Raw genomic sequence first — 54,672 nt, 5'->3', positions numbered from 1 at the left:
GGCTATGAGGCCTGCGTCAAACTGGTGGATTCGCTGGAGATTTTCAGCCACGTCGCCAACCTGGGCGACACCCGCTCGCTGATCATCCACTCCGCCTCCACCACCCACCGGCAGCTGACGCCGGAGCAGCAGGAAGCGGCAGGCGCGGGCCCGAATGTGGTGCGCGTGTCCATCGGCATCGAGGATGCGGACGACCTGATCCGCGACCTGGACCAGGCGCTGGCCAAGGCCTGCGGCTGAGACACGGTTTACCTGAAAGAGAAAGGCCGGGCGCCCTGCCCGGCCTTTTTAGTTATTCGCTTGCCGCGCTACCCGGCTCGGCCATGTCGAACACCACCGAGACATTATGGGTGAAGGTCAGCTCGCCCGCTTCGACCGGCATCGCCTCGCTGCGGGCCATGTCCATGGCCATCATCGGACGCGGCCCGCCACCGCCGCCGTTCTCGGTGATTGTGCGCACCGGGCCCAGATCCATGCCGGCGGCTTCGGCCAGCTGCTGCGCCTTGCGCATCGCATCCTTGACCGCCTCGCCGCGGATCCTGTCGGTGACCGCGGCGGGATCCTCAACGCCAAAGCTCAACCCCTGGAACTGGTTGGCGCCCGCGGTCAGCACTGTATCCAGCACCATCCCCAGACGGTCCAGATCGCGCACCCGCACCATCAGCGTGTTCGACGCCTGAAAACCAGTGATCTCGCGCCGGCCGCCGTTGTCGTAGGAGCGGTCCTGCGACCAGACCGGATGCATCGCGATCTGCTGGGTCTGCATGTCGGCACCGGCGATGCCGCCGTCTTTCAGCTGCGCAATCACCGCCCCCATCGCCTCGGACACAGCCGCCATGGCAGCCGCGGCTTCCTCTGCCTCCTCGGTCACGCCCAGGGTGATGGTTGCCAGTTCCGGCGCCATCTGCAGGGTGCTTTCGCCATTGACCGTGATCTGCCGCTGCGCGGCGGCTTCGCTTGCGGCTGCAGCGCCTGCCCCCATCGACAGCATCAGTGCGGCGGCCAGAAGTTTCCTTGCTTTCATCTTCAAAAGCTCCTTTTTCGAATGCCCCTTAGATGGGGACGGCAAACTGCCGCCCGCAAGCCCCGCCGGAAGTCTTTTCCTTTAACTCGGCAATCTCCTGCTTTAAGGTCCGCGGCAAAACACCGGGCGCGTCGGGCGGCCCCGGGCAGTATGGATTTGGATGGTTTGACCCACGGCATGAAACCGGCTTTTGCTCTTTCGCTTTCCGCTGATGGTATTGCGCTTCTCTATCGCGCCGAAGACGGCTGGCGGCACGTGGGCAGCACCCCGTTTGACGCCGGGGATCTGCCTGCTGCGCTGGCGGACATACGCGCCGATGCGCTGCGGCTGGCGCCGGACGGCGTGTTCAGCAAGCTGATCCTGCCAGAGGACCAGATCCGCTATCTGACATTGGAAACCGGTGAGCTGCCGGCAGAGGCGCGGATTGCCGCCGCCAGGGCTGCGCTGGAAGGGGCGACGCCTTATCCGGTGGACGAGCTGGCCTTTGACATCAGCGCCGACGGCAGCCTGACCCATGTTGCCGCCGTGGCGCTGGAAACGCTGGACGAGGCGGAAACCTTTGCGGTGGAGCATGGCTTTGGCCCGGTGAGCTTTGTCGCGGCACCCGAAGACAGCGGATTTCAGGGCGAGCCGTTCTTTGGCACCACCCGTGCGATCCGCGGCACCGAGGTAGAGCCCGACAGCGAAGCGGTAGAGGTTGCCGGCCCGGCCAAGCTGCCGGCGCCAGTGGCAGAGGACGCGGCAGAAGACAGCCCGCCCGCCCCGGCAGAGGACACACCGGAGCCGTCCGCGGACACTGCCGCCGAACAGCCGGCGGAGCAGCAGCCGCCCGCTCCGGCCGCCAGCCTGGACCCGCCGCAGCCGCCCCAGGCGCCCGCGCAGAAACCGGACGCGGAAGCAGCAAAAGAAGACGCGCCTGTGGATGCCCCGGCGCTGCCCGCCGATGCGAAGGCGCCGGTCAGCCTTCCGCCTGCGCCGCCGGCACCGGCAGCCGGCGGCTCCGCGCAGGAGGGCAACGGGTTCTCCAGCATCCGCAGCAAAGCTGCGGCCGCAAACTCCTCAGCTCCGCCTGTTCAGGGTCCGGCGCCAGCGCCTGACCGGGTTCCCCCGCCTCTTGCGGCGAAACCGCTGGGGGCCACCGTTGCGGCCAAGCCCGCGGATCAGGCCGGCGCCGCCGCGCCGCAGCCAAAGATCCCGCCCGCCCCCGCAGCGCTGCGTGAAGCTGCCGCAGCTCCGGCCCCGCTGCCCAAGGAGGATGCCGGCAAACCGGCAGCCAAAGGCAAGCCGCGCTACCTTGGGGTGATCCTGACGGCCCTGCTGCTGCTGTTCATGGCCACTGTCGCAGTTTGGGCGGTATTCGGTGAAAGCGGCTTCTTCTCGGACACGCCTGCCGAGAACAGCGGCCTTGCACCCGAAGGCGCACCCGGCAGCCCCCCGCCGGACGGGGCAGACAGCCCGGCCGCCGTGGTGCCGCAGCCCGGCACGGATGCGGATGATGCCGCCATCGCGCCGCAGGTCAGCGTGCTGGCGGATCAGCCCGACCCCGGCGTGCAGGTCCTTGGCGCTGCCGCGGATGCCCCCACTGGCGAAGCGGCCCTGGCGGACGTGCTTGACAGCGGGCAGGAGCCCTCTGCCGAAGACGAAGCTGCCGCGGATGGCGCGGAGCTGCCTGACGAGACCGCTGAGGCTGACGCGGCAATTCCGGACGCGCTGGAGGACTTCGAAACGGAGGAAGGCTTGCCGGCGCCTGCCGCCCCGGCGCAGGCACCGCAGCAAGAGCCGCTGGACGAACTGGCCTTGGCTGCGCGCTATGCCGCGACCGGGGTATGGCCGGTTGCGCCGGATCTTGGAACCAGCCCCGCTGCGCCTGGCCTTGATGAGCTTTATACCGCCTCCATTGACCAGCCGGACATCGCCGCCGATGCGGTGGCGCTGCCGCAGCCGGAGTCCTTTGCCGAGGATGACAGGCTGGCGGCGATTGCCTCCCCCGCCGTGGCGGGTGCGGACTTTGACCTGGACGCCCGCGGACTGGTCAAGGCCAGCCCCAAAGGCACACTCAACCCCGACGGCATCACGGTCTACCTGGGCCGCCCGAAGAAGGTGCCGCCGCGCGCACCGGAGCGCAGCGACCCGGCCGCCGAAGCCCTGGCCGAAGAGGTGGCCCGCAATCAGGTGCTGTCGCGCAAGCGCCCCAAAGCCCGGCCCGCGGATCTGGAGGAACAGACCGAGCGCGCCCGGCTGGGCGGCCTCAGCCGGGCCGAACTCGCCTCGCTGCGCCCGCGCCAGCGCCCGGCCAGCGTGAAACCGGCCGGGGAAGAGCAGATGGCGGCCACCGCCCTGGCCATTGCCGCCTCGGCGGTGCCGCGCGAGCGGCCTGCGAATTTCGCCAATCTGGTGGACCGCGCCCGCCGCAATGCCCAGAACCAGGTGCAGACCGCCGCGGCCGTGCCCGCCGCTGCCGCTGCTGCCGCGCCGCGCATCCCGACCGAAGCGTCGGTCGCCCGCCGCGCCACGGTCAACAACGCCCTCAATCTGCGCAAGCTGAACCTGATCGGGGTTTACGGCACCGCCTCTGACCGCCGCGCGCTGGTCCGGCTGCCGTCGGGCCGCTACATGAAGGTGCGGGTCGGCGACCGCATGGACGGCGGCCGGGTGATTGCCATCGGCGAAAGCCAGCTGCAGTACCAGAAGGGCGGCCGCAACCGCACTCTGAAGATGCCCAACAGCTAAGCATCCGGGCGGGACGGCATTTTGCCCCTGCCCCCTACCCCCTGCCCCCGGTCTGCAGGCAGCCGGGCCCCGAACACGCAGACGAACACGAAAAAGCCGGGCCCGCAGTGCGGACCCGGCCCTGTCACTCAAGCGCCAGCGGTTACTCGGCGGCCTGGATCTCGCCGTTTTCGATCTGCTCCCGCTCGATCGATTCAAACAGCGCCTTGAAGTTGCCCTCGCCGAAGCCGTCGTCGCCCTTGCGCTGGATGAACTCAAAGAAGATCGGCCCGATCACGGTCTTGGAGAAGATCTGCAGCAGGATCTTGGTCTCGCCGCCGTCAACCACGCCTTCGCCGTCGATCAGGATGCCGTGTTTCTTCATCCGGTCCAGCGGCTCTTCATGGCCCTGCACGCGCTCGTGGCTCAGGTCGTAATAGCTCTCCGGCGGGGCAGGCATGAACTTGATGCCGCGCTCCGAAATCTCATCGGTGGAGTCATAGATGTTCTCGGTGCCGACGGCGATGTGCTGGATGCCCTCGCCCTTGTACTTCTTCAGGTAGGAGACGATCTGCCCGGTTTCGCCGCGGTCCTCGTTGATCGGGATCCGGATACGGCCGCAGGGCGAGGTCAGTGCGCGGCTCAGGAGGCCGGTGTATTTCCCTTCGATGTCGAAGAAGCGGATCTCCTTGAAGTTGAACAGCTCGCCGTAGAACTTGAACCACTTGTCCATGTTGCCCTTGTAGACGTTGTGGGTCAGGTGATCGAGGTAGTAGAAGCCGACGCCGCGCGGCTTGGACTGCTTCAGCCACTCGAATTCCTCATTGTAGGGCGAGGTTTCATAGTACTGGTCGATGAAGTAGATCAGCGAGCCGCCGATGCCCTTGATCGCGGGCACGTCCATGGTCTTGTCATCGCCGTCATAGGCTTCGGCGCCCATGGCGACGGCATGTTCGAACGCCTTCTGCGCATCGGCCACGCGCCAGCCCATCGACGGGGCACAGGGGCCATGCTCTGCGACGAATTTTTCGGCAAAGCTGCCGGCCTCGGCATTCAGGATATAGGTGATGTCGCCCTGCTGCCACAGCTCAACGCCGGGCTTTTGCTTGTGGCGGCCGACCAACTCATAGCCCATCCGGGTGAACAGGTCCCGCAGTTCCTGCGGCTCCGGGCTGGCAAATTCAACAAATTCAAAGCCATCGGTGCCAGCGGGGTTTTCCGGGGTGATCTCGGATTTCGGGGCATTGTGGGGGAACGGACCCATTGCGCGTCTCCTTCATCTGATGTGGGGACAGGATTAAATCTTGCGCCAAGAATACCGCATTTCCGATACAGGTTTTCCGCGTAGTTTAGCGCGCGCCGCTTGCTTTATGCGCAGGTTTTTCACATTCTTCCTGAAAAACGGAGAAATCCCGCATGCTGGATCCGACAGACACGAAACTTCTCGCGGCGCTGCAAAAAGACGCGCATCTGACCGCGCAGCAGCTTGGCGAGCTGCTCAACCTGTCGCCCAGCCAGGCCGGGCGGCGGCGCCAGCGGCTGGAGACGGAAGGCTATATCGAGGGCTATGCGGCGCGGCTGAACCCGGCCAAACTGGGGCTTGCGGTGCAGGGATTTGTGCAGGTGCATCTGGGCAGCCACGGCCCCGAGCAGTCCAAGGGGTTCGCCCGGCTGGTGGCCAGCCAGCCGCAGATCACCTCCGCCTGGACGATGACCGGCGAGGCCGATTACCTGCTGCGCGTCTACTGCGCCGACCTGCAGGCGCTGAACACGCTGATTCACGAAATTCTGCTGCCCCACCCGGGCGTTTCACGCGTCCAGAGCCAGATCGTAATGGCACAATTAAAACGAGATGCGCCGCTGCCGACTTAACTACTCGGGAAGGGTTTGGGCGTAAGACGAACGCAACGACTACTCAAACAGAAGTGGAATTTGCCGTGTCTTTTGTTGACCGCCGTGTTGAAACGCGCCCAAGCAGCGGCGAGGCTCCCTTTGGCCTCCATGAAGTGTTCTTCTCCAGGACTGACGGCCGCGGCGTGATCCAGGCCGGGAACTATGTGTTCCGGCGGGTGGGCGCCTACCCCTGGGAGGAGCTGATCGGCGCGCCGCACAAGCTGATCCGCCACCCGGACATGCCCAAGGGCGTGTTTTCTTTGTTCTGGGACACGATCCAGCGCGGCGACCCCATGGGCGCCTATGTCAAGAACAAGTCCAAGGACGGGCTGTACTACTGGGTGTTTGCCGTGGTTGTCCCCTGCCAGGACGGCTACCTCTCTGCCCGGATCAAGCCCAGCAGCAAACTGTTCGGCGAGGTGCGCGCCTTTTACGCCCAGATGCTCAAGCGCGAGAAAGACCAGGGGGTCAAACCTGAGGACAGCGCCCAGTACCTGCTCGACTGGCTGGGCAGTCACGGCTACGAGAATTACCACCAGTTCGCCGCCCACGCGCTGAGCCAGGAGCTGATCGCCCGCGATACCGGCCTCAGCAACCAGCCGCACGCCCGCATCCGGGAGCTGACCGGCATGCTGCGCAATGCCGAAACCCTGGTCGAGGAAACCGAAGGTCTGATCGCCGATTTCGACGCCATGCACACGATCCCGCACAACCTGCGGGTGCTGGCCTCGCGGATTGAGCCGTCGGGCGGCCCGGTCACCGTGCTGTCGCAGAACTATGGCTCCATGTCGCGCGAGATGTCGGACTGGTTCGCGGCGCATGTGATGGGCAAGAACAGCAACTTCGCCAAGATCAAATCCTCCGTCAACAACAGCCTGTTTGTCGAAGGCATGGCGCGGATCCTGATCGAATGCGACAACCAGCTGCAAAAAGAACGCCGCGAACTGGGGAATGTCGACATGGAGGCCGAGCGCAAGATCCTCGGCGATTTGGTGAAGGACCAGGTCAAGCGCTCGCAGGACGGCATGAAGGAAGTCGATCAGGAAGCCGAGCGCATCACCAGCGCCTGCCAGGTCATGCACCGGCATTTCCTCGGCCTCAGCTCGACCCGGGTGCTGCTGAAGATCGAAAGCGCCAGGCTGACCGATTCTGGCGAAACCCTGGCCGATATCATCGACCAGCTCGGCGGTTTCCAGGAGCGGATTTCGCGGCGGCTGGACCGGATCGGCAAGCTCAGCGAAGAAATCCGCCTGCTGGAGCAATAATTCCGCGGCGCCGGCCCCCGGGCAGGCGCCGAATTGCCTTATCAGCGTGCCGCAGCTGCCAAAGCCATTGCCAAGGTACCGGCGCGCTTGCGATACCTTCTGTATGGAAGAGTTTTTTTACCAGGCAACCGTTTATCTGGCAGCCGCCGTCATCGCGGTGCCGCTGGCCGCACGTCTCGGCCTTGGCTCGGTGCTGGGCTACCTGGCGGCGGGCATTGCCATCGGCCCGGTGCTTGGCCTGACCGGCACCGAAACCGAGGATCTGCGCCATTTCGCGGAGTTCGGCGTGGTCATGATGCTGTTCCTGATCGGGCTGGAGCTGGAGCCGCGCGCGCTGTGGGCGATGCGGCACAAGCTGCTGGGACTGGGCGGCATGCAGATTTCGCTGTCCACCCTTGCCCTGATGGGGGCAGCCATGGCGATGGGCCAGCCCTGGCACGTCAGCCTGGCCATCGGCCTGGCGCTGTCGCTCTCTTCCACCGCGATCGTGCTGCAGACGCTGTCCGAAAAGGGGCTGATGCGCACCGGCGGCGGCCGCTCGGCCTTTTCGGTGCTGCTGACCCAGGACATTGCGGTGATTCCGATACTGGCCTTCCTGCCGCTGCTTGGCTCTTATGCAATCCCGCAGTTCTCCAGCGATGGCTCCATCATTCTGGAAAGCGACAGCCACGGCGCGGGCCACGGGTCCCTGTCGCTGGTGGACGGGCTGCCCGGCTGGGCGGTGACGCTGGTCACCCTCGCCGCCATTGCCTTTATCATCCTCGCGGGCATCTACCTCACCCGGCCGCTGTTCCGCTTCATCCACGCCTCCAACCTGCGCGAGATGTACACCGCGCTGGCGCTGATGATCGTGGTCGGCATCTCCTTCCTGATGACGCTGGTCGGCCTGTCGCCGGCGCTCGGCGCCTTTCTGGCGGGCGTGGTGCTAGCCAACTCGGAATTCCGGCATGAACTGGAAAGCGACCTCAACCCCTTCAAGGGGCTTCTGCTGGGGCTGTTCTTCATCACCGTCGGCGCAGGCATCGACTACCGCCAGCTCCTGGCGGATCCCGCCGACCTGATCGGACTGGCCGCGCTGGTGATCTTTGCCAAGGGCGCAGTGCTGTTTGCGGTTGGCCGCGCCTTTGGCCTGCGCCGCCGCGGGCTGTGGCTGTTCACCCTCAGCCTGGCCCAGGCCGGGGAGTTCGGCTTTGTGCTGCTCACCTTCTCGCGCCAGCTGAATGTGATCCCGGCGGCCCTGTCGGAAAAGCTGCTGCTGGTGATTGCCCTGTCGATGCTGATCACGCCGCTGCTGTTCATCCTCTATGACTTCCTGTCCAAACGCATGGCCGACGCCCGCCAGGAGCACGAGCCGGACGAGATCGACGAGGAAGGCCCGGTCATCATCGCGGGCATCGGCCGCTTCGGGCAGATCGTCAACCGGCTGGTTCAGGCCAGCGGTTTCAAGACCGTGGTGCTGGACCACGACATGGAGGCGGTGCAGCTGATGCGCCGCTTCGGGGTCAAGAGCTTTCTGGGCGACCCCACCCGCCCGGAGCTTCTGAAAGCGGCCGGCATTGCCAAGGCCAAGGTGTTTGTCGTGGCGCTGGATGATCCCGAAGGGGTGGTCAAGATGGTGTCCCATGTGCGCCGCGCCTACCCGGACCTGCACATCATCGCCCGCGCCAAGGACCGCAACCACGTCTACGAGCTCTATCAGGCCGGCGCCGACGACATCGTGCGCGAGCTATTCGACAGCTCGGTCCGGGCGGGCCGCTACGTGCTGGAGAACGTGGGCCTCACCGAATACGAGGCGGCGCAGGCGGCGCAGACTTTCTACAATCACGACCGCCAGAACCTGCGCGATCTGGCCGAGCACTGGGTCCCCGGCACCCCGGCCAGCCAGAACCCCGCCTATATCGAACGGGCGCGGGAACTGGAAAAGGCCCTCGAAAGCGCGATTTTCGAAATGGCAGAGCGCAAGCGGAAGAAATCCTCCGAGGCCGCCGAATAAAAAAGCCCCGGCGCAGGCCGGGGCTTCGTTTTAGCAACTGAGACAGACGCTCAGCCGTCCGAGACCCCCGCCTCGGCAAAGGTTGCCATACCGCTGTGACAGGCAATCGCGCCTTTCAGCACCTGGATCGCCAGCGCCGCGCCGGAGGCCTCGCCCAGCCGCAGACCCAGCGACAAGAGCGGCTGCTTGCCCAGTTTGCCGAGCAGCACCGGATGGGCGCCCTCGGCGCTTTGGTGGCCCGCCAAGGCGTGGTCCAGCGCCCCGTCTGCGGTTTGCAGCAGGCAGGCGGCGGCGGCGCAGCAGATGAAGCCGTCCAGGATCACCGGGATGCGCAGCACCCGGGCCGCGGCAATGGCGCCGGCCATGGCGGCAATCTCGCGCCCGCCGAGGCAGGCCAGCGCATCCAGCCCATCCCGGATGGCGTCTTTGTGCAGCGCCACGCCTTCGGCCACCACCCGGGTCTTGTTGGCAAGACCGGCATCATCCACGCCGGTGCCGCGGCCGGTCCAGTCAGCCGCGTCTCCGCCGAACAGGGCACAGGCCAGCGCCGCCGCCGGGGTGGTGTTGCCGATGCCCATCTCGCCAACCACCAGCAGGTCGGCGATGGGGTCCACTGCGGTCCAGCCCGTCCGCAGGGCGGCCAGCAGCTCATCCTGGGTCATGGCCGGGCCTTGGGTGAAATCGCCGGCCGGGCGGTCCAGCTCCAGCGCATGCACATCCATGCGGGCGCCTGCCAGCTTGGCCAGCTGGTTGATCGCGGCGCCGCCGTGCTGGAAGTTGATAACCATCTGCGCGGTAACCTCCGGCGGAAAGGCCGAAACGCCTTGCGCTGTCACGCCGTGATTGCCGGCAAAGACGATCACCTGCGGCGCGGCGATTTCGGGCCGGTCGCTGCCGCGCCAGCCGCCGTACCAGATCGCCAGGTCTTCCAGCCGCCCCAGCGCGCCCGGCGGTTTGGTCAGCTGGCTGTTGCGGGCGGCAGCGCCCTGCAGCGCGGCCTGGTCCTGGGCCGGCGCTGCAGCCAGTGCGGCGCGGAAATCATCAAGGGAGGAAAGCTGTGGCAGCATGTGAAAGCCTCGTTGCATCTGAGCGGGTGACGCGGATAAAGCGGTTGGCAATCTGTTTAACCGCTGGCGGCAGTGCCGCAAGCCCCGCAATAGGCCCGTAAATGCGAAAAAACGACATCCAGGCAAATGACGTGCTTCTGGCGCTGGTGCTGCTGACCCGGCTGCCGCTGCCGCATCTGCCGCCGCAAGCGTTTGAGCGTCAGGCCAAGGCGGTCTGGGCATTTCCGCTGGCCGGGCTGGCGGTGGCCCTGCCCGCAGCACTGCTGGCCGCGCTGGCGCTGGCGGCGGGCCTGCCGCCCGCGGTGGCCGCCGGGCTGGCGCTGGCGGTTCAGGTGCTGCTGACCGGTGCCATGCATGAGGACGGGCTGGCCGATACCGCCGACGGGCTGTGGGGCGGCTTCAACCGCGAGCGGCGGCTGGAGATCATGAAGGACAGCCGCACCGGGGCCTACGGGGTGATCGCGCTGATCCTGGGGTTCGGCCTGCGCTGGACCGCGCTGGCCGCCTTGCTGCAGGTTGCAGGACCCTGGCCGCTGCTGGCGCTGGCGATGATGAGCCGGGCGGTGATGCCCGCGCTGATGGCGGCGCTGCCCAATGCGCGCTCGGCGGGGCTGTCGCAAACCGTGGGACGCCCCCGCGCTCTGCCCTGCCTTCTGGCCGCAGGGCTTGCAGTATTCCTGTCATTGCCGCTGATTGGCGCGGCGGCCTTTGGCACCGCCCTGGCAATGGGTGCAGCCGCTATGGGGCTGGGCGCGCTGGCCAGGGCCAAGATCGGCGGCCAGACCGGCGACATTCTGGGCGCGGCGCAGCAGGTGGCGGAAATTGCGGGGCTGCTCGCGTTGCTCGTCATCTGCAGCTGAGCCGGACGGGTAAAAAAAAGGGCCGCGCCCTCGCAGGCACGGCCCTTTTGTCTTGGGATCGGGCTGATCAGGCAGCACGGGAGGTCAGAACCTCATCCACCTGCTTGGCGGCGGCGATCTCATCATTGCCGGAGACGGCGGCCACTTCGCGGGTCAGGCGCTCCAGCGCGGCCTCATACAGCTGGCGCTCGGAGTAGCTCTGCTCGCGCTGATCGTCCGTGCGATGCAGGTCGCGGACCACTTCGGCGATCGAGATCAGGTCGCCGGAGTTGATCTTCTGCTCATACTCCTGGGCGCGGCGCGACCACATCGCGCGCTTCACCTTGGCCTTGCCCTTGAGCGTCTTCATCGCCTGCTCGATCACATCGGGCGAGCTCAGCGAACGCATCCCCACTTCGGTCGCCTTGTTGGTCGGCACCCGCAGGGTCATCTTGTCCTTCTCAAAAGTGATCACGAAAAGCTCCAGCGCAAAGCCGGCCACTTCCTGCTCCTCGATCGAGATGATCTGGCCAACGCCATGCGCCGGGTAAACCACGTAATCATCGGGGCGGAATTCGAGCTTCTTCGACTTGGTCATACAGGTTTTTCCTCACTCACAGCCGGGCGGCACCGGCATTAACGCGAAAAAGCACCGGACTCCGGCCAGTTCGTCTGGACCAGTCCCCGGGACATTTTCTTCGCAGAAATACCGCCCAAAGTACGCACCGCTTAAGGCGTGCGCCCGGGGCGGACTCCGATTTCTTTTGCCTATTGTGGCCTGAGTATATCATAAAAATGGGCCGCCTGAAAGACAGCCCGCTGGTCAGGGACCGCAAAATCCCTATGCAATGCGGCGGTTTTTTGCACAATTGCGCCATCGCTGCGCAGGAGGGAGAATCAGCCGCCTTCGCCGGGTGCCTCGGAGAAATACTTCTCCATCTTGCCCTCTTCGCCGTCGCGTTCTTCGGCGTCGGGCAGCGGGTCCTTCTTGGACACGATCACCGGCCACATTTCAGAGTATTTGCGGTTGAATTCAACCCACTTGTCCATGTCCGGCTCGGTGTCCGGACGGATCGCGTCCGCCGGGCATTCCGGCTCGCAGACGCCGCAGTCGATGCATTCGTCGGGGTGGATCACCAGGGTGTTCTCGCCCTCATAGAAGCAGTCCACCGGGCACACCTCGACACAATCGGTGTATTTGCAGGCGATGCAGTTTTCCGTCACGACATAGGTCATAGTACCGAGTCCCGTTATCCGTTTGCGCCTAGCTAATCCAGACCGGCCAAGGCTTCAAGCCGTCAAAGGGTATCCTGCTTGCGAGTAAGATCAAGCGCCCTGCGGGCTTTTTTGTCCGGGCGGCCTTTTCCTTCGAACCTGGGATTGGCCGGAATTTTTTCCTGCTTTTCCGTCATGTCGGAATAAAGGGCCTGCGCTTCCGGCGCCGGGCCGCGGCGTTCGCCGGTGGCCTCGATGCGGACCACGCGGATCACCTTGCCCTGGGCGAAGGTCAGAACGTCCCCGGGGGAGACGTTCTGAGCCGGTTTCGATGCCTTGGTGCCGTTGACGCGCACATGGCCCGCGCCGACCTGTTTGGCGGCCAGGCTGCGGGTCTTGAAAAACCGCGCATACCACAGCCATTTGTCGATGCGGATCCGGGGCGCGCCGTCGGCCATGGCCGGATCAGTCGCCCTGTTTCAGCCCCATCAGCGCAGCGGCAAAGGGGTTGTCCGGGTCGATCTGCTTTTCCTTCTTGGCGGGACGCGAGGAATAGGTCTTGGCGCCCTTGTCCTGGCGCGGACCGCCCTTGCGGCCCGGTTTGCCGTGGCCGCCTTCGCCGCCGCCTTTGCCGCCGCGCGGCTTGCCCTTGCCGCCCGGTTTGCCGTCGCCCTGCGGACGGCGGTTCTGCTGGCGCTGGCCGCCCTGGCGGCCGCCCCGGGTGCCGCCCCAGGTGAAGGTGTAAAAGACTTCCGTCTCCGCTGCGTCGAGCGCGGCGTCGGCCGCTTCGCCCACCGGGGTTTCAGCCGCAGCAGTCTCTGCAACCGGCGTCTCAGCCACCGGCTCGGCCGGTTCCTCGGCCACCGGGGCAACGCCTGCATCTTCGATCGCTTCGGTGCCTGCGGGCACGTCCGCGGGTGCGGCTTCACCTTCTTCTGCCGGTGCGGCAGCAGGCGTGTTCTCGACCTCTGCGGCGGCGTCCATCACCGGCTTGTCTTCGGACGGGGTGCCGGTTTCGGTCACGACGGCATCCACCGGCTTGACCTTCTGGCGCTCGCCCTTCTCGGCGCTGTAGCCCAGGCCCTGCATCAGGTCGGCGAACTGCTCCAGCGTCATGCCGGTGATCGACAGCATGTCGGCCTTGGCTTCAAAACCGCCGCGGCTGTCTTCGGCGCGCAGCATGTCGGCCAGGCGCTCCAGCATGTCGATGCGGATCATCCGCTCGCCTGCGGCACGGTAGCCGCACATGGTGTCATAGCCCTCGGGCGCGTCCTTGATCGACGGCACGGTGACCAGGCCCGGCGGCGGCGCCTCGGGGAAGTCCTGCAGACCGTTGGCCAGCGACCACAGCACCAGGCGCAGACGCGTCGGCGCAGGCTTCAGCAGAAGCGGCATGAAGATGGTGAACTGGCCGAAGCGGATGCCGTGCTTGCGCAGCGCGCCGCGGGCGTCCTGATCCAGATCCTTCACCTCCTGCGCAACGCCTGCACGCGGCAGCACGCCGAGGTTTTCGACCATCCGGAAGGCAAAACCGCGCGCCAGGCCGGTCAGCTCTTCGTCCTTTTGCAGGTTCAGCAGCGGCTCGAACAGCGCGTTGATCTTGCGGGTGATGAAATGCAGCAGGCGGCGCTCAACCTTCTGGGCGACATCCGGCCCGGCGGCGTCGTCGACGAACACCTCGATCTGCGGGCTCAGCGCGTCCGCGCCGGCCACCAGCTTGCCCACCGCATCGCCGCCCCACATCAGGCCGCCCTGCTCGGTATAATCGATCTCGGTATCGGGTGCGTTATAGAACCGGTCCGCACGCAGATGGAATTGCGGCGCCAAAGCCTGCAGCGAGGCCGCTTTCAAGGCTTTTGCCTCAGCACCCTGCGCGCCTTTGTCCGGGCTGAACCGGAACCCTTCCAGACGGCCGACGAATTCGCCTTCGACCGTCACTTCACCCTTGTCATTCACTTCGGCCAAAAGGGCCTCCTTCTGTTTGAGCCGGCGCAGAAGCACGGATGTGCGCCGGTCCACAAATCGCTGAGTCAAGCGCTCGTGCAGCGCGTCTGACAGTCTGTCTTCTACAGCGCGCGTCTCCCCGCGCCAATGGCTTTCGTCACGCAGCCAGCCATTCCGCTGCGCGACATATGTCCACGTCCGGATAAAGGCCAGACGCTTGGACAGGGTATCTATGTTGCCGTCGGTCCGGTCAATCCGCTTGATCTGGCGGGCCAACCAGTCGTCCGGCACCACACCGCCGCCGTGCAGATGCTCAAAAATAACGCCCAGAAGCGAGGTATGTTCCGCATGGCTGATGCCGCGGAAGTCGGGAATCCGGCAGACATCCCACAGCAGTTTCACCGATTGCGCATTGGTGGTGCGGGCGATGATGGCGGATTCGCGCGACAGCATCTTCAGCGCGCCCAGGTCGTCGGCCTCGCGCGCCTTGGTCAGATGCTCGTTCGAGGGGCTTGATTCGAGCGAGTTGATCAGCGCCTCGACGGTGCCGAACTGCAGATCGGCAGAGCGCCAGTTCAGTTTTTTCAGCGGCGTGAACTGGTGGTTCATGACCGCCGAGGCGGTGCCTTCATCCAGCGGCCGGGCATCGCCGGTAACACCAAAGGTGCCGTGGCTCATGCCGCGGCCGGCGCGGCCTGCGATCTGCGCCAGTTCATTGGGCGCCAAGGGGCGCATCCGGCGGCCGTCAAATTTGGTGGTGGAGGAAAACGCCACATGGTCGATATCGAGGTTGAGCCCCATGCCGATGGCGTCGGTGGCGACCAGGTAATCGACCTCGCCATTCTGGTAGAGCGCCACCTGGGCGTTGCGGGTGCGCGGGGAAAGCGCCCCCATAACCACCGCCGCGCCGCCCTTCTGGCGGCGGATCAGCTCGGCAATGGCATAGACATTATCAACCGAGAACCCGACGATGGCGGTGCGCGGCGGCATCCGGCTTATCTTTTTCGAACCCGTGTAGACCAGATCGGACATCCGCTCGCGGCGGTGGAACTCGACGCCCGGCACCAGTGCCGAAATCGGGCCGCGCATGGTGTCGGCGCCCAGGAACAGAGTTTCCAACGTGCCGCGGGCGCGCAGCAGCCGGTCGGTGAAGACATGGCCGCGCTCCGGGTCGGCGCAGAGCTGGATCTCGTCGATGGCGAGGAAGTCGCAGCCCATGCCCTCGGGCATCGCCTCCACCGTGCAGATCCAGTACTGCGCCCGCGGCGGCACGATGCGCTCCTCGCCGGTGACCAGCGCCACCACCGAGGGCCCGCGGGCCGCAACCACCTTGTCGTAGACCTCGCGCGCAAGCAGGCGCAGCGGGAATCCCATCACCCCGGTGCGGTAGCCCAGCATGCGTTCGATGGCGTAATGGGTTTTGCCGGTGTTGGTCGGGCCCAGGACGGCCACGATCCGCGATGCGCTTGCCATTGCTTCAGCCCCCGCCCCCGAGAGGGCTTAGAGTTCCCTGCCCTCGACAGAGAGCTTCAGACGTTCGAGGGCGCTGCTTACTTCCTCGTGGTGCGGATGTATAGCCTTGGCGCGCTGGTAGGCCTGATAGGCGCGCGCAGGCTCACGGAACTGTTCGAACAGCGCGCCCAGCGCGTAGATGGCGTTGTAATCCTTGGGATTCAAGGCCAGCGCGCGCTCCAGGTCGGCAACTGACGGGCCGTAAAGCCCCATCGCGAAATAGACCCGCGCGCGCTCATACCAGCCGCGGGCGAACTCCGGCGCATGGTCTGTCAGCGCCGTCAGATGCTCTGCCGCCTGCTGCAGATCGCCGCGTTCAATCGCGTCGGTGCCGCGCCGCAGCAGCAGGTCCATGGAGGGCGAGCCGCTTTTGGCCCACAGCGCCTGCAGCTCGCGGTCAATCGCCGCAGCCTCCGTTGCGCCGGCAGAGGCCAGATCCTGCAGCAGCACATCGGCCGGCACGGCCTGCGCCAGCGCCTGCCCGGAGAGGGAAAACGCGGCAGCGGACGCTGTTGCCGCCACGATAGCTTTGAGCTTTGGAAAATTTGCCAGCATGATGCCCCCAGTGTAATCCCGCGCGCTGTATTTTCCAGTATTGGATGCACATGCTTCACAGGTTTGTGCTATAAGCGCGCAAAATAGATTGAGGACCGATATGAGCGTTACCCTTGAACAGGCGGCAGAAGCCCTGAACGGCAAACTGGATGCGGGCGAATTCGATTCCACCGCCAAGTTCCAGATCGAAGGCCTGGGCGCCATCATGCTGGACGGCGCCGGCGCCCGTGCCGGCGATGAAGAAGCGGACGTGACGATGACCGCAGATGCCGACACGTTCCAGGCGATCCTGGACGGTGAGCTGAACCCGACCGCCGCCTTCATGTCCGGCAAGCTAACCATCGACGGCGACATGGGCGCCGCGATGAAGCTGGCGGCGGCGCTGGCCTGATGGACGGCGCCCCGGTGGAGCTGCAGCCCGCCCCCCTGTTCGCGGAGATCGCGCAGGGGCCGGAGAAAGGCGCAGCCCATTGGGTCCAGACCGCTGACGGCCTGCGCATCCGTGCGGGCCATTGGCACCCCGGGGGGACGGCCAAGGGCACGGTCCTGCTGTTCCCCGGGCGCACTGAGTATATCGAGAAATACGGCCTTGCCGCGGCGGAGTTTGCCGCCTGCGGCTATGCCACCCTCACCGCGGACTGGCGCGGCCAGGGGCTGGCCGGGCGGATGCTGGCCGAACGCCGCCTGGGCCACGTGGGCCATTTCACCGATTTCCAGAAAGACGTGCAGGCACTCACGGCGCTGGCGGACCAGCTGGAGCTGCCCCGGCCCTGGTTCCTGGTGGGCCATTCCATGGGCGGCGCCATCGGCTTGCGGGCGCTGATCGAAGGGCTGGACGTCAATGCCTGCTGTTTCACCGGCCCGATGTGGGGCATCCAGATCCCGCCGATGATGCGCCCGCTGGTGCGCGTCCTCAGCGGGATCGCGCCGTATCTGCGCCTGCACGAGCGGCTGCTGCCGACCACTGCGCTGGAGCAATATGTCCAGGTCACCCCGTTTGAAGGCAACACCCTGACCACCGATCCGGAGATGTACCGGATGATGCACGCCCAGCTGGAGGCGCAGCCGGACCTGGCGCTTGGCGGCCCCACCATCCAATGGCTGCGCGTCAGCCTGGAGGAATGCGCCTGGCTGGCGCAGCAGCCCTCCCCCGCGCTGCCCTGCATCACCTTCCTGGGCACCGACGAGCAGATCGTCAACTGCGAGGCCATTCACGCCCGCATGGACCGCTGGCCCGGCGGCGAGCTGGACCTGATCGAAGGCGGCCAGCATGAGGTGATGATGGAAACCCCGGACATCCGCGCCCATGTGTTCTCCCGCATGTGCCGCCTGTTCGAGCAGCACGGCGGCTGACCCCCGCGACATCCCGTTGCCTGTTCAGCGCGCGCCCCTTTTCCCCGGCCGTTACCCGTCTCTGTCATTCTCCTGCGCTGATCCGCCCCCGGCTGCTTGTGATCCCGCAAGCCGCCGCTTAGATGTTGGGTCAAAGCATTTCTCATGACAGGAGCCCCCATGTTCCAGCTTCCCTTCCCCGTCCGCGACGCAAACGCCACTGCCGGTTCCGGCGGCCTCGGCAACCTGCCGGAATGGGACCTCAGCGACCTCTACACCTCCGAGGACGCGCCCGAACTGGCCCGCGATCTGGACTGGCTGCAAAAGGAATGCGCCGCCTTTGCCGCCGACTACGAGGGCAAGCTGGCGGATCTGGACGCAGACGGCCTGCTGGAATGCGTGCAGCGCAACGAAAAGATCAACAACATCGCCGGGCGCATCATGTCCTTTGCGGGCCTGCGCTATTACCAGCTGACCACCGACGCGGACCGCGCGGCCTTCCTGTCGGACTGCCAGGAAAAAGTGACCATCGCCACCACCCCGCTGGTGTTCTTCACGCTGGAGCTGAACCGGATCGAAGATGACGCGATGCAGGCGCATCTGGAGGCCAATGAAGAACTCGCCCGCTATGCCAGCGTGTTCCGCCGCATCCGCGCCATGAAGCCCTACCAACTGTCGGACGAGCTGGAAAAGTTCATGCACGACCTCGGCATTGTCGGCGATGCGTGGGAAAAGCTGTTTGATGAGACCATCGCGGGCCTGACCTTCACTGTCGACGGCGAAGAACTGAACATCGAAGGCACCCTGAACCTGCTGACCGAGCAGGACCGCAGCAAGCGCGAGGCCGCCGCCCGCGAACTGGCACGGGTTTTCGGCGAGAACATCAAGACCTTCGCCCGCGTCCACAACACGCAAGCCAAGGAAAAGGAAATCATCGACCGCTGGCGCGGCATGCCCAGCGCTCAGACCGGCCGCCACCTGTCCAACGATGTTGAACCGGAAGTGGTCGAGGCACTGCGCGAGGCGGTGGTTGCCGCCTACCCCAAGCTCAGCCACCGCTATTACGAGCTGAAGCGCAAATGGCTGGGGCTGGACGTGATGCAGGTCTGGGACCGCAACGCGCCGCTGCCGCTGGAGGATAGCCGCATTATCGGCTGGGACGAGGCCGAAAAGACGGTGATGGAGGCCTATGAGGCCTTTGACCCCCGTATGGGCGAAATCGCAGCCCCCTTCTTCTCGGACGGCTGGATCGACGCCGGCGTGAAACCCGGCAAGGCCCCCGGCGCCTTTGCCCATCCGACCGTCACCAACGTGCACCCCTATGTGATGCTCAACTATCTGGGCAAACCGCGCGACGTGATGACCCTGGCGCATGAACTGGGCCACGGCGTGCATCAGGTGCTGGCGGCCGAACAGGGCGAGATGCTGTCCTCCACCCCGCTGACGCTGGCGGAAACCGCGTCTGTCTTTGGCGAGATGCTCACCTTCCGCAAGATGCTGGACAAGGCCGAAACCAAGGAGCAGCGCAAGGTGCTCTTGGCCGGCAAGGTCGAGGACATGATCAACACGGTTGTGCGCCAGATCGCCTTTTATGACTTCGAATGCAAACTGCACGCCGCCCGTGCCGAGGGTGAGCTGACCCCGGACGACATCAACGCCATCTGGATGTCGGTGCAGGCGGAATCCTTGGGCGAGGCGTTTGAGTACATGGACGGTTACGAGACCTTCTGGGCCTATATCCCGCACTTCGTGCACTCGCCCTTCTACGTCTACGCCTATGCTTTCGGCGATGGCCTGGTGAACGCGCTCTACTCCGTCTATGCGAGCGGCGCCGAAGGCTTCGAGGACAAGTATTTCGAGATGTTGAAGGCTGGCGGCTCCAAGCACCACAAGGAACTGCTGGCGCCCTTTGGCCTCGATGCCACCGACCCCAAGTTCTGGGACAAGGGCCTCAGCATGATCTCCGGCTTCATTGATGATCTGGAGGCGATGGAGGACTGATGCGCCTCTGCCTGCGCCCGGTGGCCCGCAGCGAATTTGATCTGGTCTCCCGCATCCAGGTGACGCCGGATCAGATCCGCTTTAGCGGCACCGTGGCGCAGGCCTTTGAAGAAGATGAGGAGGGCGTGGATTTTCACGCTATCCTCAACGACACCCGCGCGGTGGGCTTCTTCAAGACCGACCGGCTGTATCACGAGACCTATGAGTTCGCCCGGGCGGATGAGCTGGGCCTGCGCGCCTTTATGATCCACAGCCGCGATCAGGGCAAAGGCTATGCCACTGCGGCTGTGCTTGCCCTGAAGCCCTATCTTGCCGCCCGCTACCCGGAGCGCAGCGCGGTGGTGCTGACGGTCAACATGCAGAACCCCGGTGCCATCCGCTGCTACCTGAAGGGCGGTTTTGCCGATACCGGCGGCATCTACCCTCGTGGCCTTGCCGGTCCGCAGCACATTCTGCGGATGAGCCTGGCGGCGGAGCCTTAAGTGGCCGGGAAGGACAGTTTCAAAGACCGCTTCCGCCCGTTCTTTGCTTGGGTCCGCGCGCATGTGCCGCGCGGGCTGAGGCTGGTGCTGGGTATCCTGCTGATCCTTGGCGGGATCTTCGGGTTCCTGCCGGTGCTTGGGTTCTGGATGGTCCCGCTTGGCGTTCTGGTGGCCGCCATGGACATAAAGCTGATCCGCCGTTGGCTGCGGCGCAGAAGGCGGTAAGAGCCCGGCCGGACGCCGGCAGCGCTTATTTCAGTTGGCTGTCCTTGGAGCCGCGCCGGTTGATGCCGCCGCGCGCCTGATGCGCGCCATCGCGTTCCTGCTGGCAGTCGATGCACAGCTTGACGCCCGGGATGGCGGCGCGGCGCTTTTCCGGGATCGGCTCCTCACACTCGGCGCAATGGGTCCGGCTTTCGCCCACCGGGCGCTTTTGCGCCTTCAGGCGTGCAAGTTCATCATTGATCGAAGCTTCGATCTGCTCATTCACCGCGCCGTCCTGCGCCCAGCCGCCAGCCATGGCTCCTCCTCCTGTGCCAGAGGATGTGAATGTAGGGCCGCACAGCCGCCCTGACCAGTGCCCTGCGGCGGCAATAACCGAGTAAATCTATCAACTATTTGATTTTATTGCATTTTCCCTTGACCGCCCTTGTGCCGCCCGATACACAGGATACAGAAATTGCGAGCAAGCCAGACTCACCAGGCCGCAAGCAGCCAGCGCTCCAGCCACCCTTCGGGCCAGCCAGACCGCCAGCGACGCCAGCCACCAGAGTGATTTCAGCCAGCCACGCGCCAGCCTTGCAGCCAGCAGCTTCGCCAGCCATCCCTATCCAGCTTGAGCGCACCCAGCCCGCAGCGGCCAGGCACGCGCCAGACAGGTCCCCCCGCCAGCAACCGCCAGCCCTTCAGGTCAGCCAGGCTGACCCAATGTTTCGCGCGCGAAACATTGGGGAAACACTGCTGCCGTAAAGCCAGCACAACCGCCAGCAGCCCGGCACCACCGAGCACGCAAAAAAAAGGCGGCGCCGCGGCACCGCCTTTGAACGCTGTTTGGGAACGCAGAGGTCAGACGCTGGACAGCATGCCTTTTTCGCTGGCCAGTTCACGCATCTTCTTCTGCAGCTTTTCGAACGCCCGCACCTCGATCTGGCGGATGCGTTCGCGGCTGACGTTGTACTGCGAGCTCAGATCCTCAAGCGTCACAGCCTGATCCATCAGGCGGCGCTGGGTCAGAATGTCCTTCTCGCGGTCGTTGAGCACGTCCAGCGCCTCGGCCAGCAGCTCGCGCCGCGCTTCCAGCTCATCGCGGGCCTCATAATCGCCGGCCTGATCGGCATCTTCATCCTCAAGCCAGTCCTGCCACTGCATGGTGCCCTCGCCCTCGCTGCCGACGGTGGCATTCAGCGAGGCGTCGCCGCCCGACATGCGGCGGTTCATCGAGATCACTTCATCCTCGGTCACGCCAAGGTCGGTCGCGATCCGCTTGACGTTCTCGGGGCGCAGGTCGCCATCTTCCAGCGCGCCGATGCGGGCCTTGGCCTTGCGCAGGTTGAAAAACAGTTTCTTTTGCGCCGAGGTGGTGCCCAGCTTCACCAGCGACCAGGAGCGCAGGATATATTCCTGGATCGAGGCGCGGATCCACCACATGGCGTAGGTCGCCAGGCGGAAGCCCTTTTCCGGGTCAAAGCGTTTCACCGCCTGCATCAGGCCAACATTCGCCTCGGAGATCACTTCGGCCTGCGGCAGGCCATAGCCGCGGTAGCCCATGGCGATCTTGGCCGCGAGCCGCAGATGGGAGGTCACCATCTTATGGGCCGAGGCCGCATCCTGTTCTTCCACCCAGCGCTTGGCCAGCATGTATTCCTCTTCCGGCTCCAGCAGAGGAAATTTGCGGATTTCCTGGAGATACCGGTTCAGGCCGCCTTCGGGCGTCGGGGCAGGCAGGTTTGCATAATTCGCCATATAAAGTGTCCCTCCCAAAATGTATAAGGACTTAACATTAGCGCATATGTGTTAGCGCTAAGTCCTTTTCAAGGACCGCTTGTGGAATTCTTCTATGTTAGCGCCGGCGCTGCCGTCTGTGAATTGCATCACAGGGCAGAACACACTTATTTGCTGATAGTTTACTGGCGCAAATTACTGGCGCAAAGCCGCCAGCAAATCCGCCATATCCTGCGGCAGGGGCGCCTCGAACCTGAGCGGTTCGCCGGTGACCGGGTGCGCGAACCCCAGCACCGCGGCGTGCAGGGCCTGGCGCGGGAACGCCCGCACTGCGGCCTGCGCCTCCTCGCTCAGCGCTTTGGCGGGCAGCTTGCGGCGGCCGCCATAGGTGGGGTCGCCCACCAGACTGTGGCCGGCATGGGCCATATGCACCCGGATCTGGTGAGTGCGGCCGGTTTCCAGCCAGCATTCGATCAGCGCCGCGCAGGGCGGATTGCCAAAGCTTTCGCAGATGCGGGCCCGTGTCACCGCGTGGCGCCCGCCCTGGAACAGCACCGCCTGTTTTTGCCGGTCGGTCTTGTGCCGTGCCAAATGAGTGGTGAGCTTGAGGATATTGCCAGGCTCGAAGCTCGCCCCTTTGACGCCGCGCAGACGCGGGTCGTTGCCGTCCGGCACGCCGTAACAGACCGCCTGGTAGTAGCGCTCCACCGTGTGTTTCTCGAATTGCACGGCAAGCCCCTGATGCGCGGCATCTGATTTGGCCACCACGAGGAGGCCGCTGGTCTCCTTATCGATGCGGTGCACGATGCCAGGGCGCTTGACCCCGCCGACACCCGACAGGTTGCCGCCGAAATGATGCAGCAGCGCGTTGACCAGGGTGCCAGAAGGCGAGCCCGGCGCCGGATGCACCACCATACCCGCAGGCTTGTTGATCACGATCAGGTCGCCGTCTTCAAAGACGATCTCCAGCGGGATGTCCTCGGGGCCGATATGGCTGTCTTCAGCCTCTTCCACTTCGATCGCGATAACCGCGCCAGCCGCCACGTTGGCCTTGGGGTCCTGCACCACGGCGCCATCCACGGTCAGCGCCCCCTCCCCGATCAGCCGCGCCAGCCGGGTGCGCGACAGGGCGGCCTCCTCTGGCACATCGCGCGAAACCGCTTTATCAAGCCGCTTAGGCGGGTTTTCCGCGATGACAAACTCAATCCGGCGGCTGCCCATGACTGATCCTTCCGAGACCGAAATCCAAACGGAGCCGCCGCAGATCCGGTTTCTGCGGCGGCTGGTGACCACGCTGACCGTGGTGATGATTGGCGGGCTTGTAGTGATAATCTCACTGCTTGTCATCCGCCTGCAGGCAAGTGATGCGCCGCTGCCTGCGGAAATCGCCTTGCCCGCCGGAGCGGAGGCAGAGGCGGTGACCCTGGGCCGGGACTGGATCGCGGTGGTCAGCCGGGACAACCGCATCCTGATCTACGACCGCGAGACCGGCGCGCTGCGTCAAACGGTGCAAATCACGGACTGAGCCACCCGGCTCAGGACCTCAGCAGAACCTTGTTGGAATCGATTGCAGCGGCGATCTGAGCGTATTGGGTCTGCCGGTCCTGCGCCGTTTCCGCGCTGCGCAGCAGGACGGTGGCTGCGTCATCCAGAATGCGGGCGGCTTCGCGGTTGACCGCCGCCTGAGCCGAGGCGCGCACCGGCGTGAGCGGCCGGTTAGTGCGCTCTGCCGGGTCGCTTGCGCTGGAGACGGTCACCCGGCGCCGGTCGGGATCGCGGTTCTGGCGGGCCAGCTGCCTGAGCCTGCCGGAGGTGTCCTGCAGCACGCTGCGCACCTCGTCGTAATCGGTATCCTCGGGAATAATGCCCGCTGCGGCTTCCAGCCGCTCGGACAGGCAGTCGACCTGCAGCGCCGAATCACCAGTCGCGCGGCAAAAGGCCTTGGCCGTAGCCAGCGTCGCCAGCAGCTCCGCCAGAAAGGCCGCCGAGCCGAACTCTCCGCCCGGCACCACCACCGTGTAAACAAACGGTCCCGGGCTTTGCGCCAGGGCCGGCGCGGCGGCCAGGCCCAGGCAGGAAACCCCTGCGGTCAAGGTCTTGGCAATTGAATTCAGCATCTCGTTACCCCCGCTGCATCGCTGAAAGCACCCGCCGCCGCCCGCTCCGCGCAGCGGCACTGCGCGGCATCTTGCCGGAACCCGGATCCCGGGTATCTGCGTTATTGCCCGGTGCTCAGCCGTTAACTAATCTGAATACGTTCCTAATCATAAGGTTGTTTATCCATGTATACCAGTATCTTGCAGGCGGCCACGCTGATAATTCCGCTCGCCTTCGCCGGCCAGGCGGCTTTTGCCCAGGCCGCGGACCCGGCCCTGGAAGAGGCCAAGCGCCGTCTGGCCTGCGGTGCCGGGGTACCGGTTTCCGCCAGCTATCTTCCAAACGGCTCGCTGCAGGTGACCTGCCAGGCGCCAGGTGCCGAAGCCGTGGCCCAGTCCAGCACCAGCCGCATGCCGGAGACCGGCCTTTCGGCTGGCGCCACAGCCGGGGTGATTGCGGGCGCCCTGTTCCTGGTCGTGATTGCCGACGACGATGACGGCACCACCACGACCACCACGACGACGACAACCACGGCTGATTGAGGCCGGGGCCGGCCGCTGGTTCAGGCGGCGGCCGGCCTGCTTCCCGCCACTCCTCCGGCACTGAAACCCGGCGATGGCATCGCGGAGCACGCTCTGTGCCGCCGCTATCAACAGCAGCAACAGCCCAAGACCGAAGGACTGTCCGACAAAGGTGCTCGGAGCGGCCTGGATGGCGATTTCTGATGGGGGGGGGATGGTACCGCCTCCCCGGCTTGAACGGGGGACCTCTGGATCCACAATCCAGCGCTCTAACCAACTGAGCTAAGGCGGCACTGAGGGGGCATTTATAGCACGTCCCAGAGGCACGCAAGAGGTTTTTTCACGTTTCTGCCGCAGAAAACCGCGGCTGCCGGACGTCTGATGCGAGACCTTCTGCAATCCGCCGCATCCGCCTTGGATTTATCCACAAGCGATTGCAATTGCAGCCGAATCCAGCGCAGCCCGCCCAGCGGAAATCAGGCGCCGACGGTTTCGAACGTCAGCCGCCAAGTCTGTTCCACCAAGTCCTGGCCATAGCTGCGCACCGGGCGGCTGCCCGTCAGCTGCCAGCCGAACGCGCGGTACAGGGCGCAGGCGGTGCGGTGGCTTTCATGGGTTGTCAGCATCATGCCCCGGTATCCCGCGGCCCGGGCAAATTCCACGCATTCACGCAGCAGCCGCTTGCCCAGGCCCTTGCCGCGGGCCTCCGGGGTCAGCAGGAACAGCCGCAATTGCGCGGTCTCCGCGTCCTTCTTCATGCAGAACACCGTCCCCAGCCGTTCGCCGCGGCTTTCGGCCATCCAGCCCCGCTCGCAGGCGGGATCATGGCCTGCGCAGAAACTGTGCAGGATGTCGGCGACCAGCGGCCCGAAGGTCTGGTCGAAGCCCGCCTCGCGGGCATAGAGATCCTGGTGGCGGGCTACCAGCCATTGCATGTCGGTCGGGGCGAATCGGCGCAAGATCACATCCGTCATGCCTCAGTGTAGCGCAAAGGCGGCTTGCCTTTCAGCGTGCGGCGGGCTAGCACCGGCTGCATTCCGCTGACCGGCTAGGGAGTGCAAGATGAGTATCAATACCGAACGCGACATCGAGGCAAACCTGCAAATCGGCCCGACCGATCAGGGCATGGTGCGGATCTTCATCGAGGCGGGCGGCGCCGAGATTCCGATGGACTTCGATCCGGAAGAGGCGGAAGAGATCGCCGATGAGATCCGCGCAGCAGCCCAGGCGGCGCGCAGCATCAAGTGATCCGGCCCGTCTGAACCGCCGCGCCCGCCGCAAGACCGGTTTCCGGTTCTGCCGCAAGACCGGTTTCCGGTTCTGCCGCAAACGCGGCCGCAGCGCGCGGCCGCCAGCAGGGCGCCGAAGGCGCTCTGCTGGGCCCAAGGCTGCCAAGGGGACCCGGGCGCAGCCGGGGCACCTGCAGGCGCGGGAGCGCGCCCCTCCGCCTTATACTTCCAGATCTGCGCCCCCTGCCCCGCCCAGCAGCAGCCCGTCCTTGCCCGGGACCGGATCGCGCAGGAATTGCAGGCGGCGGGCAGCGTCCATGGCGAATTTCTGCACCAGCTTCTTGCGCCGGGCCGGCGCCAGCTTGTCCTCCGGCGCCATGCGGATGATTTCCGCATCATAGGGATCAGCGATGATCAGCCCGGTGCCGTCCGGCAGCAGCTCGGCCGGAAAATCCATGTCCACCGCCCAGAAATAGCGGTCGCACCACTCCAGATAGCCTTCCCACTTGCTGTCGGCCTGAAAATCGGCGCGGCTGGATTTGCATTCGATCACCCAAAGCTCGCCCTTCGGCCCCAGCGCCATCACGTCCACCCGCAAGCCGCGGGCGGGCACGAATTCCTCCAGCGGCGCGAATCCAAGCGAACGCAGACAGCGCGACACCCCTCGGGCCAGTTTTTGTCCGGGCTGCAGATCTTCCATCATGGGCGTGAATGTGAACAATTGGTGAACAAATTGCAATCCCGCGGTTCTGCCGGGAAATGATGAAAGCCCGCCTTGCGTTCCCCTTGCAACAAGGGGCCGGGCAGCTTACTTACGGCCTTGGCGGGTTCTGCCCTTCTCGTGACAGGCAGCATTCCGGTGGCCTTAAGCAATTCCGAGGGAGCTGGCTCTGTCCGGATCCTGGTCCGTTTACCTGGCGCCCACCTGTATATACAGGTCCTCGGGAATCAAAGCCGCACGGTTGACTGGTGGTCCCGCCGCGTCCCCCCCCTCCGCAAAAGAAAACCGCGCCCTCCGTCAGGAAAGCGCGGTTCGGATTTCCGTTATTCTGCGTATCAGCGGCGGGTGCGCAACTGACGCTGTGCCTGGGATGGCTTTTCGGCGGGCACTTTCACCGGCTGAAACGCATCAACCACAGGCGTGCCGCGGCGGGGGCCAGTGCCTTTTTCAGCCATCGCCATTACGGCCCAGGCGAACTGCACCCCGGCAAAGACGATGCCATGCATGAACCAGAGCAGGAACGCCGCCAGCAGCCCCGCATCCGAGGCGGTGACAAGCGACCAGAGGTTCATCACGTTGAACCACAGCAGCACCGCGACAAAGGCGGCCGCGATACCAAAGCCGATCACAACATTGCGGATATACATTTTCACCAGTTCAGGCATCTGAGTCCTCCAGATAAGCTCGAAGAGGTTATCAGCCTTTGCAGCGCCGTCCAGCGGTTGCGGGCAGAATGAGCGGAATTTGTCGCACCCTTTGCGCAGCACCAGCCCCTGAAACAAAAAGCGCGCCCTGCGGCGCGCCCTTTTATCCTCAAAACCCTGTGCAGGCCGGTCTTAGAACGCGTCCGGCCTAGCCTCCCGTGCCATGTGGTCCAGGACGGCATTGACGAACTTCGGCTCCTTGCCTTCGGGAAAGAAGGCGCGGGCAATGTCGACAAACTCGTTGATCACCACTTTGGGCGGGGTGTCGGACTGGGTCAGCTCAGCCCCCGCCGCGCGGAACAGCGCCCGCAGGGTCGGGTCGATGCGGGCGATCGGCCATTTCGCCACCAGGGCGCGGTCGGTCATCTGGTCGATCCGCGCCTGATAGTTCACCGCCTCACGCACCAGCTTGCGGAAGACCTTGGCATCGCCTTCCGCCATCTCGTCACCTTCATAGACAGCGCCGAACCGGTGGTCCTCGAACTCGACGATCACCTGGTCAAAGGTCTGGCCGCTCTGTTCCATCTGGAACAGCGCCTGCAGCGCATAAAGCCGCGCTGCCGATCTCATCTGATTCTTGCCATTGCCCTTGGGGCGGCTGTCCTGGGTGCTCATGCGCTGGTGGATCCGTTGTCTGTACCGGCGACCTGATACGCCCCTGCGGGCGCTTTGAAGCCGATGCCTTTGGTCTGGGCGCCCCACTTACGCGTGAGTGCGATCAGATGCAAGGCCGCAGCCGCCGCGCCGCCGCCTTTGTTCTGATCGGCGGTATCTGCGCGCACCTCGGCCTGTTTGCGGTTTTCCACGGTCAGGATGCCGTTGCCGATGCACAGGCCCTGCAGCCCCATCAGCTGGATCGCGCGGGAGCTGTCGTTGCAGACGGTGTCGTAGTGTGTGGTCTCGCCGCGGATCACGCAGCCCAGCGCCACATAGCCGTCGAAGTTTGAGCTGCGGTCGGCAATCGCAATTGCGGTCGGCACTTCCAGCGCGCCAGGCACTTCCACGATTTCAAAGGTGCCGCCTGCGGCTTCGATCTCTGCCGCGGCGCCGGCGACCAGATTGTCGGCGATATCCTTGTAGTAGGGCGCGACAACGATCAGCAGCTTCACCGGCTTGTCGAACTTTGCGCGCGGCAGGGTGTAGTGGGTTTCATGTCCGGCCATATCAAGCGTCCTTCAGAATGGGGCGGCTGCCGGTGATGGACAGGCCATAGGCGTCCAGCCCGACGTATTTCGTGGAGGGCGAGTCGGTCAGCAGGACCAGCTCATGCAGGCCCAGGCCCGACAGGATCTGGGCGCCGATGCCGGTCTGTTTGATGGTCACCGTGCGCGGGCCCTCATCCTCGTTGGCATAAAGCGCGTTGCGCGGCTGGCGGAACAGGGTCACCACGCCGCGGCCCTCTTCGGCGATGATCTCCATCGCGCGGGGCAGCTGGCGGGCCGACTTGGGGCCAAGACCCAGGATGTCCGTCGCCTCATGCAGCGCATGGGTGCGCACCAGCACCGGCTCCGGCGTGGTGATGTCCCCCTTGATCATCACCACATGCTCGATGCCGTGGGTCTGGTCGGTGAACAGCCGCATTTCCCACTCGCCGCCGAATTCCGAGGTCACGGTCTCGCGCGAGGTTTCCACCACCAGGTTGTCGTTGCGCGCGCGATAGGTGATCAGGTCGGAAATGGTGCCGATCTTCAGCCCGTGTTTCTGTGCGTATTCGACCAAGTCGGGCAGGCGCGCCATGGTGCCGTCTTCCTTCATGATCTCGCAGATCACCGACGCCGGGTAATGGCCCGCCAGCCGCGCCACGTCGCAGCCCGCTTCGGTGTGGCCTGCGCGGACCAGCACCCCGCCCCGGCGCGCGCGCAGCGGGAACACATGGCCCGGCGTGGCGATGTCGGCGGCGGATTTCTCCGGGTCGATGGCGGTGGCCACGGTCAGCGCGCGGTCAGCGGCGGAGATGCCGGTGGAGACCCCCTCGCGCGCCTCGATGGAGACGGTGAAGGCGGTCTCATGGCGCGACGAGTTGTGCAGCGCCATCATCGGCAGGCCCAGCTCCTCGATCCGCTCGGCCGGCAGGGTCAGGCAGATCAGACCGCGGCCATGGGTGGCCATGAAATTGATCGCGGCGGCATCGGCGTGCTGCGCCGGGATCACCAGGTCGCCTTCGTTCTCGCGGTCCTCATGGTCGACCAGGATGAACATGCGGCCCTGGCGGGCCTCTTCAATGATCTCTTCAATCGGGCTGATCGCATCGCGCAGTTGCGCCTCAACCGGCCCCGGTTTTTCAAAGCTCATATGGCAGCCTTTCGATGTGCATGGGCAGCACGCCTGGCACTGCGGGTTCTTTCCCAGCCAGATAGCCCAGGCCGGCGGCAAATGCCAGTCCCGCAAACGGCACCAAGGGGTCTGGACGCGGCCTGTGCAGCTGTGCACAACTGGCTTTGGATCCAATTCAGGATCCCAGATGCCAGATGGATGGGAGGACCGGACATGCGCGCATCCCGCATACTGCAAGCCGTCGAAGCTCATGCCGAGGGGGAACCGGGCCGGGTGATCACCGGCGGCATGCCGCTGCTGCGGGGCAGCTCGGTGTTCGAGAAGATGCAGGACATGGCCGCCAACCATGACGAGATCCGCCTCTCGATGCTGCGCGAGCCGCGCGGCAATCCCGGCCTGTGCGGCAATGCCATCGTGCCGCCCTGCCACCCGGAGGCCGATGCGGGGTTCATCATCTTCGAGCAGACCGAATACCCGCCGATGTCCGGCTCCAACACCATCTGCGTGGTGACGGTGCTGCTGGAGACCGGAATCGTGCCGATGACGGAGCCGGTGACGGAGCTGACCCTGGAGGCCCCCGCCGGGCTGATCCGGGTGAAGGCCGAATGCCGCGATGGCAAGGTGACGCGGGTAGAGTTCAGGAACGTGCCGGCTTTTGCCATGCATCTGGATGCGCAGGTGGAGGTGGCAGGAATGGGCACCGTCACTGTGGATGTGGCTTGGGGCGGCATGTTCTTTGTGCTGGCCGGGGCCGAAACTCTGGGCGTTGCGCTCGATGCGGACAACGGCGCGGAGATCGTTCGGGTGTCAGAGGCGATCCGCCACGCCGCCGCCGAGCAGCTGCCGGTGGTGCATCCGGACAATCCCGGGATCTCCGGCCCGTCCATCACCAACCTTTGGGGCGCGCCGGAGGCGGAAGGAACCCATGGGCGCGGAGCGGTCACCCTTTCGACCGGCCCGTTCGATCCGGAGCGCCCGCAGGACGCCAGCGGTATCCTCGACCGCTCGCCCTGCGGCACCGGCACCTGCGCCAAGATGGCGGTGCTGCACGCGCGCGGGCTGTTGGGGCTAGGCCAGAGCTATGTGAACGCCGGGCCGCTGGGCACCACCTTTACCGGGCGGATCGTGGAGGAAACGCAGGTTGGGCCCTACCAAGCGATTGTCCCAACGCTGTCAGGGCAAGGCTGGATCTACGGGCTGAGCCAGTACACGCTGGACCCCAGCGACCCCTTCCCGGCAGGCTACACCGTTGGCGACATGTGGTGACGCGCCGCCTTGGCGGCGCGCGCGGCCCAACGCTTTTGACGGTATCTGTGATGCAGGCAAAAGGGGCGGGAGCGTTTGCTCCCCGACGCCCCGGAGCATGAGGGGCGCTGCCCCTCGGCCTGGCGGCCTCACCCCGGAGTATTTCAGGAAAGATGAAAGAGCCCTGCCCTTATCCGGCGTCGTGCAGCCGCGCGACGTAGCGGGCCAGGGTGTCGATTTCCAGGTTGATCTGATCCCCCGCCTTTACATCGCCCCAGGTGGTGACCTCCTTGGTGTGCGGAATGAAGTTGATGCCGAAATCGCAGCCATCCACGTCATTCACCGTCAGCGAGGTGCCATTGAGCGCCACCGAGCCCTTGGGGGCGATGAAACGGGCCAGCGCCTGCGGCGCGCGCAGGGTGACCCGGGTGCTGTCGCCCTCGTCCGTCATGGCCACCACTTCGGCGACGCCGTCCACATGGCCGGACACGATATGGCCGCCCAGTTCGTCGCCCACTTTCAACGCGCGCTCTAGGTTCACCCGCTTGCCCACGGTCCAGGCGCCGAGGTTGGTCTTTGAGACGGTTTCCGCCGAGACCTGCACGTCGTACCAGTCGTCGCCCAGCGCGATCACCGTCAGGCAGACACCATCGGAGGCGATCGAGGCGCCGATGTCGATGGTGGCGGTGTCATAGCCGGTGCGGATCCTTGCCCGCAGGTCGCCCTGCTGCTCCAGTTCGGCGATGGTGCCAACGTCAGTGATGATGCCTGTGAACATGGGTGCGCTCCCCGCCGGTGCAATGTCTATCCTGCGGCAGAGGTAGCCAAGCCGTGCGGTCTTCACAAGCCCCGGCTTGCCATCCCCCCCGCTGAAGCCTTAGTTTCGCCGCACTCAAATATTATCCGATCCTTATCTTAGTCTTTCGAGTTCAGCCCCCCCTGTGATGCCCACCCCTGCCGAAAAGCACCGGAGCTTTCTGTTCCTGCAAGGCCCGCACGGGCCGTTCTTTGCAGCGCTCGGAAAAATGCTGCAGGCGGCGGGCTGCGAGGTGGCGCGGGTCGGGTTCAATGCAGGCGATCAAGCCTTCTGGCGCGGCAGGGAGAGCTACATCCCCTTCACTGGAACGCAGCGGGAGTGGCCTGACGTGCTGGCCGGGCTGCTGGACAGCCGCGGCATCACCGATCTTGTGCTTTACGGCGACACCCGGCCCGTTCACGCCGCCGCGGTGGCGGCGGCCCGGCAGCGCGGCCTGACGGTGCATGTGTTTGAGGAAGGTTATTTGCGTCCCTACTGGGTGACCTATGAGCGCGGCGGCGCCAATGGCCATTCGCGGCTGATGGACATGACCGTGCCGCAGATGCAGGAAGCGCTGGCGCTGTCGGACATGGAGGCGCCGCTGCCGCCTGCGCATTGGGGCGATATGCGCCAGCATGTTTTCTATGGCGCGCTGTACCATTGGTTCGTGATGTTCCGGAACCGCAAGTACCGCAACTTCCGCCCGCACCGGGCGCTGCCTGTAACCAAGGAATTCCAGCTCTACCTCAAGCGCTTGCTGCTGATGCCCGCCCAGGCGCTGGAGCGGCGGCTGGCGGAGCAGCGCATCCGCGGCGGCGGCTTTCCCTATCACCTTGCGCTGCTGCAGCTGGAGCATGACAGCTCTTTCCAGATGCATTCCCCGTTCAGCAGCATGGGCGATTTCCTGGCGGAAGTGATCGGCGGTTTCGCCGCAGGCGCCCCGCGCCACCACCACCTGGTGATCAAGGCGCACCCGCTGGAGGATGGCCGCGCCCAGGTGCGCCGCACCCTGCGGCGGCTGGCGCGGGAGCACGGCATCGCCGGCCGGGTGCATTACGTGCGCGGCGGCAAGCTGGCGCAGCTTTTGAACGAGGCGCGCACAGCGGTGACCGTCAACTCCACCGCCGGCCAGCAGGTGCTGTGGCGCGGCATCCCGCTGCGGGTATTCGGCCGCGCGGTCTATGGCAAGCCTGAGTTTGTCTCGGAGCAGCCGCTGGCGGAATTCTTTGCCGCCGCCAGGCGCCCTGACAGCCGCGCCTACAAGGATTACCGCCGCTTCCTGCTGGAGACCTCGCAGGTGCCCGGAGGGTATTATTCGCGCAACGGGCGCCGCCAGCTGCTGCGCCAGGTGGCGGATATGATGCTGGTGGAGGAAGATCCCTATGACGCGCTGCGCCTGGGCACAGCGGCACCGCGGCAACAGTTGCGCCTGGTGACCTGACGCAGATTTGCCCTAAGACTGGATTTTTCCCTGCTGCCCGGTTAGGTTGCCGGTAAAACTTGAGGCAAACAATAATTGGTCGAGGAGACCGAGCAGTGAAATCCGTTCCCCTTCGCTGGGCGCGTCCGGTGGCCATGCTGGCCGCCTTGACGCTGGCCGCCTCCTGCGGCCTGCCCAAAGTCGGCCCCAACAAGCGCCAGATCTTCGCCGGGTCCGTGCAGCGGGAAGGCGATGCCTTTATCGTCTCCGTCAACGACCGGGTGGCCCGCGCCACGGCGGTGGTGCCTGCCCTGGGGTTCTCCTCCGGGTTCACCTCGGCGGGGCGGCTGACTTCTGACACCATCCGCCCCGGCGATGTGCTGGGCCTGACGGTCTGGGAAAACGTCGATGACGGGCTGCTGGCCGCCGAGGCCACCAATGCCACTGTGCTGGAAGAGGTGCAGGTCGACAGCGCCGGCTATATCTTTGTGCCCTATGCAGGCCGCCTGCGGGCGTCCGGCAATACACCGGATCAGCTGCGCGAGACCATCACCCGGGAGCTGGAAGACCAGACCCCGGATCCGCAGGTGCAGGTGCGCCGCTTGGCGGGCGACGGGGCGACTGTCAGCCTCACCGGCTCCGTCGGCGCCCAGGGCGTCTATCCGATCGAACGCCCGACCCGGACCCTGTCCTCCATGCTGGCCAAGGCCGGCGGTGTGACGATCCAGCCGGAGATTGCCCAGGTAACCGTGATCCGCGGCCACGAAAAGGGCAAGATCTGGTTCCAGGACCTGTTCGACAACCCGGCGCTGGATGTCGCCCTGCGCGGCGGCGACCGCATTCTGGTGGAGGAGGACACCCGCTCCTTCACCGCCCTTGGCGCAACCTCCGCCCAGGCGCGGGTGCCGTTTGAAAGCCAGGACCTGTCCGCGCTGGAGGCCATTGCCCAGGTCGGCGGCCTGATCTCCACCGCCTCGGACCCTACGGGCGTGTTTGTGCTGCGCAACGAGCCTGCCGAAATCGCCAATCAGGTGCTGGGCCGCGACGATCTGATCGGCGCCCAGCGCATGGTCTATGTGCTGAACCTGACCCAGCCGAACGGGCTGTTTGTCGCCCGCGATTTTGTGATCCGCGACGACGACACGCTTTATGTTACCGAAGCGCCGTATGCGCAGTGGACCAAGACCATCTCGCTGCTGGTGACGCCGGTCGGATCCCTGTCGAGCGTTTCGACCGCGCTGGACGGCAGCTAAAACAGCATGAGCCTGACCGCAGGCCAGCACAAAGCCGGGAGCGCTGCGTCCCGGCTTTTTGTTTACAACGGCGGCTTTCTGACCCAGCGCCGGGTGCGGCGCATCCTGCAATTGTCCGGCTACGATATCCGGCTGGGGCTGCCACAGCCCGAAGACGTGGTCGGCATCTGGGGCGCCTCCCCCACGGCGCAGCGCGGGCTGGCAGTGGCGCAGAAGCGCGGCTGCGGGCTGCTGCGGGTCGAGGATGCCTTCTTGCGCTCGGTCCATCCCGGCCGCGCCGGGGAGCCGCCTGCGGGCCTGCTGCTGGACAGCGCCGGAGTGCACTTCGACGCTGGCGTCCCGTCGGATCTGGAGCAGCTCCTGGCCAGCCACCCGCTGGATGACGCGCATCTGATGCGCCGGGCGCGCGATGCGGTTGCGCGGCTCAAGGCCGCGCATCTCAGCAAATACAACGCCTTTGATCCCGAAGATCCGGTGCCGGAGCCCGGCTATGTGCTGGTGGCGGACCAGGCACGGGACGATGCCTCCGTCACCGCATCGCGCGCAGACCGCGCGCGGTTTCTGGAGATGCTGGCCTTTGCCCAGGAGGAGCACCCCGGCGCACGGGTGCTGATCAAGACCCATCCCGAAACGCTGCACGGCTACCGGGCGGGCTATTATGGCGCCGGAGACGCACAGGGGCGGGTCGAGCTGTTCACCGGCAGCGTGTCGCCCTGGGCGCTGCTGGAGGGCGCGGTCGGCGTCTATACCGTCTCGTCGCAGCTGGGGTTCGAGGCGATCCTGGCAGGCCACAAGCCGCGGGTCTTCGGCCAGCCGTTTTATGCCGGCTGGGGGCTGAGCACGGACGACGCGCCGCCCGCGCGGCGGCAGCGGCGGCTGACACGGGCGCAGCTGTTTGCGGCGGCGATGATCCTTTATCCGAAATGGCACGACCCGTTCCGGGAAGAACTGTGCGAGCTGGAAACGGTGCTGGACAATCTGGAGGCGCGCGTCCGCGCCTGGCGGCAGGACCATTGTGGCTGGGCCGCCTCCGGAATGCGAATGTGGAAACGCAAGCCGCTGCAACAGTTCTATGGCGCAGAAAAGAAGGTGCTGTTCACCGAAGACCCGGCCATGGCACAGGCCAGCGGCCGCAGCTGGATGGTCTGGGCCGGCAAGGCAACAGAGGCGTATAAAGGCGCGGTGCGGGTGGAGGACGGCTTCCTGCGCTCGCGCGGACTGGGCGCGGAGCTGGTGCCGCCGCTGTCGCTGGTGACCGACCGGAGCGGGATCTACTACGATCCGCGCACGCCCTCCGAACTGGATGCGCTGATTGCGCGCCGGGTGGACATGACCCAGGCGGAGGCGCTGCGAGCCGAGAGCCTGGTGCAGTCGCTGGTCCGGGACGGCGTGTCGAAATACAACCTGGGCGGCGCCGTCCCGGCGCTGCCGGACGGCCGCCGGATCCTGGTGCCGGGCCAGGTGGAGGATGATGCGTCGATCCTGTGCGGCGCCGGGCAGGTGCGGACCAACCTGGAGCTTTTGCGCGCCGCGCGGGACGCCAACCCGGAGGCGGTGATCATCTACAAGCCGCACCCGGATGTGGAGGCCGGGCTGCGCAAAGGCCAGGTGAATGCCGAGGGGCTGGCGGACATTGTTGCCGCGCAGGCAGACCCCATGGCCCTGCTGGGAAACGTGCAGGAGGTGTGGACAATGACCTCGCTCCTGGGGTTCGAGGCGCTACTGCGCGGGGTGAAGGTGACAACGCTGGGAACGCCGTTTTATGCCGGCTGGGGGCTGACCGCGGACCTGGCACCTGTGCCGCCCTGGCGGACGGCACAGGTGCCGCTGTTGGGTCTCGCCCATGCGGCGCTGATCGACTACCCGCGCTATTTCGACCCGGTGACCGGCCAGCCCTGCCCGGCAGAAGTGGCGGTGCTGCGCCCGCGCGAAGGCCGCCTGCCGCATCCGGGCCTTGGCAACCGCCTGCTCTCCAAACTGCAGGGACTGTTTGCGACTTCCGCCCGCCTCTGGCGCTGAGCCCAGCAGCAAGCGGCACCGGCAGACCTCCCGCGCCCGCAGGACGCCCTGGCTGGCGCCAGCGCATCCTTGGCGGCCTTGGGCGTGGCCCGGCGCAAGGCGCCGGGCCACGCCCAACAGGAGCGGAGCATGACCATGCTCCAGCGACGGGCGGGAGAAACCGCCCAACAGAAAAGACGGAAGGCCGTCAGCGCAGCGCGCGGGTCCAGCGGTGCAGGATGTCAGGGCCAAGGGGGCGGGTTTCGACCAGCTCGAACCGCGGCGCCTCCTCCAGCCGGCCGATGCCCAGGGCCCCGATCGAGGGGAGCCCCTCGGCGCCGATCCCCAGACCGGCGGTGAAACCAATCAGCTCATCCACCAGATCAAAGGCCAGGAGCGAGGCCGCCAAGGCGCTGCCGCCCTCGCAGAACACACGGGTCAGACCCGCCTGCCCCAGCTGCTGCAGCACATCCGCCGCGTCCAGCTGCACCCCGTGAGAGGCGCAGGGGATCAGCTTGGCCCCCAGCCCTTCCCAGGCCTGGATACGCTCCTGATCCGCACCATGGCCGTGGCAGAGCCAGACCGGAACCTGCTTGGCCGTGCGGGCCAGCTGGCCCATCAGCGGCAGGTCCAGGTGGCGGGAGATCACCACCCGCACCGGCTGCCGCTCCACCCCCAGATCGCGCACCGTCAGCGAGGGATCATCCGCCCGCGCCGTGCCGCCGCCGACCATCACCGCATCGTGGCGCGCGCGCATCGCATGCACGGCGCGGCGCGCCTCCGGCCCGGTGATCCATTTGCTCTGCCCCGATCCGGTGGCAATGCGGCCGTCGAAACTGCTGGCCAGCTTCAGCGTCACCAGCGGACGGCCCTGTTCGGTCTTCAGGAAGAACCCGGCATGATCGCGTGCCGCCTGGGCGCCCCAGACCCCCGTGTCCACCCGGATGCCCGCGTCCCGCAGCATCCGGATGCCCTGGCCGGAGACCCGCGGATCGCTGTCCCCGATCGCGGCGACAACCCGCGCCACCCCGGCCTTGATCAGCGCCTGCGCGCAGGGCGGCGTTGCCCCCTGATGGGCGCATGGCTCCAGCGTGACATAGGCGGTGGCGCCGCGGGCAGCGTCACCAGCCTGCGCCAGCGCCTCAGTTTCTGCATGCGGGCGGCCGCCCGGCTTAGTCCAGCCGCGCCCCACAATGCGGCGGCCCTGCACGATGACACAGCCCACAGCCGGATTCGGCCAGCAATTGCCCTGCCCGCGCCGCCCCAGGGACAGCGCCAGCGCCATGTAACGGTGATCTGTGTCCATTATTCTTCCGGGGCCGCCGGCGGGCGCAGCTCGTGGACAAAATCCTCGAAATCATCTGCCGCCTGGAAGTTCTTGTAAACACTGGCAAAGCGCACATAAGCCACGGTGTCGATCCTAGCCAGCGCCTCCATCACGATCTCGCCGATCTTTTTGGAGGGGATGTCGGTCTCGCCCATGCTTTCCAGCCGCCGCACGATGCCGGAAATCATCTGGTCGATGCGTTCCGGCTCAATCGGGCGCTTCTGCATCGAGATGCGGATCGAACGCTCCAGCTTGTCGCGGTCGAAATCCTCGCGTTTGCCATTGGTCTTGATGACCACCAGATCGCGCAGCTGCACCCGCTCATAGGTGGTGAACCGGCCGCCGCAGGCGGGGCAGAACCGGCGCCTGCGGATCGAAACATGATCTTCGGCGGGGCGTGAATCCTTGACCTGAGTGTCGATATTTCCGCAAAATGGGCAGCGCATCCGCCTGCTTCCTCAATCCTGTCAGTTTGATTATTAGTGCCGGGATCGGCCCGGTTATCCACAACTATAGGCTACCCTCCAGAATTTGGGTAGAGGTGATTTCCCGCCGCTAGATAAAGAGGGTTACGCCAAGTGCGCCGCCACCCGGCGCTGGTGCGGGGCATCGCGGTGTTCAAACAGGTAGACCCCCTGCCAGGTGCCCAAAACCGGCGCGCCGCCCGCCACCGGGATGGTCAGGCTCACCGGCATCAGGGCTGCCTTGATATGGGCAGGCATGTCGTCCGGGCCTTCATAGGTGTGGCGCAGGTAAGACATCGACGGATGGTTCGAGGGCGGCACCAGCCGGGCAAAGAACGCCCGCAGGTCTGTCTGCACTTCGGGGTCGGCGTTTTCCTGGATCAGCAGCGAGCAGGATGTGTGGCGGACAAACAGCGTCAGCAGGCCGTCCCGCACGCCGCTTGCGGCCACCCAGGACTGTACCCCGGCAGAAAACTCATAAAGGCCCTGCCCCCGCGTCGGAATGGTGAATTCATGATGCATGAGGCAGTTTTGGCGCAAACCGGACCGGCAGGCAACTGAGGCGGCTCATAAAACCGCCGGTTACGGCAGCCAGCGGTCGCGCCCGGGCAGCCGGTCATAGCAATAGGTCTGCGCTGCCGTCACCCGCAGGCTGTCGCCCGCCTGCCGCACGTTCAGCGACAGGCTGCCGGAGCGGTCAGGCACCCCCGGCGGCAGGCCAAAGGCAAATTGCACCGCCTTGCGGCCCGGCCGGTTGACCGAAGGCCCCTCGCCGCGCCAGACGTAAATCCGCTGGTTCACCGGCGCCCGCAGTTGGCGGATGGCGAAGTCAGCGATGCTGCACCAGTAGTCCTGTGCGCCGGACCGGCTCCGGGCCACCACCTCCCAAACACCTTCGGAGACCGGCAGCACCTCGTTCCGGTTGATCGCCCGCCAGGCGGAAGCGGGCACCGGAACGGCCAGAACCAATGCCAGCAGCCCTGGCAGCCACAGTTTTTTAATGCTCATTTCAATCCCCTTCCCCGCCGCCGCGGCGGCCGCGGATCAATCTGGTTTCAGGGCCGCCCAAACGGCACGAAGCAGTACTCATGGGCCCTTAACACACTCATTGTATCACCAGCTTGCAGGCTGTTAACAGACCCGTATCCGCCCGCCGGTGCGGCAGCCGCCAAATTCGGGTCCAGCGTGAACTGAACCGCGGAGCGGCGCCCCGTGGTTTCGCTGGGACCAAGGCCGCGGTAGATATACAGGCTGGTGTTCCAGGGCCGCCGCAGCACGCGCTGCACGTGATCCGCAGCGCCGCACCAGAACAGATAGCCGTTGCCGCTGCGGGCAACAACTTCGAAGACACCATCGGACACCGCATTGACCCGGATGCTATGGCGGCTGGCGTTGGCGGCAGAAACGTCCGGGAGCGCCAGGATCAAGGACGCGGCAAGGACCGTGGCGGCGGTTGCTGGTTTCATGTGATCTTCCCTCCGGTCTGAAGGTTGCCTGCCTGGCCGGGCGGCCGGGCGGCTCCCCCTCAAGGGTAGGAAGATTTGAAACACAAGCCAGTCACACTGCCGTGCGTGCCCGGGCCTGCGGCACCGGTTAGAGCGCGGACGCCTGCGCGCAGTAGCCATACCCCTGCTGCACAGACATGCTTTCGCCGCGGCGGAAGCCAAGCGACAGCCAGCCGATCTTGGGCGTGATGCCGGCCCGCTTGGGGTACAGGGTGAACTGCACCGATGAGCGGCGGCCGGTGGTCACGCTCATGTCCCGTCCGCGCACGACATAGAAACGGTCGGTCCAGTTTGCCCCCAGTTCCCGGCGGGCATACTGGGCGGCGGCGCACCAGTAATCCCAGGTGCCGCCGGATCTGCCGGGCACCACCTCGTAGATGATTTCATCGACCGGCAGCACCCGCACGCCACGGTTGGCGAGGAAAGGCTCTGCGGCCGCAGGAACCGCGCCGAGACAGGCCAGGCCAAGCGCGCACATGAAGTTTCTCATCCGGAAATATCCCTTTGCTTCTTTCAGCATAGGGATTGGCGGCAAGGGCTCCAAGCGCCGCTTGCGGGCTGGGGCGCCTGCTCTCGCAGATGTGTGCAGGCGGATGTCAGGCCCGAACCGGGAACGGAATGATCTCCGCGCTTTCCTGCTGGCGGCCCAGCACCTCCTCCAGGACGGCCAGAACGGCCGCGTTGGGCGCTGTGCCGGTTTCCGGGTGGAACCTGACCCGGGCCTGGCGCCGCAGCATGGCCTTGGAGCTGCTGGCGTCCAACTGCTGCAGGGTGCCGCCCTGCTGCGCCAGCGCCTCGACCATGAACTGGTTGGCCGTCACCAGATCGTTGAGCGAACGGAGCTTGTCCGTCAGCGCGGCAAGCGCCTCATTCATATCGGCGTGTTCAGACATCTTCTTCCCCCCGGAAGACCTTTGGCGATACCCGGGATTTTACGCGCCGCCGCCGCCCGGAACAACGCCAGGGTTACCAAATGGTTAACGCCTGACGTCCAGCTCCGGCAGCACGATGTGGCCGCTGTAGCGCACCAGCAGGCCGATCCGCGGCAGGCTGGCGGAGATGTCAAACCCCAGGTGCCCCTCCGGCGTCTCATACTCCATCGACGCGCTTTGCGGGCACAGGGCGCGGGGCAGCGGCAGGCCGAACAGCCGCGCCCTCTCGACCGTCACCACCAGCGCGCCTTGCTGGACCGAGGCCGCCAGTTCCAGCTCCACCGGCCCGAAGCGTTCCACGGCCCGCCCTTTGCGCGGATCAAACCGCAGGCACGAGCGGGTCTGGTACTTGCCGAAGCTGCGCTGCCACACATGGCCCCTGCCCTGCGGGGCGACATCCAGCCGGAAGCGGGTGCGGGGCATCGGCGGCGGAAACCCTGCCAGACCGGCCAGCAGCCGTGCCCAGCCGTTGCCGCCCTCAACCGTGACAACGCCCTGGCTGCGCTCCGGCGGCTGCGCGTGGAACCGCAGCAGGGCGGGCGGCACCTCCAGCCGTTGCGCTGCGATGATCTCGCCAAAGGCGTCCCTCATGTGCCAAAGCCCCCGGCAGCAAAGCGGGCGCGGACCTCCGGGCTGGGGATCATGCAGCGGTCATAGCGGCCGAACAGACGGTAGCGGTTGCGGGCGACGCTGAAATAAAGCGGATCCTTGAGCCATCCCGGCAGAAACCGGCAGACCGATAGAACCGGCCACGGCCAGGGCAGCGCCCGCATCGCCGCGGCAAAGGCATCGAGCCGCTGGTAAGTGCGACCGTTGATAATCACCAGGTTGGTCTCGAACTCATCTGCGGACAGACCGTGATCCCGGTAAAGCTTCTGCCCCAGCGGCGACTGCGCGGTGGCAAAAGAGAACCGCCCCGCCCGGTCATGGCGCAGCATGAAACGGAAGAAGCCAGAGCACAGCACGCATTCGCCGTCGAAGACGATGAGGTTTTGACGCGGGTCACCGGCGGTCATGGAACGGCCTTTCCAATTTTGGCTCCAGCGTTGATCAGCGCTCGGGATAGATATCCGTCTCGGGTCCGAACACCACATCATCGCCAGAAGCGTACAAGAAGCACCGCCTACGGTTACCATCATTTTCTTCACATTTACTAAGCGCAGCCTGCTCTGCCTCACGCATTGTCAGCCGCCCGGACGCAACGGCCCAGGCACCGTTCCTGCTCAGCGCAAGCGCCTTTTTCCGCCGGGCTGCAGTGTAGCGGTCAACCACATCCCGGCCGCGCAGGCCGGCCACAAACGGGATGGTTTCAGGACTGACCGTTTCTGCATAAACCAACGAGGACACCGCTCGCCAACCGGGCAGGTTCCGCCCCTTTGCAATCGCCAGGCCGCAAGGCTGGCCGGCGCTGTGCTCGCACTTTTGCAGGACGGCACTGGTAATCGTCGACGACAGTTTATTGCCGCTGCAGCGGGAGGCCCAATGGCCGTTTGGCGACACCGCGACCATATAGGTCTGCTTGCACCGAACCCGCTCATAGTCTCTTTGAACAGACGCGCTGGCTGCGTCCGAAAGAAACGGAACTTGATGGAAATCCGGGGATTCCGCCCGCGCGGATACTGTGCCTGCCGCCAATGCGGCAAATACGAACCTGAACAACATGATCTGAAATTCCTAAGCTAATATGCCGCGGAGAATACAGGTCAATCCGGCAAGAAAAAGGCGCCCCGCGGGGCGCCTCTCAATCTACTGGTCCAGGAAGCTGCGCAGTTTGCGGCTGCGGCTGGGGTGCTTCAGCTTCCTGAGAGCCTTGGCCTCGATCTGGCGGATCCGTTCGCGGGTCACGCTGAACTGCTGGCCGACTTCCTCCAGCGTGTGGTCGGTGTTCATGCCGATGCCGAACCGCATCCGCAGGACCCGCTCCTCGCGCGGGGTGAGCGAGGCCAGAACCCGGGTGGTGGTTTCCTTGAGGTTTTCCTGAATGGCGCTGTCCAGAGGCAGCACAGCATTCTTGTCCTCGATGAAATCTCCCAGCTGCGAATCTTCCTCGTCCCCGATCGGGGTTTCAAGGCTGATCGGCTCCTTGGCGATCTTCATCACCTTACGGACCTTCTCCAGCGGCATCTGCAGCTTGTCGGCCAGCTCTTCCGGGGTCGGCTCGCGGCCGATCTCATGCAGCATCTGGCGGCCGGTGCGGACCAGCTTGTTGATGGTCTCGATCATGTGGACCGGGATCCGGATGGTGCGGGCCTGGTCTGCGATGGAGCGGGTGATGGCCTGACGGATCCACCAGGTCGCATAGGTCGAGAACTTGTAGCCGCGGCGGTATTCGAACTTGTCGACCGCCTTCATCAGGCCGATGTTGCCCTCCTGGATCAGATCCAGGAACTGCAGGCCGCGGTTGGTGTATTTCTTAGCGATGGAGATCACCAGGCGCAGGTTGGCCTCGACCATTTCCTTCTTGGCCTGGCGGGCTTCTTTCTCGCCCTTCTGAACCTGCTGCACGATGCGGCGGAATTCAGAGATGTCCAGACCGACATACTGGCCCACCTGGGCCATGTCGGAGCGCAGCTCCTCAACCTTGTCGGTGGAGCGTTCAATGAACATCTGCCAGCCGCGGCCCGGCTTTTCGCCCATTTCCGACAGCCAGTTCGGGTCCAGCTCGCGGCCGCGGTAGGCGTCAATGAACTCGCGGCGGTTGATGCGGGCCTGGTCGGCCAGCTTCACCATCGAGCTGTCGATCTGCATGACACGGCGGTTGATGCCGTAAAGCTGGTCGATCAGCGCTTCGATCCGGTTGTTGTGCAGGTGCAGCCCGTTCACCAGTTCAACGATTTCGGAGCGCAGCGACTGGTAGCGCGCCTCGTCATCCGAGCTGAAGGAGCCGTCCTCGTTCAGAGTGGCCGAGATCCGGCTGTCCTGCATTTCGCTCAGCTCGGCGAAGTCGGTGGAAATCCGCTCCAGCGTGGTCAGCACCCGGTCCTTGAGCGCAGCCTCCATCGCGGCCAGCGACATGTTGGCCTGATCGTCCTCGTCGTCATCGTCGTCGGTGGAGATCGGGTTGCCGTCGGCGTCCAGCTCCGGGCCTTCCTCCCTGGCCGGCTTGGCCGCGGCCTGCACCGCGGAAGCGTCGACCACCGGGGTCTCTTCCTCGCCGTCCTCGTCCAGCTGGTTGCCGAAGGTGGCCTCCAGGTCGATGACGTCGCGCAGGAGAATGTCCTCGGACAGAAGTTCGTCGTGCCAGATAGTGATCGCCTGGAAGGTCAGCGGGCTTTCGCACAGGCCCGCAATCATCGTGTTGCGGCCGGCCTCGATGCGCTTGGCAATCGCGATCTCGCCCTCGCGGCTCAGCAGCTCGACCGAGCCCATTTCGCGCAGGTACATGCGCACCGGGTCGTCGGTGCGGTCCAGCTTCTCGGTCTGCGCGCCTGCCAGCGCAACCTCGCGCGGGCCTTCGGTGGTCACAAGGTCGGTGGCGCCCTTGTTCTCTTCTTCCTCGGCCTCTTCGTCCTCGATGATGTTGATGCCCATTTCGCTGAGCATCGACATCACGTCTTCGATCTGTTCCGAGCTGACCTGATCCGGCGGCAGAACCTGATTGAGCTGATCGTAGGTGATGTAGCCTTTTTCGCGGGCTTCCGCGATCATCTTCTTGACCTGAGCCTGGCTCATATCAAGGGAGATTTCGGCGTCCTGATCGTCAGGTTTGCGGTCGTCGGTGTCTTTGGCGGCCATTCATTGCTCCTACTCAGGGGCTGCGGGGCAGTTCGAATCACGCGAATCATGTGCGCGATCATCCGATTCGTCACCCCGTTTACCCAATTTTCCTGTGCTCTTCCTTAGCAAAACGCAGAATCACCCCTGCGTGTCACTTCTCTGAAAAGCCAATCCGGTCCAAAAGGGCGCCGAAGGCATCACGCTCATCCCGGTTGAGCCGCGCGCCATTCTTGCCCACGTCATACTGCGCCTGGTCCTCGTTTTCGCTGCGCACCGCTTTATTCTTGGCCTCCGCCGCCTGCCGCAGCCGCCACGTCAGCGCCTCATCGGCAAGGCCATGCAAATCCTCTTCGGCTTCTGCCAGTTCCGCATCCAATCCGCGCAGCGCTTCAAGTTTCGCGAGCTCTTCGGCCAGGGTCATGCTGGCCAGTTCGGTGTCGCCGGGTTTGCGCAGGCAAGGGATGATTGCAACGTGGCGAAGGCCAAACAGGTTTTCAAGGGCATGAGGCCCCAAAGACCAGTCGATTTCCTCGCGCAGGCGATCCGGCGCGTCGATGCCGTGGCGCAGCACCATGTCGCGCAGAACCGCCAGATCCGGGTCGGCGCATTGCAGACGCTCCAGACTGGTTTCGAATTCCGGGATCACCGCCGGGGTGGTGATCGCCGTCGCCAGGATCACCGCCTCGCGCATGGCGGCAAAGGATTCGTCGTCGGCGCCTGCCACCAGCGAGGCCCGGGTGGTGGCGCGCGGCTGCGGGATCACGCCAAACCCCTTGCCGGGCTTCCAGGACGCGCGGGCGCCATCGCGGAAGCCGCCGCCCCTGCCGCCGCGCTGCTGATAACCGCCCTCGCCGCCGCCCCGGCTGCCGCGGAACAGCTGCCAGCGCATTTCCTTGACGTCTTCGCCATAGTGCTTGCGGATCGAGGGATCGCGGATCAGCCTGATCTTTTCCCGCAAGCTTTTGTCCAGCGCCGCCTTGCGCTCGGGACTGTCGAAAACCTTGCCCTCGGTCTCGCGCCGCCACAAAAGCTTGACCATCGGTATCGCCTGATCCAGCACCGCCCGCACCGCTTCCGGACCTTCGCTGCGGATCATGTCGTCGGGGTCCTTGCCCTCGGGCATGATGGCAAAACGCAGGGATTTACCGGCCTCCAACAGCGGCAGCGCCAGATCTATCAGCCGCATGGCCGCACGGATGCCAGCGGTGTCGCCGTCCAGCGCGATGATCGGCTCATCCGACATCCGCCACAGCATCTGCAACTGGTTTTCGGTGATCGCGGTGCCCAGCGGCGCGACGGAGGATTGGAACCCGCCTTCCGACAGCGCAATCACATCCATGTAGCCTTCGGCCACGATCAGCGTGGAACCGCGCCCCGAAGCCGCCCGCGCAGGCCCGTGGTTATAGAGGCTGCGGCCCTTGTCGAACAGCTCGGTCTCGGGCGAGTTCAGGTACTTGGCATTGTCGTTCGGGTCCATCGCCCGCCCGCCAAAGGCAATCGCCCGCCCGCGCGCATCGCGGATCGGGAACATGATCCGGTTGCGGAAGGTGTCATAAGGCTTGCCGCCCTTGTTCGAGGGCTTGGCCAGGCCCGCCCCGATGATCAGGTCCTCGGGCACATTCTTGCCGCGCAACGCATCCCAAAGGTTCTGCCAGCCATCGGGGGCAAAGCCGATTTCCCAGCGGTCCAGCGCCTGCGCCGTCAGGCCGCGGCGCTGCAGATAGGCGCGCGCGTCGCGGGCGGCATTGGTTTTCAGCTGCAGGCGGAAAAACTGGACCGCTTGCTCCATCACATCGGCCAGCAGCGTCCGGCGGTCCTGCTGCTCCTGCGCGCGCGGGTCGCGCTTGGGCATCTCCATGCCCGCTTCACCGGCCAGGATCTCCACCGCCTCCATGAAACCGACATTCTCGGTCTCCTGCACAAACTTCAGCGCGTCGCCTTTGGCGTGGCAGCCGAAGCAGTAATAGAACCCCTTGCGGTCCTCGACGTGGAAGGATGCGGTTTTCTCGTGATGAAAAGGGCACGGCCCCCAGTAGTCGCCCTTGCCCGGCTGCGATTTGCGCTGATCCCACATGACCTTGCGCCCGACAACATCAGAAATGCTGATGCGGGTGCGCAGTTCATCCAGAAAGCCGGGTGGCAGGGACATATCAGTTAGACTTCAGCTGTTTCTGCATCGCCTGGATCTGATCCCAGTTCTGCAGGCACTGCTGTTCGAACAGCGCGCCGAGGTCGGTGCCTTTCAGGTCGCGCCGCTTCATCGCGTAGACGTGGCTTGTCAGCTGCGGGATCGCCTTGGAATAGGCCGCGGGCCATTCCGGCTCACTGCCCAGAATGGTCTGCTCCACATCTTCCTGCTGCACCCTGTCCAGACGCGCCTGCTGCACTGCGGCCATGACCTGGCCCTGGTATTTACAGCTTTGTTCTTTGCTTTCAGAAGCATAGGCCGGCGCCGCCAGCAAGGCGGCTGCAAGGACGATGCGGATCATAGATGCGCTCCGGGAATCAGTTGGTGATCCCCAGAGGTTACCCCCGCGCCGCGACAGCTTCCATGGCTGTTTTCAAATCATGCACAAGCGTTTTGGCCATCGAGCGGAACACCATGATCTGAAACGCCTGCGGGCCGGTGCGGGTCACCGAGGCCATCATGTGCTTCAGCTCACTGCGTACCGTGTGGCCGCGCTTGAACACGGCGGCCCGCAGGTCCACAGGCACCAGCCGCGCCAGCACATCCTCTGCGCCCTGCCCCTCCAGCCTCACCACGGCCCAAGCGTCGCTCTGATCCGTCAGCGCCGCGTGCTCGGCCAGCTTCGCGTCAGGCTCAGGCCCCATCAGCAGTGCCATGCCGCGGCCGAACCAGACCGCCCGGCTGCCCGCCTTGCCCGTCGCACGGTTTGCCGCGGGGAATGCCATGCCGTGGGCAGCCTCCAGCGCTTGGCTCAGCGCCTTATCCTCGCCATTGAAGGGCGCCACGGCCCACATGGCGCCGGGGTCCTCCTCCGTCAGGCTCATGCCGCCGACGGTGACCGGCAGCAGCCCGTCACAGGGGCTTTTCGCAATCAGTTCAGCCACGGGCACGGTCTCCTTCCGGATCAAAGAACACAGGCGAGACTACCTCGCAAAGGGTGTCGGCACCCCGCATATGGTCGACCAGGCGCACGGTCTCGCCAATGCGGTCCGGCCCCTCTTTCAGGAACGCCAGGCCGATCGGGTGCCCCAGCGTCGGCGAATAGCCGGCCGAGGTGACATAGCCCTGGTCATAGATCCGCTCCACCGAGTCGCCCGGCGTGAACAGATGCGCTCCAGCGGTGATCTCTTTGGCCGCCCCCACGGGTTTCAGGCCCACCAGGCGCATCCGGTCTTCGGCCATCAGCCCCTCGCGGGTCGACATGGGTTTGCCTAGGAAGTCCTTCTTCGTCGACATCATCCCCTGCAGGCCCAGATCAAACGCAGTCACGGTGCCGTTGATCTCCGCGTGTGTGATCAGGCCCTTCTCGATCCGCAGGACATTCAGCGCCTCCATGCCATAGGCACCGCCGCCCATCGCCTCGGCCCGCTTCAGCAGCTCGCGGAACAGGCTCTCGCCATAGCGCGCGGGGACGGCAAGTTCATAGGCATGCTCGCCCGAGAAAGAAATCCGGAACAGCCGCCCCTTCACGCCCAGAAGGGTGGCCTCGCCGCAGCCCATGAAGGGCCAGGTCTCGCCATTCACCTCCTCATCCAAGAGGCCGTCCAGCAGTTCCCGCGATTTCGGGCCGGCCACGGCGAACTGCGCCCATTGCTCGGTCACCGAGGTAAAGCGCACATCCCAGTCCGGGCGCAGCACCTGACTGACGTACTCCATATGCGCCATCACCTGCCCCGCGGCGGCGGTGGTGGTGGTCATCACGAAGTGGTTTTCGCCCAGCCGCGCGGTGGTGCCGTCATCCATGACAAACCCATCCTCGCGCAGCATCAGCCCATAGCGGACCTTGCCCGCCTTCAGGGTGCTGAAGGTATTGGTATAAAGGAAATCCAGGAACTTGCCCGCATCGGCGCCCTGAATGTCGATCTTGCCCAGGGTAGAGACATCGCAAATCCCGACCGCATTGCGCACCAAAGTGACCTCGCGGTCGCAGGACTGGCGCCAGTTGGTTTCCCCCGGCTTGGGGAAATAGGCGGCGCGGTACCACAGGCCCACCTCCACCTGATGCGCCCCGCGGGTGTCGCTCTCGCCATGCGAGGTCAGAAAACGCTGCGGCTTGAAGCCTTCATCCGCGGCCCCTGCCCCCATCGCCCCGATGGCGACCGGCACAAACGGCGGGCGGAAGGTGGTGGTGCCGGTTTCTGGGATGGTCCGCCCGGTGGCATCCGCCAGCACCGCAAGTGCCGCAACATTGGAGTTCTTGCCCTGATCGGCCGCCATGCCTTGGGTGGTGTAGCGCTTCATGTGCTCGACGGAACGGAAGTTTTCGGTGGCCGCCTGTTTCACGTCCTTGACGGTCACGTCGTTCTGGAAATCGAGCCAGGCACGGCCCTTACCCGGCACCGCCCACAAAGCGGCGATGCGATACGGGTCGTCCTCCGCCTGCGGCAGATCGGCGGCGGAGGATTTCAGGCCCAGCGCCTCCAGAACCTTTGCAGCCGCCTCCGCGCCCTCGCGAAGCGCGCCTGCGGTGGAAAATGTGCCGTTGCAGGCGCCTGCGGCAACCATGCCCGGCACCGCGCCTTCGCTTGGGATAAAGGCAAGCGCCTCGCGCTTCCACACCGGACGGCCGTTCAGGTGGCAGGTCAGATGCACCGACGGGTTCCAGCCGCCGGACATCGCCAAACAGTCGGTCTGGATCTTCTCCTCGCCTTTGACTGAGCGCACGGTGATGCTTTCCAGCCGCTGACGCCCGGCACTGTCGCAGACCTGCGCGCCCTTGATCACCTGGTAAGGGCCGCCATCCGGCGCCTCGTGGCGGCTGTCGATCACCGCCGCGATATGCACGCCCGCGTCATGCAGGTCGCGCGCCGTCCGGTGCGCCTGATCGTTGTTGGCGAAGATAGTAACCCGCTCCCCCGGCGCCACGCCCCAGCGGTTCAGATAGGCGCGCACCGCGCCCGCCATCATGATGCCGGGGCGGTCGTTGTTGCGGAACGCCACCGGGCGTTCGATGGCGCCCGCTGCCAGCACCGCGTGCCTGGCCGCAATCCGCCAGAAGCACTCGCGCGGCAGATGGCTGCCCTTCAGCGAATGCCGCCGCGGCAGGTGGTGAGAGACCCGCTCCAGTGCGCCGTAAGTGCCCTGGTCATAAGCGCCGGTGACGGCAGTGCGGGTCATCAGCCGCACGTTGCCCATCGCCTCCAGCTCGGCCAGCACCTCTGCCGCCCACGCATGGCCCGGCTTGCCGCCAACCTCCTCGCGCTCCGCCAGCAGGCGCCCGCCCATGCGGCTGTCTTCCTCGCACAGGATCACATCCGCCCCGGCCCGGCCCGCAGTCAGCGCCGCCATCAGCCCGGCCGGGCCGGAGCCGATCACCAGCACGTCGCAGAAGGCAAAGGCCTTCTCATAGCGGTCCTGGTCCGCCTCGCCCGACAGCGCGCCAAGGCCTGCCGCTTTGCGGATCAGCGGTTCATAGAGCTGTTCCCAGAACGCCGCCGGCCACATGAAGGTCTTGTAATAGAACCCCGCACCAAAGAACGGCGCGGCCAGATCGTTCACGGCCATCACGTCGCGCTCAACCGAGGGCCAGCAGTTCTGGCTGCGCGCCTCGAGCCCCTCAAACAGCTCCTGCTGGGTGGCGCGCACGTTCGGGTCCTGCTGGCCGCCGGTGCCGATGGTCACCAGCGCGTTCGGCTCCTCGCTGCCTGCAGTCAAAATGCCGCGCGGGCGGTGGTATTTGAACGACCGCCCCACCAGATGCACGCCGCTGGCCAGCAGCGCTGCCGCCAGTGTGTCGCCTTCCAGCCCCGTCATGTGACGGCCGTTAAAGGCAAAGGTGATGGGCTTCGCACCCTGGTTCAAACCTTTCCCGGGAAGTCTCATGTCTCACCTCCCAGCCCGGCCTCGGAGGCCAGTTGCACCGCCAGAATCTCATGCGTTGCGGTATCGCGCGTGACCTTCAGCCAGGAATTGCAGCCCATCTCATGGTACCAAAGCTCATCCAGCGGCCCGGCCGGATTTTCCCGCAGGTTCACATAACCATGCCAGACGTCCAGATCCGCGCCCTCAGCCGGACGCACCAGCGCGGCCCCCTTGTAATAGAATTCGCGGCGGTCCCTTTCACCGCAGAGCGGACAGGTAATCCTCATGACCGGCGCCCTTTCATCTTTGCAAAAATACTCCGGGGGTGAGGCCGCAAGGCCGAGGGGGCAGCGCCCCCTGCCGCGGCGCAGGCACGATCAATGCAAGTTATGCTGCGCACCGGTCCCCTCCTCATCCATCAGGCCAGCGCCGCTGCGGAACCGGTCGAGCTTGAATCTGGCGGCAGCACCATGCGGCCGGTCCGTGGCGATCAGATGCGCATAAACGCTGCCCGACCCCGGCGTCGCCTTGAAACCGCCATAGCACCAGCCGCAGTTCAGGTAGAGCCCGTCAATAGGCGAATGATCAATGATCGGGGAGCCATCCGGCGTCATGTCCATGATGCCGCCCCAGCTGCGCAGCAGACGCGCCTTGCTGACCGCCGGCACCATCGCCACAAAGGTCTCCATCGTATGCTCCACCATCGGCAGGTTTCCCCGCGCCGCATAAGAGCTGTAGAAATCCAGGTAGCTGCCGAACACCAGCCCGCCCTTGTCCGACTGGCTGATATAAAGATGCCCCTCGGCAAAGGTGATCACGTGATCGACGATGGGCTTCAGCCCTTCGGAAACAAAGGCCTGCAGCACGTGGCTTTCGACCGGCAGCGTCAGCCCCGCCATCGCCGCCACCTGGCCGGAACGGCCCGCAGCCGCCAGCGCCACTTTCTTCGCCCGGATCGGGCCGCGCACGGTCTGCACCCCCACCACCTTGCCGCCTTCCACGTCGATCCCGGTTACTTCGCAGTTCTGGATCAGGTCCACCCCGCGCATGTCGGCACCGCGGGCATAGCCCCAGGCCACCGCGTCGTGCCGCGCGGTTCCGGCGCGGCGCTGCATCAGCCCGCCCATGATCGGGAAGCGGTTGTTCTCGAAGTTCAGAAACGGCGCCAGCTTGCGCACCTGTTCGCGGCTCAGCAGCTCCGCGTCATCGCCTTGGTTGACGATGGCATTGCCCCGGCGCACGGCTGCATCGCGCTGGCCGTCGTTATGGAACAGGTTGATGATACCGCGCTGGGACATCATCGCGTTGTAGTTCAGGTCCTGCTCCATCCCTTCCCACAGCTTCAGCGAGTGGGAATAGAATTCGGAGTTTCCCGGAAGGTAATAGTTGGCCCTTACGATAGTGGTGTTGCGGCCGACGTTGCCGCCGCCGAGGTAGCCCTTTTCCAGCACCGCGACATTGGTGATGCCATGCTCCTTGGCGAGATAATAAGCGGTTGCCAGCCCGTGGCCGCCGCCGCCGATAATCACCACATCATATTCGGATTTGGGTTCAGGATCCCGCCAATGGGGCTTCCACCCCTTGTTTCCGGTGAGCCCCTCCCGGAGCACACGCCAGCCCGAAAACCGCATGTCGTCCCTCCCCGTCAAATCACTTGTCCGCACCCGGAAAATTGCCGGCCCGGGCCTTGGCGGCATTGCTACCTGCTTTCGCCTGCAGCTCCTAGCCCAAACCCTCAACTTGCGGCACATCAGCACGGCTTTGCTGGAAATCACACGAACTGATCACTTGTGTCCAGTATTATTTACGGCGGCAGATAACGTGCAGCCTGCAGGCGGGAATAAGAACGGGGCGGAGAGTTTCCCCTCCGCCCCGCCGCTGTTGCGCAACCTTGCAGTCCGCCCGTTCGGCCCGTCAAAGGCCCTTGGCGTGATAGCTCTTGGCGACCTTGTCGATCGACACCAGATAGGCGGCGGTGCGCAGGTCTGTCACGTCATCGCGGCTGTGCCAGACTTCGCGCATCGACTGATAGGCCACCCGCATGGTGTCATCGAGACCGGAGCGGACCAGCTCCAGCTCGTCCGCGCCGCGCAGGTACTTCTCCTTGAAGTGCGGCGACATCGACCAGGTATCGCCCATCACGTCATCCAGGCGCTGCAGCTCGTCGATGACCAGCTGGTGGCGCGCCTCTTCCTGACGGCGCTGCATCCGGCCGAAGCGGATATGGCTGAGGTTCTTGACCCACTCAAAGTAAGACACCGTCACACCACCTGCGTTGGCATACATGTCAGGAATGATGACCGTGCCCTTCTTGCGCAGGATCTCGTCCGCGCCTGCGGTCACCGGGCCGTTCGCGGCCTCGATGATCAGCGGCGCCTTGACACGCTCGGCGTTGGACAGGTTGATCACCGCTTCAAGCGCGGCCGGGATCAGCACGTCGCATTCTTCCTCCAGCAGCAGCGCGCCGTCTTCGACGAACTGCGCGTCGGGATAACCGGCCACGCCGTCGTGCTTGACGATCCAGTTGCGCACCGCCTCCACGTCCAGGCCGTCCGCGCTGTAAAGCCCGCCATCACGCTCGATGATGCCGGTGATCAGTGCGCCATCTTCCTCGGACAGGAACTTGGCCGCGTGATAGCCAACGTTGCCGAGCCCCTGAACGATGATGCGCTTGCCTTCCAGCTTGCCGGACAGGCCGGCGGCGGCCTTGTCTTCCTCATACCGGAAGAACTCGCGCAGGGCGTATTGCACGCCGCGGCCGGTCGCCTCGACCCGGCCGGAGATCCCGCCTGCATTCAGCGGCTTGCCGGTGACACAGGCCTTGGCATTGATGTCGGTGGTGTTCATCCGCGCATACTGGTCTGCAATCCAGGCCATCTCGCGCTCGCCGGTGCCCATGTCGGGCGCGGGCACGTTCTGCGACGGGTTGATCAGATCGCGCTTGGCCAGCTCATAGGCAAAGCGGCGGGTGATCAGCTCCAGCTCATGCTCGTCATATTCGCGCGGGTCGATGCACAAGCCCCCCTTGGAGCCGCCGAACGGCGCCTCCACCAGGGCGCATTTATAGGTCATCAGCGCCGCCAGCGCCTCAACCTCATCCTGGTTCACGCCGGTGGCATAACGGATACCGCCCTTAACCGGCTCCATATGCTCGGAGTGAACGGAACGGTAGCCGGTAAACGTGTGCATGGCACCGCGCAGGCGCACCCCGAACCGCACTGTATAAGTTGCGTTGCAAACTCTGATCTTTTCCTCCAGCCCCGGCGGCAGATCCATCAGGGATACGGCCCGGTTAAACATCAGGTCCACGCTTTCGCGGAAGCTCGGCTCTGTGCGGCTGCTCATCTAAAAACTTCTCCGTGATCAAACATCGACTCGCTGCCGATGATGCCCTCACTCTATGCAGAGATAATTAAGGAGTGCGACCTTTTTGACCATTCCCTGCCAAAAAGATTCTCATTTTATCCAAAGGTTGACGATTCGCCGCCCGCCCGGAAGCCATTGTCCGCACCACCGCGACAACGCGGCGCAACAGCGGAATATTGGACCTCCGGTCCATTACAATCGTAGCTATTTCGGCAAAATGGCGCCCCAATTCCGCCACCTTTACCAAGCATTAATAAACGTAAATTCCGCTGCCAAAGCCGTGCAGACCCGTTCCAGAGCCGGCAGGGCATTTAGGGGGTGTTACGATGAACATGCGTCACAAAAACTCCACTGCGCTGTGCAGCCCGCTCAGGCTGTCCGGGCTGTCCAAGGTGCAAAGCTTCCTGCGCGAAGAGGACGGGGTTCTGGCGAAGCCGATGATCGGCACCTTCCTGGCCATGCTTGCGGTCGGCGGCATCGGGGTGGACCTGATGCGGATGGAGCGCGACCGGACTGAGCTGCAGTACACACTCGACCGGGCAGTGCTCGCCGCGGCGGATCTGGACCAATCCCTGGACGCCGACGCTGTCGTTCTGGACTACCTGACCAAGGCCGGGCTGCAGCAGTATTATTCCGACCCGGATGATCAGAAGGGGCTTGGCTACAAAAGTGTCGAGGCGACGATCAACACCGATTTCGAGGCCTATCTGCTGAAGTTCGCAGGCGGCGACAACATGTCCCTCCACGCAAACTCCCGCGCGGAAGAGACTATCGGCAGCGTCGAAATCTCGATGGTGCTTGATATCTCCGGCTCCATGAACTCCGGCAACCGGCTGGTGAACCTGCAGGCCGCCGCGAAGTCCTTTGTGACACAGATCACCTCCAATACCGATGTCACCAATCTGTCGATCTCGATCATCCCTTATGCGACGCAGGTGAATGCCGGTAAGGAGCTGCTCAGCAAATACCCCAACGTTTCGCAGGAGCATGACTCTTCCTACTGCGTGAATTTCATCAAAGATCAGTTCAGCAAACACACGCTCAATCAGGGTGAAAACCTGATCCGCACTGCACACTTCGATACATTCACCTATTCGATGAATATGATCGACAGACCCGTCTGCCCGACTCGGGCCGGCTCAGCCATTCTGCCCTTCACTAACGACGCCGCAGAACTGCATGCCTACATTGACAGCCTTACGGCTTACGGCAACACCTCGATCGACATCGGCATGAAGTGGGGCAGCGCCCTGCTGGATCCCACGGCCCGTGGCGTTGTGAACGCGCTGGTCGACGATGGCGTGATCGACGCGTCTTTCCGCAACCGACCGACCGACTACGG

The 54,672-nt window shown here is 65.1% G+C and carries 56 protein-coding genes and 1 tRNA gene (2 of these 57 cut by a window edge); 19 read left to right on the top strand and 38 right to left on the bottom strand.

Annotation, left to right across the window (positions count from 1 at the left end; translation table 11 throughout):
• Positions 1-240 carry the final stretch of an O-acetylhomoserine aminocarboxypropyltransferase/cysteine synthase family protein gene (locus tag PHA8399_RS01170; protein ID WP_058284372.1) on the top strand. 1,053 nt of this gene lie to the left of the window's left edge, so only the last 240 of its 1,293 coding nucleotides appear in the window; its start codon lies beyond the left edge, outside the window; it ends in the stop codon at positions 238-240.
• Positions 241-292: 52 nt separating this feature from the next.
• Here PHA8399_RS01170 and PHA8399_RS01165 read toward each other — a convergent pair whose 3' ends face one another.
• Complete coding sequence (locus PHA8399_RS01165) at positions 293-1,024, bottom strand: SIMPL domain-containing protein (protein ID WP_058284371.1); 732 nt, start codon at positions 1,022-1,024, stop codon at positions 293-295.
• 177 nt (positions 1,025-1,201) lie between these two features.
• On the opposite strand from PHA8399_RS01165, the gene PHA8399_RS01160 reads away from it, so the two are divergent.
• Positions 1,202-3,754 carry a hypothetical protein gene (locus PHA8399_RS01160; protein ID WP_244270124.1) on the top strand — a complete coding sequence of 851 codons (2,553 nt, stop codon included), beginning with the start codon at positions 1,202-1,204 and terminating at the stop codon, positions 3,752-3,754.
• A 142-nt stretch (positions 3,755-3,896) separates the two neighbouring features.
• Here the strand turns inward: PHA8399_RS01160 and hppD are convergent, their stop codons facing one another.
• The gene (gene hppD, locus PHA8399_RS01155) at positions 3,897-4,997 is read right to left on the bottom strand and encodes a 4-hydroxyphenylpyruvate dioxygenase (RefSeq protein ID WP_058284370.1); all 1,101 of its coding nucleotides are present in this window, start codon (positions 4,995-4,997) and stop codon (positions 3,897-3,899) included.
• A 152-nt stretch (positions 4,998-5,149) separates the two neighbouring features.
• Between hppD and PHA8399_RS01150 the strand changes: the two genes are divergently transcribed.
• From PHA8399_RS01150 to PHA8399_RS01140, 3 genes are all read left to right on the top strand, one after another.
• The gene (locus PHA8399_RS01150) at positions 5,150-5,605 is read left to right on the top strand and encodes an Lrp/AsnC family transcriptional regulator (RefSeq protein ID WP_058284369.1); all 456 of its coding nucleotides are present in this window, start codon (positions 5,150-5,152) and stop codon (positions 5,603-5,605) included.
• A 65-nt stretch (positions 5,606-5,670) separates the two neighbouring features.
• Positions 5,671-6,891: a PAS domain-containing protein gene (locus tag PHA8399_RS01145; protein WP_058284487.1), complete on the top strand. Its 1,221-nt coding sequence runs from the start codon at positions 5,671-5,673 to the stop codon at positions 6,889-6,891.
• A 103-nt stretch (positions 6,892-6,994) separates the two neighbouring features.
• A complete protein-coding gene (locus PHA8399_RS01140) occupies positions 6,995-8,884 on the top strand; it encodes a monovalent cation:proton antiporter-2 (CPA2) family protein (RefSeq protein WP_058284368.1) in 1,890 nt (629 codons plus the stop codon).
• Between the two features lie 50 nt (positions 8,885-8,934).
• Here PHA8399_RS01140 and cobT read toward each other — a convergent pair whose 3' ends face one another.
• A complete protein-coding gene (cobT, locus tag PHA8399_RS01135) occupies positions 8,935-9,951 on the bottom strand; it encodes a nicotinate-nucleotide--dimethylbenzimidazole phosphoribosyltransferase (RefSeq protein WP_058284367.1) in 1,017 nt (338 codons plus the stop codon).
• Between the two features lie 101 nt (positions 9,952-10,052).
• Here cobT and cobS point away from each other — a divergent pair, with 101 nt between their 5' ends.
• On the top strand, positions 10,053-10,811 hold the full coding sequence (gene cobS / locus PHA8399_RS01130) for an adenosylcobinamide-GDP ribazoletransferase (protein ID WP_058284366.1): 759 nt from the start codon (positions 10,053-10,055) through the stop codon (positions 10,809-10,811).
• Between the two features lie 67 nt (positions 10,812-10,878).
• Here the strand turns inward: cobS and PHA8399_RS01125 are convergent, their stop codons facing one another.
• From PHA8399_RS01125 to PHA8399_RS01105, 5 genes are all read right to left on the bottom strand, one after another.
• Positions 10,879-11,388 carry a CarD family transcriptional regulator gene (locus PHA8399_RS01125; protein WP_008553660.1) on the bottom strand — a complete coding sequence of 170 codons (510 nt, stop codon included), beginning with the start codon at positions 11,386-11,388 and terminating at the stop codon, positions 10,879-10,881.
• A 299-nt stretch (positions 11,389-11,687) separates the two neighbouring features.
• Entirely contained in the window at positions 11,688-12,026 is a 339-nt protein-coding gene (gene fdxA / locus PHA8399_RS01120; RefSeq protein WP_027236939.1) for a ferredoxin FdxA, read from the bottom strand.
• Between the two features lie 62 nt (positions 12,027-12,088).
• Positions 12,089-12,463: an RNA-binding S4 domain-containing protein gene (locus PHA8399_RS01115; protein WP_058284365.1), complete on the bottom strand. Its 375-nt coding sequence runs from the start codon at positions 12,461-12,463 to the stop codon at positions 12,089-12,091.
• A 7-nt stretch (positions 12,464-12,470) separates the two neighbouring features.
• Entirely contained in the window at positions 12,471-15,422 is a 2,952-nt protein-coding gene (locus PHA8399_RS01110; protein ID WP_058284364.1) for a helicase-related protein, read from the bottom strand.
• Between the two features lie 27 nt (positions 15,423-15,449).
• Complete coding sequence (locus tag PHA8399_RS01105) at positions 15,450-16,016, bottom strand: tetratricopeptide repeat protein (RefSeq protein WP_058284363.1); 567 nt, start codon at positions 16,014-16,016, stop codon at positions 15,450-15,452.
• 100 nt (positions 16,017-16,116) lie between these two features.
• Here PHA8399_RS01105 and PHA8399_RS01100 point away from each other — a divergent pair, with 100 nt between their 5' ends.
• The 5 genes from PHA8399_RS01100 to PHA8399_RS01080 all read left to right on the top strand — a co-directional run bounded on the left by PHA8399_RS01100 (position 16,117) and on the right by PHA8399_RS01080 (position 20,056).
• Positions 16,117-16,407 carry an SCP2 sterol-binding domain-containing protein gene (locus tag PHA8399_RS01100; protein ID WP_008554433.1) on the top strand — a complete coding sequence of 97 codons (291 nt, stop codon included), beginning with the start codon at positions 16,117-16,119 and terminating at the stop codon, positions 16,405-16,407.
• Positions 16,407-17,369, top strand: coding sequence for an alpha/beta fold hydrolase (locus PHA8399_RS01095; protein ID WP_058284362.1), 963 nt, complete (start codon positions 16,407-16,409; stop codon positions 17,367-17,369). Before PHA8399_RS01100 ends, PHA8399_RS01095 begins: the two co-directional genes overlap by 1 nt.
• Before the next feature lie 159 nt (positions 17,370-17,528).
• Positions 17,529-19,349 carry a M3 family oligoendopeptidase gene (locus PHA8399_RS01090; protein WP_058284361.1) on the top strand — a complete coding sequence of 607 codons (1,821 nt, stop codon included), beginning with the start codon at positions 17,529-17,531 and terminating at the stop codon, positions 19,347-19,349.
• Positions 19,349-19,831, top strand: coding sequence for a GNAT family N-acetyltransferase (locus PHA8399_RS01085; RefSeq protein WP_058284360.1), 483 nt, complete (start codon positions 19,349-19,351; stop codon positions 19,829-19,831). The genes PHA8399_RS01090 and PHA8399_RS01085 overlap by 1 nt, the downstream gene beginning before the upstream one ends.
• Entirely contained in the window at positions 19,832-20,056 is a 225-nt protein-coding gene (locus PHA8399_RS01080; protein WP_027243491.1) for a hypothetical protein, read from the top strand.
• Positions 20,057-20,081: 25 nt separating this feature from the next.
• Here PHA8399_RS01080 and PHA8399_RS01075 read toward each other — a convergent pair whose 3' ends face one another.
• The 3 genes from PHA8399_RS01075 to PHA8399_RS01065 form a co-directional block, all read right to left on the bottom strand.
• Positions 20,082-20,351: a DksA/TraR family C4-type zinc finger protein gene (locus PHA8399_RS01075; protein ID WP_008557604.1), complete on the bottom strand. Its 270-nt coding sequence runs from the start codon at positions 20,349-20,351 to the stop codon at positions 20,082-20,084.
• A gap of 545 nt (positions 20,352-20,896) precedes the next feature.
• Complete coding sequence (gene rpoH, locus PHA8399_RS01070) at positions 20,897-21,793, bottom strand: RNA polymerase sigma factor RpoH (protein WP_058284359.1); 897 nt, start codon at positions 21,791-21,793, stop codon at positions 20,897-20,899.
• Between the two features lie 174 nt (positions 21,794-21,967).
• Positions 21,968-22,993, bottom strand: coding sequence for an RluA family pseudouridine synthase (locus tag PHA8399_RS01065; protein ID WP_058284358.1), 1,026 nt, complete (start codon positions 22,991-22,993; stop codon positions 21,968-21,970).
• Between PHA8399_RS01065 and PHA8399_RS01060 the strand changes: the two genes are divergently transcribed.
• The gene (locus PHA8399_RS01060; protein ID WP_058284357.1) at positions 22,992-23,297 is read left to right on the top strand and encodes a DUF6476 family protein; all 306 of its coding nucleotides are present in this window, start codon (positions 22,992-22,994) and stop codon (positions 23,295-23,297) included. The two genes, PHA8399_RS01065 and PHA8399_RS01060, sit on opposite strands and share 2 nt — an antisense overlap.
• A 10-nt stretch (positions 23,298-23,307) precedes the next feature.
• Here the strand turns inward: PHA8399_RS01060 and PHA8399_RS01055 are convergent, their stop codons facing one another.
• A complete protein-coding gene (locus PHA8399_RS01055) occupies positions 23,308-23,889 on the bottom strand; it encodes a hypothetical protein (RefSeq protein WP_058284356.1) in 582 nt (193 codons plus the stop codon).
• Between the two features lie 165 nt (positions 23,890-24,054).
• Here PHA8399_RS01055 and PHA8399_RS01050 point away from each other — a divergent pair, with 165 nt between their 5' ends.
• Positions 24,055-24,411 (top strand): hypothetical protein, encoded by a 357-nt coding sequence (locus tag PHA8399_RS01050; RefSeq protein ID WP_058284355.1) that lies wholly within the window; start codon positions 24,055-24,057, stop codon positions 24,409-24,411.
• A 194-nt stretch (positions 24,412-24,605) separates the two neighbouring features.
• Here PHA8399_RS01050 and PHA8399_RS01045 read toward each other — a convergent pair.
• Positions 24,606-24,682: transfer RNA gene (locus tag PHA8399_RS01045), tRNA-His, on the bottom strand.
• Positions 24,683-24,866: 184 nt separating this feature from the next.
• Positions 24,867-25,364 carry a GNAT family N-acetyltransferase gene (locus PHA8399_RS01040; protein ID WP_058284354.1) on the bottom strand — a complete coding sequence of 166 codons (498 nt, stop codon included), beginning with the start codon at positions 25,362-25,364 and terminating at the stop codon, positions 24,867-24,869.
• 88 nt (positions 25,365-25,452) lie between these two features.
• Between PHA8399_RS01040 and PHA8399_RS01035 the strand changes: the two genes are divergently transcribed.
• On the top strand, positions 25,453-25,638 hold the full coding sequence (locus PHA8399_RS01035; protein ID WP_058284353.1) for a DUF6324 family protein: 186 nt from the start codon (positions 25,453-25,455) through the stop codon (positions 25,636-25,638).
• Positions 25,639-25,839: 201 nt separating this feature from the next.
• On the opposite strand, the gene PHA8399_RS01030 is transcribed toward PHA8399_RS01035, so the two are convergent.
• From PHA8399_RS01030 to ribB, 5 genes are all read right to left on the bottom strand, one after another.
• A complete protein-coding gene (locus tag PHA8399_RS01030; protein WP_058284486.1) occupies positions 25,840-26,322 on the bottom strand; it encodes an MmcB family DNA repair protein in 483 nt (160 codons plus the stop codon).
• Between the two features lie 353 nt (positions 26,323-26,675).
• A complete protein-coding gene (locus tag PHA8399_RS01025; RefSeq protein WP_058284485.1) occupies positions 26,676-27,005 on the bottom strand; it encodes a hypothetical protein in 330 nt (109 codons plus the stop codon).
• A gap of 171 nt (positions 27,006-27,176) precedes the next feature.
• Entirely contained in the window at positions 27,177-27,659 is a 483-nt protein-coding gene (gene nusB, locus PHA8399_RS01020; RefSeq protein WP_058284352.1) for a transcription antitermination factor NusB, read from the bottom strand.
• A complete protein-coding gene (locus PHA8399_RS01015) occupies positions 27,656-28,207 on the bottom strand; it encodes a 6,7-dimethyl-8-ribityllumazine synthase (protein WP_058284351.1) in 552 nt (183 codons plus the stop codon). Before PHA8399_RS01015 ends, nusB begins: the two co-directional genes overlap by 4 nt.
• Position 28,208: 1 nt before the next feature.
• Positions 28,209-29,336: a 3,4-dihydroxy-2-butanone-4-phosphate synthase gene (ribB, locus tag PHA8399_RS01010; protein ID WP_058284350.1), complete on the bottom strand. Its 1,128-nt coding sequence runs from the start codon at positions 29,334-29,336 to the stop codon at positions 28,209-28,211.
• Between the two features lie 195 nt (positions 29,337-29,531).
• Between ribB and PHA8399_RS01005 the strand changes: the two genes are divergently transcribed.
• On the top strand, positions 29,532-30,584 hold the full coding sequence (locus PHA8399_RS01005; protein ID WP_058284349.1) for a proline racemase family protein: 1,053 nt from the start codon (positions 29,532-29,534) through the stop codon (positions 30,582-30,584).
• A gap of 169 nt (positions 30,585-30,753) precedes the next feature.
• Here PHA8399_RS01005 and PHA8399_RS01000 read toward each other — a convergent pair whose 3' ends face one another.
• Positions 30,754-31,341 carry a riboflavin synthase gene (locus PHA8399_RS01000; protein ID WP_058284348.1) on the bottom strand — a complete coding sequence of 196 codons (588 nt, stop codon included), beginning with the start codon at positions 31,339-31,341 and terminating at the stop codon, positions 30,754-30,756.
• A gap of 166 nt (positions 31,342-31,507) precedes the next feature.
• Here PHA8399_RS01000 and PHA8399_RS00995 point away from each other — a divergent pair, with 166 nt between their 5' ends.
• The 3 genes from PHA8399_RS00995 (at position 31,508) to PHA8399_RS00985 (ending at position 36,051) form a co-directional block, all read left to right on the top strand.
• Positions 31,508-32,800 carry a capsule polysaccharide biogenesis protein gene (locus tag PHA8399_RS00995; RefSeq protein ID WP_058284347.1) on the top strand — a complete coding sequence of 431 codons (1,293 nt, stop codon included), beginning with the start codon at positions 31,508-31,510 and terminating at the stop codon, positions 32,798-32,800.
• A 95-nt stretch (positions 32,801-32,895) separates the two neighbouring features.
• Positions 32,896-34,032 carry a polysaccharide biosynthesis/export family protein gene (locus PHA8399_RS00990; protein WP_058284346.1) on the top strand — a complete coding sequence of 379 codons (1,137 nt, stop codon included), beginning with the start codon at positions 32,896-32,898 and terminating at the stop codon, positions 34,030-34,032.
• Positions 34,033-34,038: 6 nt separating this feature from the next.
• A complete protein-coding gene (locus PHA8399_RS00985; protein WP_058284345.1) occupies positions 34,039-36,051 on the top strand; it encodes a capsule polysaccharide biogenesis protein in 2,013 nt (670 codons plus the stop codon).
• A gap of 187 nt (positions 36,052-36,238) precedes the next feature.
• On the opposite strand, the gene ribD is transcribed toward PHA8399_RS00985, so the two are convergent.
• The 18 genes from ribD to PHA8399_RS00895 form a co-directional block, all read right to left on the bottom strand.
• Positions 36,239-37,336: a bifunctional diaminohydroxyphosphoribosylaminopyrimidine deaminase/5-amino-6-(5-phosphoribosylamino)uracil reductase RibD gene (gene ribD, locus PHA8399_RS00980; RefSeq protein WP_082649413.1), complete on the bottom strand. Its 1,098-nt coding sequence runs from the start codon at positions 37,334-37,336 to the stop codon at positions 36,239-36,241.
• Positions 37,336-37,803 carry a transcriptional regulator NrdR gene (nrdR, locus tag PHA8399_RS00975; protein WP_058284344.1) on the bottom strand — a complete coding sequence of 156 codons (468 nt, stop codon included), beginning with the start codon at positions 37,801-37,803 and terminating at the stop codon, positions 37,336-37,338. The genes ribD and nrdR overlap by 1 nt, the downstream gene beginning before the upstream one ends.
• Before the next feature lie 123 nt (positions 37,804-37,926).
• Positions 37,927-38,343, bottom strand: a complete 417-nt coding sequence (locus PHA8399_RS00970; protein ID WP_058284343.1) for a secondary thiamine-phosphate synthase enzyme YjbQ — start codon at positions 38,341-38,343, stop codon at positions 37,927-37,929.
• A 60-nt stretch (positions 38,344-38,403) separates the two neighbouring features.
• Positions 38,404-38,829 carry a hypothetical protein gene (locus PHA8399_RS00965; RefSeq protein ID WP_058284342.1) on the bottom strand — a complete coding sequence of 142 codons (426 nt, stop codon included), beginning with the start codon at positions 38,827-38,829 and terminating at the stop codon, positions 38,404-38,406.
• A gap of 47 nt (positions 38,830-38,876) precedes the next feature.
• Entirely contained in the window at positions 38,877-39,287 is a 411-nt protein-coding gene (locus PHA8399_RS00960) for a hypothetical protein (RefSeq protein ID WP_058284341.1), read from the bottom strand.
• A 127-nt stretch (positions 39,288-39,414) separates the two neighbouring features.
• The gene (locus PHA8399_RS00955) at positions 39,415-39,816 is read right to left on the bottom strand and encodes a hypothetical protein (protein WP_058284483.1); all 402 of its coding nucleotides are present in this window, start codon (positions 39,814-39,816) and stop codon (positions 39,415-39,417) included.
• A gap of 106 nt (positions 39,817-39,922) precedes the next feature.
• Positions 39,923-40,219 (bottom strand): hypothetical protein, encoded by a 297-nt coding sequence (locus tag PHA8399_RS00950; RefSeq protein ID WP_058284340.1) that lies wholly within the window; start codon positions 40,217-40,219, stop codon positions 39,923-39,925.
• Between the two features lie 84 nt (positions 40,220-40,303).
• Positions 40,304-40,849 (bottom strand): DUF4166 domain-containing protein, encoded by a 546-nt coding sequence (locus PHA8399_RS00945; protein ID WP_058284339.1) that lies wholly within the window; start codon positions 40,847-40,849, stop codon positions 40,304-40,306.
• Complete coding sequence (locus PHA8399_RS00940; RefSeq protein WP_058284338.1) at positions 40,846-41,274, bottom strand: thiol-disulfide oxidoreductase DCC family protein; 429 nt, start codon at positions 41,272-41,274, stop codon at positions 40,846-40,848. Before PHA8399_RS00940 ends, PHA8399_RS00945 begins: the two co-directional genes overlap by 4 nt.
• Positions 41,275-41,308: 34 nt before the next feature.
• Positions 41,309-41,920: a hypothetical protein gene (locus tag PHA8399_RS00935; RefSeq protein ID WP_058284337.1), complete on the bottom strand. Its 612-nt coding sequence runs from the start codon at positions 41,918-41,920 to the stop codon at positions 41,309-41,311.
• A gap of 84 nt (positions 41,921-42,004) precedes the next feature.
• Positions 42,005-43,993 carry an RNA polymerase sigma factor RpoD gene (gene rpoD, locus PHA8399_RS00930; RefSeq protein WP_058284336.1) on the bottom strand — a complete coding sequence of 663 codons (1,989 nt, stop codon included), beginning with the start codon at positions 43,991-43,993 and terminating at the stop codon, positions 42,005-42,007.
• A 133-nt stretch (positions 43,994-44,126) separates the two neighbouring features.
• Positions 44,127-46,124: a DNA primase gene (dnaG, locus tag PHA8399_RS00925; RefSeq protein ID WP_058284335.1), complete on the bottom strand. Its 1,998-nt coding sequence runs from the start codon at positions 46,122-46,124 to the stop codon at positions 44,127-44,129.
• A gap of 1 nt (position 46,125) precedes the next feature.
• Entirely contained in the window at positions 46,126-46,464 is a 339-nt protein-coding gene (locus PHA8399_RS00920; protein ID WP_058284334.1) for a hypothetical protein, read from the bottom strand.
• A 37-nt stretch (positions 46,465-46,501) separates the two neighbouring features.
• Positions 46,502-47,047, bottom strand: a complete 546-nt coding sequence (locus tag PHA8399_RS00915) for a sarcosine oxidase subunit gamma (RefSeq protein WP_058284333.1) — start codon at positions 47,045-47,047, stop codon at positions 46,502-46,504.
• Entirely contained in the window at positions 47,040-49,985 is a 2,946-nt protein-coding gene (locus tag PHA8399_RS00910; protein WP_058284332.1) for a sarcosine oxidase subunit alpha family protein, read from the bottom strand. The genes PHA8399_RS00915 and PHA8399_RS00910 overlap by 8 nt, the downstream gene beginning before the upstream one ends.
• A complete protein-coding gene (locus PHA8399_RS00905; protein ID WP_058284331.1) occupies positions 49,982-50,251 on the bottom strand; it encodes a sarcosine oxidase subunit delta in 270 nt (89 codons plus the stop codon). The genes PHA8399_RS00910 and PHA8399_RS00905 overlap by 4 nt, the downstream gene beginning before the upstream one ends.
• A gap of 90 nt (positions 50,252-50,341) precedes the next feature.
• Positions 50,342-51,595, bottom strand: a complete 1,254-nt coding sequence (locus PHA8399_RS00900) for a sarcosine oxidase subunit beta family protein (RefSeq protein WP_058284330.1) — start codon at positions 51,593-51,595, stop codon at positions 50,342-50,344.
• 283 nt (positions 51,596-51,878) lie between these two features.
• Positions 51,879-53,309: a Glu/Leu/Phe/Val family dehydrogenase gene (locus PHA8399_RS00895; protein WP_058284329.1), complete on the bottom strand. Its 1,431-nt coding sequence runs from the start codon at positions 53,307-53,309 to the stop codon at positions 51,879-51,881.
• A gap of 347 nt (positions 53,310-53,656) precedes the next feature.
• Here PHA8399_RS00895 and PHA8399_RS00890 point away from each other — a divergent pair, with 347 nt between their 5' ends.
• A protein-coding gene (locus PHA8399_RS00890; protein WP_058284328.1) for a TadE/TadG family type IV pilus assembly protein crosses the window boundary here: on the top strand, positions 53,657-54,672 show its 5' portion. Its footprint extends 619 nt past the window's final position; only the first 1,016 of its 1,635 coding nucleotides appear in the window; the start codon lies at positions 53,657-53,659; its stop codon lies beyond the right edge, outside the window.

Source organism: Leisingera aquaemixtae (assembly GCF_001458395.1).
Lineage (GTDB): Bacteria > Pseudomonadota > Alphaproteobacteria > Rhodobacterales > Rhodobacteraceae > Leisingera > Leisingera aquaemixtae.
The sequence above is the reverse complement of the archived record's forward strand: the minus strand, read 5'-3'. Positions and strand labels throughout refer to the sequence as shown.

Bases quoted from the DNA above. Each gene is read 5' to 3' on its own strand.
- PHA8399_RS01165 (WP_058284371.1), bottom strand. From the start codon at position 1,024: ATGAAAGCAAGGAAACTTCTGGCCGCCGCACTGATGCTGTCGATGGGG.
- PHA8399_RS01160 (WP_244270124.1), top strand. From the start codon at position 1,202: ATGAAACCGGCTTTTGCTCTTTCGCTTTCCGCTGATGGTATTGCGCTT.
- hppD (WP_058284370.1), bottom strand. From the start codon at position 4,997: ATGGGTCCGTTCCCCCACAATGCCCCGAAATCCGAGATCACCCCGGAA.
- PHA8399_RS01150 (WP_058284369.1), top strand. From the start codon at position 5,150: ATGCTGGATCCGACAGACACGAAACTTCTCGCGGCGCTGCAAAAAGAC.
- PHA8399_RS01140 (WP_058284368.1), top strand. From the start codon at position 6,995: ATGGAAGAGTTTTTTTACCAGGCAACCGTTTATCTGGCAGCCGCCGTC.
- cobT (WP_058284367.1), bottom strand. From the start codon at position 9,951: ATGCTGCCACAGCTTTCCTCCCTTGATGATTTCCGCGCCGCACTGGCT.
- cobS (WP_058284366.1), top strand. From the start codon at position 10,053: ATGCGAAAAAACGACATCCAGGCAAATGACGTGCTTCTGGCGCTGGTG.
- PHA8399_RS01125 (WP_008553660.1), bottom strand. From the start codon at position 11,388: ATGACCAAGTCGAAGAAGCTCGAATTCCGCCCCGATGATTACGTGGTT.
- fdxA (WP_027236939.1), bottom strand. From the start codon at position 12,026: ATGACCTATGTCGTGACGGAAAACTGCATCGCCTGCAAATACACCGAT.
- PHA8399_RS01115 (WP_058284365.1), bottom strand. From the start codon at position 12,463: ATGGCCGACGGCGCGCCCCGGATCCGCATCGACAAATGGCTGTGGTAT.
- PHA8399_RS01110 (WP_058284364.1), bottom strand. From the start codon at position 15,422: ATGGCAAGCGCATCGCGGATCGTGGCCGTCCTGGGCCCGACCAACACC.
- PHA8399_RS01105 (WP_058284363.1), bottom strand. From the start codon at position 16,016: ATGCTGGCAAATTTTCCAAAGCTCAAAGCTATCGTGGCGGCAACAGCG.
- PHA8399_RS01100 (WP_008554433.1), top strand. From the start codon at position 16,117: ATGAGCGTTACCCTTGAACAGGCGGCAGAAGCCCTGAACGGCAAACTG.
- PHA8399_RS01095 (WP_058284362.1), top strand. From the start codon at position 16,407: ATGGACGGCGCCCCGGTGGAGCTGCAGCCCGCCCCCCTGTTCGCGGAG.
- PHA8399_RS01090 (WP_058284361.1), top strand. From the start codon at position 17,529: ATGTTCCAGCTTCCCTTCCCCGTCCGCGACGCAAACGCCACTGCCGGT.
- PHA8399_RS01085 (WP_058284360.1), top strand. From the start codon at position 19,349: ATGCGCCTCTGCCTGCGCCCGGTGGCCCGCAGCGAATTTGATCTGGTC.
- PHA8399_RS01075 (WP_008557604.1), bottom strand. From the start codon at position 20,351: ATGGCTGGCGGCTGGGCGCAGGACGGCGCGGTGAATGAGCAGATCGAA.
- rpoH (WP_058284359.1), bottom strand. From the start codon at position 21,793: ATGGCGAATTATGCAAACCTGCCTGCCCCGACGCCCGAAGGCGGCCTG.
- PHA8399_RS01060 (WP_058284357.1), top strand. From the start codon at position 22,992: ATGACTGATCCTTCCGAGACCGAAATCCAAACGGAGCCGCCGCAGATC.
- PHA8399_RS01065 (WP_058284358.1), bottom strand. From the start codon at position 22,993: ATGGGCAGCCGCCGGATTGAGTTTGTCATCGCGGAAAACCCGCCTAAG.
- PHA8399_RS01055 (WP_058284356.1), bottom strand. From the start codon at position 23,889: ATGCTGAATTCAATTGCCAAGACCTTGACCGCAGGGGTTTCCTGCCTG.
- PHA8399_RS01050 (WP_058284355.1), top strand. From the start codon at position 24,055: ATGTATACCAGTATCTTGCAGGCGGCCACGCTGATAATTCCGCTCGCC.
- PHA8399_RS01040 (WP_058284354.1), bottom strand. From the start codon at position 25,364: ATGACGGATGTGATCTTGCGCCGATTCGCCCCGACCGACATGCAATGG.
- PHA8399_RS01035 (WP_058284353.1), top strand. From the start codon at position 25,453: ATGAGTATCAATACCGAACGCGACATCGAGGCAAACCTGCAAATCGGC.
- PHA8399_RS01030 (WP_058284486.1), bottom strand. From the start codon at position 26,322: ATGATGGAAGATCTGCAGCCCGGACAAAAACTGGCCCGAGGGGTGTCG.
- PHA8399_RS01025 (WP_058284485.1), bottom strand. From the start codon at position 27,005: ATGCCTGAACTGGTGAAAATGTATATCCGCAATGTTGTGATCGGCTTT.
- nusB (WP_058284352.1), bottom strand. From the start codon at position 27,659: ATGAGCACCCAGGACAGCCGCCCCAAGGGCAATGGCAAGAATCAGATG.
- PHA8399_RS01015 (WP_058284351.1), bottom strand. From the start codon at position 28,207: ATGGCCGGACATGAAACCCACTACACCCTGCCGCGCGCAAAGTTCGAC.
- ribB (WP_058284350.1), bottom strand. From the start codon at position 29,336: ATGAGCTTTGAAAAACCGGGGCCGGTTGAGGCGCAACTGCGCGATGCG.
- PHA8399_RS01005 (WP_058284349.1), top strand. From the start codon at position 29,532: ATGCGCGCATCCCGCATACTGCAAGCCGTCGAAGCTCATGCCGAGGGG.
- PHA8399_RS01000 (WP_058284348.1), bottom strand. From the start codon at position 31,341: ATGTTCACAGGCATCATCACTGACGTTGGCACCATCGCCGAACTGGAG.
- PHA8399_RS00995 (WP_058284347.1), top strand. From the start codon at position 31,508: ATGCCCACCCCTGCCGAAAAGCACCGGAGCTTTCTGTTCCTGCAAGGC.
- PHA8399_RS00985 (WP_058284345.1), top strand. From the start codon at position 34,039: ATGAGCCTGACCGCAGGCCAGCACAAAGCCGGGAGCGCTGCGTCCCGG.
- ribD (WP_082649413.1), bottom strand. From the start codon at position 37,336: ATGGACACAGATCACCGTTACATGGCGCTGGCGCTGTCCCTGGGGCGG.
- nrdR (WP_058284344.1), bottom strand. From the start codon at position 37,803: ATGCGCTGCCCATTTTGCGGAAATATCGACACTCAGGTCAAGGATTCA.
- PHA8399_RS00970 (WP_058284343.1), bottom strand. From the start codon at position 38,343: ATGCATCATGAATTCACCATTCCGACGCGGGGGCAGGGCCTTTATGAG.
- PHA8399_RS00965 (WP_058284342.1), bottom strand. From the start codon at position 38,829: ATGAGCATTAAAAAACTGTGGCTGCCAGGGCTGCTGGCATTGGTTCTG.
- PHA8399_RS00960 (WP_058284341.1), bottom strand. From the start codon at position 39,287: ATGAAACCAGCAACCGCCGCCACGGTCCTTGCCGCGTCCTTGATCCTG.
- PHA8399_RS00955 (WP_058284483.1), bottom strand. From the start codon at position 39,816: ATGAGAAACTTCATGTGCGCGCTTGGCCTGGCCTGTCTCGGCGCGGTT.
- PHA8399_RS00950 (WP_058284340.1), bottom strand. From the start codon at position 40,219: ATGTCTGAACACGCCGATATGAATGAGGCGCTTGCCGCGCTGACGGAC.
- PHA8399_RS00945 (WP_058284339.1), bottom strand. From the start codon at position 40,849: ATGAGGGACGCCTTTGGCGAGATCATCGCAGCGCAACGGCTGGAGGTG.
- PHA8399_RS00940 (WP_058284338.1), bottom strand. From the start codon at position 41,274: ATGACCGCCGGTGACCCGCGTCAAAACCTCATCGTCTTCGACGGCGAA.
- PHA8399_RS00935 (WP_058284337.1), bottom strand. From the start codon at position 41,920: ATGTTGTTCAGGTTCGTATTTGCCGCATTGGCGGCAGGCACAGTATCC.
- rpoD (WP_058284336.1), bottom strand. From the start codon at position 43,993: ATGGCCGCCAAAGACACCGACGACCGCAAACCTGACGATCAGGACGCC.
- dnaG (WP_058284335.1), bottom strand. From the start codon at position 46,124: ATGTCCCTGCCACCCGGCTTTCTGGATGAACTGCGCACCCGCATCAGC.
- PHA8399_RS00920 (WP_058284334.1), bottom strand. From the start codon at position 46,464: ATGATCCGCATCGTCCTTGCAGCCGCCTTGCTGGCGGCGCCGGCCTAT.
- PHA8399_RS00910 (WP_058284332.1), bottom strand. From the start codon at position 49,985: ATGAGACTTCCCGGGAAAGGTTTGAACCAGGGTGCGAAGCCCATCACC.
- PHA8399_RS00905 (WP_058284331.1), bottom strand. From the start codon at position 50,251: ATGAGGATTACCTGTCCGCTCTGCGGTGAAAGGGACCGCCGCGAATTC.
- PHA8399_RS00900 (WP_058284330.1), bottom strand. From the start codon at position 51,595: ATGCGGTTTTCGGGCTGGCGTGTGCTCCGGGAGGGGCTCACCGGAAAC.
- PHA8399_RS00895 (WP_058284329.1), bottom strand. From the start codon at position 53,309: ATGAGCAGCCGCACAGAGCCGAGCTTCCGCGAAAGCGTGGACCTGATG.